A 57,671-nucleotide genomic window follows, 5' to 3' on the forward strand; every position below is an offset into this window, starting at 1 on the left:
AGGATTCCAGATTTGGCAGACCTCGGCTGGCGCCAGGACGGCTCCGCCACAAAATCTCACCCGATGCATAAGAACGGATCGGCGCCCATCGTCTCGCGCACCAGCGCGGCCAAACCCTCGGCGCCCTTGCGGAAGTCCACTGGCTTCGTCGCGACCATCACCTTGACCGCCCCCGTCGGCCCGATCACGAGGTCCGCCTTCAGCGCGCGGATTACTGCGGCCACCGTCTTGATATCGGCGCCCCGGCCGACGCGCATGACGATGCCGTCGATCTCAAGCTCGATCATACCGGCATCTCGGGTGGCTTGCCGTTTCCGCTGCTTCGGTGAACGGCTGACTACAGGTTCCGCCGCCGCCAACACCGTCGGCACAAAGGCAGGAGAATCTTGCTGCACCGAAGTGGCCTTTTTGCGCGCTTCGCGGCGCCAGGCGAAGACCTGCTGCGGCCTAAGGCGATACCGACGGGCGGCCTAGGAAATGATTGCGTTCGGCTCCAGCGTCTCCGCGATGATCCGCGCCTTGTCATCCACCGACCAGTGACGCCGACCGCCGGCACCGTTGATCACCACCCCTTACTGTGTTCAAGCTCGATGCGCCTTATCGTCAGCGAAGCGGGAGTCGGCCCGAATTCCGCACAGTGGTTAAGGTAACGGGCCCGCTCAGGTTGCAAATCTGCCGAATAGGCCGCTACGCGTTCCACCGGAAACGAGCGTCCGCGCATTTTATTACAACCGACAAGCCCTGATTGCCAATCATCACCACGCGGGGATTTTCATTCCGAGAGTGCTGGCTCGGGCCGTGCGTTCCTTTCAGACAAATTCAGGAGCGATGCGTCTAAGCGCAGCTCTCAGTGCTTCCGCTAACCGATCACCCCATTTGATCTGATCGGCCGGTTCCGTGATCATATCCTGCCTAATTTCCAACTCGATTCCGAGCAGACCTCGATGTTCCGCGTAGACGGGGACTGCATAATCCGACTCATTTTCCAGCGCGTAAGGCTGATTGAAGCCAATGTCGAGATCGCCCGCCATCTTGAATTCTTCGGCCAGCGCGTCTGCCAGGCGGCGATCTTCGTTGAAAAGAAGGCCTAGGTGCCAAGGGCGCGGCGTCGGGTAGTCGGTGTGCCAAGGGGTGAAACTGTGGACGGTCAAGATCACCGTTGGACGTTTCGCGGCAAGACGGGTCCGAACCACATGCTCGATCCTCGCTTGGTAGGGATGAAAGATCTCAGACAGGCGCATGGCAGCAGCCGGTACAGTTAGATCCAGATTCCCCGCGATAGTCGTTCCGTCGGTCATCGTGACAAATGCTGTCGGGTTGTGGGGTGGACGATTGCAGTCAACGATAAGCCGGGAGTAGCGCTGGTAGATCAACTCGGCGTCGAGTCGTTCGGACACCCGTCTACTGACGCCGAGAGCACCGATGTCGTAAGCAATATGACGTATGAGATCGGCTGGAGAGACGCCAAGAGACCCGAGCGACTTAGGGATCAGCCGACCAGCATGATCGCAGAGCAGAAGAAACGGCGATGATCCTGTCGGGCAAACATGCCCAACCGGGTTAGGCTCATCCGGCCCAAGAAGCCCATCCTTCCAACGGTATCCGGGTACATCCTCTAGTTCGATAGGTGCTTGGAGTAGGTGCCGTGGCATTGGCTTCTCAGTTGCGAGGGCAGATCGGTTGCGAGGGCACCAATCGACTCTAAGATCGGCAGGCGATCAAGATGCGCGGCTATGATCAAGGCGATTGACGAGCCCTCTCTTAGATACCATGGCACGACATGCAAGTTCCGGCGCCTCGCCAGAAACCTCGTCTATCGATCGGACTGAGTGAAAGCCAATCGCCTGTTCAGATATCTCGCTGTGTCCGATGTTGATACGTTTCATACTGTTGGGCTAGACAACTCTAATTGAGCGGTAGCAATTCGAGAATTCAAAGCAGATGACACACGGCAGGGTGAAGCAGAAATCGACCTTGGTCGACCCAGTGATAATTTCACACCCGTCGCCCACTGCCGACCAAAGCGTTGCGCGCTATGCGCGCTTCGAAGCCACCGCGAGAGGTTCCCGTCACGGCGAGCCCGAAATACTCATCAAGAAGCGCGAGCACACGCTGCGTATCGTTGCGGAGCTTCTCTAGCCCGTACATCTTCACGACGTATTTGGCCAGCGATTGGAGAACGCTCTCCTCGTCTTCTGCCTGGAAGACGAATGGGTCTGTAATTCGCTGCACAGTCACCTCATCGAACTGCGCAGCAGCGAACAGATCAAGAACCTCGCCCGCGGTGAAATGAGGATAGTCGTGTGGCGTCACCGAATGAGTTGACACTACGTCAGCGAACCAGCGGGCGGTGGCTGAACCCTCTTCGAAGTCATGAAGAACGAAGACGCCACCGGGCCGAAGAATTCGCGCAGCCGCTTGGACAGCGGTGGTGCGTTGAGCGTGCGGGATGTGGTGCGTGCCGTAAGCCATCAGCACACCGTCCACCGACCCGTCTTTAATCCAGAACGGATCGGTCGCGCTTTGCCAGATTGCGAAAAGGCCGTCGCGGATGCAACGGTCCACCATGAACTGAGAGATGTCAGAGTTGATGAACGTCGGGCAGCGCGCCGCACCCAAGATCTGATGGGCTACCTTGTTCACGTAGCCGTCACCGGCGAGAAGATCGCAGATGATCATTGATGAACAAAGTCCGTCGCAACCATTGGGGTGCATCTTGCCCAGAAGATCCATCACACCCTCCGATCGTGCCAGCAGCGACAGTTGGATGCTATCGAGGTAATCCGCCCCACGCCCTTCCGAGGTGAACTCATTGCGCGAGAGATTCGCCAGATTTGTAAGGCAGGCGGATGACTCTCTAGCTATTCCGGGCTCGATCGCCTTGAAGGCCAGCGGGTCGATCTTTTGCAACTGGACGAGGTCCGAATTCAAATTATTGCGAAACATTGTAGTTCTCCCTGGTGATTGTTTGCCAGCGAACAGATCGACAGTTCCCTGCCGGATCTCAGCGATGAAGGGTGGAATGATTTACTTTGCAGACCGCCTCCGTGATATAGCAGCACTGCTCCACGAGCGGAGGCGAACGAGCGTGGCCGAACCCTTTCCGGCCAAAGTCCCCGCATCGAACCAGAAAAAGTTGTCTAAATCAAATGACATAGAATTTTCCTGAACTCGAACTCTCGACAGTCTCTTACACAATTATACGTCACATATTCTGAGTAAACATTATAGCTTACAGCAATCATGCATACCTTTTGCAACGCGATTTTGATGAATGTGAAATAGGGATATGCGCCTGTTCGGTAGTTACCCACCCCTTCTTGCTGCACGGTAGCGCGTCCTCGTTGTCTTTGCCCGGATACGTTTGCCGCAGTATACATATCAAGCGAGAGAGGAATGTTTTCACCGACGAGATATTCAATTGCTGGCGCAAGGATAGTTGGGTCCCTAGTTGAGTGCGCCGGACCCTACAAGGAAATCGAGAAATGGCTTACCGGCCTCGTCCCAGATTGTCGCTCCGAGGGCCTTCGTAAAGACGGTTGGAAACGACCGGCAATAGCGACGAACGTTAGACTCATGAGCTTCGAAAATGTCGATATCAATTAAAGGGCCTCTCTGGTGCGTCTTGCGATCAAAGCTGCAGGTTCTATGTTCACGCATTCCAAACCATTGAGTTGACGATTAGCTACGGCCAATCTCGGACTTAAAGCGAACTTACCATGGTCAGCGACTTGCATTCGCAAAGAGTCTGTAAACTTGTTTGACGAATCTGTTGCAACGCTTGGGATAGCGATACCTTGACAGTCAGTACCCGCCTTTGCGGCAGCGCTATCGGCGGCGTTGTTGGCATGGGCGACTGACATAACCGCACCGGTTTTCCAGCATGACTGCAACCCCGATGTTTGGGTATTTCTCTAGCAAGCTGTTGAAAAGGCACTCGCCACCGGATCGCAGCGGTAATTCACTGGTTCCGAAGGGATTCGGAAGTGACGTGCGCGGCGGCGACGATCGAGCTGGCGAACTGTTTAGCTATGTTGACCTTGAGGCGCGGGTGCGGCGCAATCATCCGTTGCGGGCGATCCGGTGGCGGGCGGGCGTAAGTCGAAGGTCAGCAGCAGTCGACTGCGCATCGACGCTGATAGATGCGCAATCCATCCGCATTAAAGGTCGGTCCTCCAAAGTCAGGTCCACCAGAGAACAAGATCCGGCCGCGCAAACCCGAAAAAGCTGTTCAGCAACAAGCGACGCTTTCCGTTGCCTGGTTGACCGGTAACCCCGTGAACGAAGCCGCCATCGATCAAAGCGATATCCCCGGCCTTGAGCTGGATCTCGCGGCAAGGAACGGCCTCGAGATAGGCTGCCGAGTAGGGATAGCCGGTGGTTTCCACGCCCTGCGACTTTCGGTCGGCAACTGTCGGCTTATGGCTCCAGAGCCTCAGATTGCCGCCTTCCTCGGGCATGCTCGGATAGAAGTTAAATGCTGCGACAGTGTTGTGCGCCACGGAAGAAAGCTCATAACCATTGCCAGCACATAAGACTTGAGCGACGTCGTCGTGGGGGTCCAATGAAAATGCGCCGCTGCCAGACCAGTTGATGGCACGACAAACATTGGCCTGACCGTGTTCTGAACGGGCCAGTCGCAGTTCGATGCCCTGGTTGTGAAGCTCGCGCTTCAATGCGCTGAATATTGCTCGGACCGGGTCAACCAAATTCTTAAACAGGGCCTCGACGTGCGGCCGCGCATTTTCGGCCTCTGCGAAATAGGTGGCTGCATCCTTCCTGTAGTGGGATGCGCCAACATACTGTCCTGGCACTCCATCCTTTCGCTGCTTGAGACCGGTACTGGCACTGAAGTTCGCGCTGATCTCCTCGGCTACTTCAGTGCTGAAAGCCTGCTTGATGTGCAGAGCGGTCGTCTCGCCTTTCAGGACCGAGATGATGTCAGCAGTGCTGATCGAGCCGGTCCGGTGTCTGATCGAAACAGGAGAGATGGCGGGCGGTTGAGGAATCTGATTACGCATTGTCTTGCTCCTGTAGTGCGTGGTCAAGAATGGCGACGCCGTTATCAAGTTCGACATCGGTGATGGTTATCGGCGGGAGGACTTTGATCACGTCGCGATTTGGCCCTGAGGATTCGATAAGCAGGCCATTCTCGAACGCGACATCGTGCACGCTGCCGACCAGGGCCGGTGAACGGAACTTGAGGCCAGCCATCAGACCGCGGCCCCGTTTTTGTTCAATGTATCTGGGAAATTTCGCGACGAGGCGGTCAAGGTGCCCCTGCAGTTTGGCCGCTGTCTGTTCCACGCCTGCAGTAAACCGGCTGTCCGACCACATTTTGGACATGGCCCCTGCCGTCACGAAGGCGAAATTATTGCCTCTGAAGGTCCCGCTATGTTCTCCGGGTTTCCATATGTCCATGTCGGGGCGAATAAGGACAATGGAGAACGGACTCCCTGAACCGCTCAGTGACTTGGAAAGGCACACGATGTCGGGTTCGATTTTGGCGAACTCGAAGGAGAAGAAATCGCCTGTTCGGCCCGCACCCGCCTGGATATCGTCGACGATAAAAACAATGCCATGCTTGCGGCAAATGCGCTGAATTTCTATGAGCCAAGCCGCGGATGCGGCGTTCATGCCCCCTTCTGCCTGGATGGTCTCCAGAATGATTGCGGCTGGCTTTTCTATGCCGCTCCCTGGGTCGCTCAAAACGCAATCAATGTAATTGGCGGAATCGAACGCTTGGCTCGGATAGCCGTCAAATGGGATACGGATCACATCGTGGCGCGCAACGCCTCCCAGCTCTCTGGTGGACGCCGACCCCGAGATCGCTAGCGAGCCGAGCGACATACCGTGGAACGCATTTGTGAATGCCATGACGCTCGAGCGGCCGGTATACTTTCGCGCAAGGGCCAGCGCCGCTTCGTTGGCGTTTGTGCCCGTCGGCCCAGGAAACTGTATCTTGTAGGAAAGCCCCCTGGGTTTCAGGATCGAATCCACAAAGGCTTCAATGAAGTCACGCTTAGCCACCGTATGCATATCAAGCGACAGCACAATGTTCTCACCGATAAGATATTCGATTGCTGGTGCCATAATATTCGGGTTGTTGTGTCCGTAGTTGAGCGCGCCGGAACCCACAAGGAAATCGATGTGAGGCTTGCCGGTCTCGTCCCAGATCGTCGCCCCCAGTGCCTTCGTAAAGACTGTGGGAAAGGCCCGGCAATATCGGCGAACATTGGATTCATGAGCCGTGAACGCGTTGATGTTCATCTTTAGGTCCTCTGCACGGAGATCATTCACGGGGAGAGTGATAAAACTTTCTGCTCGTGGTGAATGTTCTTCATGTCACATTGACACCAGAATCGTCGGATTGACTTTTTTGGGCCGGTACTTCGCGGGAATTCTAATTGGTGTGGCTATCTCTCTTAAAAATACCCCATTATTGCGTTGCTCCAGAGCTGATACCTAGGGTGAATGCGGTGGACAACATATAGATTTTCCGGACAAGCACCGATACTACGGCATCGGGTAGTTGACGGATCAGCCCCATCGCCCCTGCGAGAATTCGGCCGACCAAATCATAGGAGTCGTCCGACCGCTGGAGCACGTCACCACAGGCTGTGGAGCGCGGCGATCGCGAAGCCGCTCGCGAGCGCCCTCAACAGTGCCGCAGCGAGCGGCATTGCGGCGGTCATCCGGTCATCGATGTTCCCCGGCAAAGCTCGGTTGCGGGTCTTAAAGGAATCATCGACGACCGATGGCATGAGGAACCTGCGTGCGCTCTTGGCCGGTCTCTTGCGCGACATGATAGGCCTTCTCGGCGAGCGAGTGATGGATTTGGAGGTTGCGGCAGCCATCGGCGCCGCGTATGACGAGGCTCGAGCTCCACGACAGGCCGCGCACCGAGCTCGCCGAATCTTCCTTTCTATGGTTCGATAATCCCAAGTTCCACAGCTTTCGCAGCAAGTGCCGTTCTGCGGGTCGTGTCCAACTTCCGCATCACGTTTTTCACATGGAAATCAACCGTGTTTTGGGACCGTCCTAATATCGTCCCTATTTCCCCTGACGTTTTTCCTTTCGATATCCAATGAATGCACTCTCTTTCCCTATCAGAGATCTTATAGGCGTGCTCCGATGACCTCTGCGTTCCGAGCTTCGCAACCCTCAGATGAAACTGTACTGCGGCAATTTGCAGATAGGTGATCGCTCTATTTTCCAATTCGCCGTCCGAGGATTTAGCAAAACACATAAGCTTAAAGCTGCCAGCGGGACCATGTAATGGAACGGTAACGCCTGACTTCAAGCCGAACGTCCCCGCCTCGTCCAGGACGCGGCGTTCATTTTCAGTCGTGCTTTCGTGGGTATAAACCTCACTCCACCGGAAGGGCCCTACCCCCTTTCGACCTTTCTTGATGAGCGGGTCTATTTTGGCATAACCCATCTTTAAGTAGCGCTCCTGCCATTCATCAGGGTAATTCCACATCATCGCAGAGTCCGGTCGGGTCGGCTTCAAAACCTTTTGTTCTGGTGCAAGGGGGCCATAGGCTATCCACGGGCAATCGAAATTCAGCGCAAACGCGGACAACAATTCGAACAACTGTTCGGATTCAGCGACATCATTAGTCGTGTCGAGGAATAGGCTTAACTCGGCCGCAATCCGCGAGAATTCCATGATCTCTCCTTCAGTTGCGTTCTCATTGGTGCGAGCTGCTCCAGCCCAGCATCCCAATTGCGTGGTGGAATCTGAGTCCTGGCTCCTCCCCTGTCGACAGAGCTTCAAGAGTCGTGCCAACTTGGGCGCAAAGCTTTTCTTCAGATTGCAATGGGCTGGGTAAGGTACCCAGGAGATGAACCGAACGCACTTTGTCGCGGAGTGAACAGTCGTTGGGTCGCAGAATGGCAGCGGAGCACGAACTCAACGGCCTCGTGTCTCTCGACGGCCAACCGCCCAGGGAGGAATTTGGTCGCGAGCCTCTGCGCGTAACGCTCTGAATTATTTACCAGATCATCGACCGTCCGCGGAATTGGCTCCGGCCTTTCCGGTTCGGCACTGTCGTGGACACGTCCGGCACGGCAGGGCGGCATACGCGAGCTGTCGCCCGTCAGCCGTTACGGAAGGTGTAGCCGTAACCATTGATTGCGGGCGCGCCACCCAGATGGGCGTAAAGGACCCTCGACCCCTCTGGAAAGAAACCTTTCTGGACGAGGTCGATCATCCCTTGCATCGATTTGCCCTCATAGACCGGATCGGTGATCATACCCTCGAGCCGCGCGCACAGACGGATCGCCTCCTTCGTTTCCTCGGACGGAACGCCATAGCGCGGGTACGCGTAGTCCTGGAGCAACACCACGTCAGCCTCGACAAGTTCCGTTTCGAGCTCGACGAGCATCGCTGTACGTTTGGCAATGCTAAGCACCTGCGCCTTGCTCTTTGCTGGAGTGGCGGATGCATCGATACCGATCACGTTGCGCTGTCGACCGTCCTTCGCGAACCCGACGATCATGCCGGCATGCGTTGAACCTGTGACAGTGCTGACCACAATGTAGTCGAAGGCAAAACCAAGCTGTTTCTCCTGGTCGCGCACCTCGTAAGCGAACCCCACATAGCCAAGGCCACCGTATTTGTGGACAGAGGCCCCGGCCGGTATCGCATAAGGTCTGCCGCCCCTTGCCTTGACATCATGGAGCGCTTCTTCCCAACTGTAGCGGATACCTATGTCAAAGCCCTCGTCGACCAGGCGCACCTCTGCGCCCAAGATGCGGCTCAAAAGAATGTTGCCGACCCGGTCGTAGACGACATCGTCATGTGGAACCCAGCTCTCCTGAACCAGAAGACATTTCATGCCGATCTTGGCCGCGACCGCTGCGACCATCCGGGTGTGGTTGGACTGCACGCCCCCGACGGTGACCAGCGTATCAGCATCTGACGCGATCGCATCGGGAACGATGTATTCGAGCTTGCGCAGCTTGCTTCCACCGAACGCGAGACCTGAGTTGCAGTCCTCGCGTTTGGCGTAGATCTCTACCTTGCCGCCCAGATGTTTGCCGAGGCGGTCGAGCTTCTCGATCGGCGTTGGGCCAAAGGTGAGCGGATAGCGTGGGAACTTTTTCAGCATGTTTTCTCCAGCAGAGGTATTCAAGCTGAACTATCTCCAGCCTAGGTCATGGGCGTTCGTGCTGAGCCAGCTATGTTCTGGAACGTTGTAGAAGTGACTCACATCATCGCCGGCGTCTCCGTTCGATCGACCGGTGCCGGCGTGCTGCGAGCCTCCTATGTGCGTGGCGAACGCAAACAGCTTCACCGAGCATGTTGCCACCCCTGGCCAGTTCCGGCCCACCTGTATTCTTGTCCTATCAATTCGATGTCTCTTGTTGGGCGTGAACGTGAGTTCCGCTCTGTCACTACGCCTCAACACAGCGTCAACACACAGCGCAGTCAGAACGAGCTGAGATACATCTGAACATTCATTCCTCAACTCGTCATCTTGTGGCGGCTGGTTCGAACTGCGTTGGCCTACCCTTACCTCTGCTCGACAAGCACACTGGACCGCCAGAGCAGAAAGAGCACGCTGCCGAAATAATCCCTCTGGAGCAGTAGCGAACAGGCCAGCGTAGCGACGACGGCTAGACGGATCGCGTGCTAAGCGAAGAGAACGGACACAGCGTTGCCGCTCCAACCACCGCCGCGAGTCGACTAAAGATGATGAGGTCCAAAGTCGTTCTCCTATCCCGTCATTGATGCTGCTCATGCTGCAATCTGGTCGGCCGCGACATGCGTCTGGCAGTTCTTTGGGCAGACACGGCCACAGGCTCCGCAGCCAATGCAGCGGCCGGCATGGTCCACTACCATGACCATACGATTGAGCTCACCGTCGAAGTCGTCGTCTTCCCCGTCGCAGATGCCGAGGATTTCACCCGCGTCATCCACGCCGTGAAGATGCATGACCTCGCGCGAGCAGACCTTGAAACAGCGACCGCAGCCGATACAGATTTTCTCGTCTATAGCGGCCAGATATTCCGGCACCCATTTGGAGCCGTCGCGGGTGATGCTCGTCATCGTAAGGTCCTCATTTTGGCGAGCTCTCTCCGGGCACTATTCAACTCGGCATAAACAGCGTGCGCTGTCTCGGCGACTTCCGCTATCTCAGTCCATTTGTTCGGGAGGCCCTCGGCAAGGTCGCGCAAGTTCGTCTTGGCAATCGCCGCGCGCAGTTGCAGCTTTCGGACTTTCTTCAACATCTCATCCAGATTTGACATGAGCCTTCCTCGAAAATTCGGTTTCATCCTCGCAACGTCGGACAGGCAATGACCGCAGTCGCATCGTCGCCCAGTTTCGTACCGGTGCGGGCAAGTTTCCGGAAAGTCTCGAAGACGACGCGGTGGACGTCTCAAACGATTAACTGCCCGCCCGTGAAAACCCCGAAACCCCGATCGATTTCATCATTGTTGGCGATGTGGTCACGCAAGAGCGCTCCTCGATCACAATCCCCGCTGCTGTGTGAAATATGTCGAGCCTACACAGCAGAATCGCCAATGATCGGGATCTGAAGGACGCAGTTTTTCGTGATGATGAAGCCGACCAGCAGCTCGGTCATTTGCCCTGGCATCGCCTGTCCTGAGCTCGGATCAGCGCCAGGAGCCGTTCGATGGTCGACGGGCAGGATCAAGCGCGGTGTGAGACATATCGTTTCCTCAATTCAGTGTCGTCTCAGAGGGCGAGCTCTGCGTTCGGCTGCGCCAACTTCGGGCCCGCTTACGCGGCCGCCCCCCGGCTTGGCCGGGCCGGGTTCCAGGTAATGCTGTGCTTGGGCCGACCTTGAACATGTCCTGGACTGTGACGTCCTCCGCGATAGCTTAAATTCTCGTCGAACATCGCGTCCGCGGCGAACCGTCTCTGGAGGTCGTTGACGCCCCAGCCTTGACCTACAGCAACGATCCCCTCGGTGCTGCATGGGCATACTTGCTGCGAGCGGGCTGCATGCATTGGGCGAATTGACCAGGGTTCGATTCCACTTGTCATGCCTTTTGCAATCTCTGCTCATGAGGCCACTCCGCTTTAGTGTTCAGGAGCCTTGATTGCGGTGCCACACAGAAGTCCCCGCAACAGACGTTCTCACCCGTGTAGTCGGCCAGGGCTTGAAGCAAGGGGCTATGGTGTGTCTGTTTGATGTGATCAGGCATTGGCTCCGGAATATCCAGCGATTTCAGTGCCGCTTCGATCAACTCGATCGCGCGAGCGTTGTTGCCGCTCTCGTGGTAATACTGAGCTACCGGGAGGTAGCAACGGAATTTAAGGCGCCCGTCGCCATCCGGGGGATTCAGTGTCAGGATTTGTTCCGAGAGCGTGTTGCCTATCGCAAAGCGCTCAGCACGGGGAAGATGGGAGTTGTCTATCGCGGGATCGAAGAGCTGATTCAGGGCCATGACCATCCAAGACACGGCCTCGTTTTTTTTGTTGATCGCGTCCTCGACTAACTGGCGCATGACTGGCAAGCCGCTCTGCATGTCCCGCAGCTTGTGAAGCAGAAGATTCGCTTGAGTTTGCCGAAACCCGATATAGTCCGGCATCAATGCCAGGCCTTCTTCAACTGCCGAGAGTGCGGCCGGCCAATCCTCGGCCTGTGTGGCGGGCTTAAGTTTGGCGTATATCGGTTTGGTCCGGGCCCGTTCGCGCGCTGTGCGTTGGCTAGTAGCGAACCGCCTTATGTCGGCGGCCCTCGCTTCATTGCTGCTGCGCCAGCTGCCGTTCAGAACTTTGGGTAAAACCTCATCGAGTTCCGCCGGGTGTCCGATGAAAGCGATGCGGCCGTTGCCATCAACCAGGAACGACTCAGGGATTCCGGGAGAAGAACTCGCCTGCATCCATAGTCTGTTCATTTCACCGGTAAAATCGAACGCAATCCGGTAATTCAGATTCAGGAACCTCTCGGTCAGCCACGCATCCAACTTGGTCCGCGCCTCGTCTGCGGTTGGAGCCTGTTCGCTAGTTGCGATTCCGACGACCTCGAATCCACTGTCTTGATATTCCTCTTGCAGCTGCATCAGATTGGGTATAGCCGCCACACAAGGTCCGCACCAAGTCGCCCAAAATTCGACCAGACAGACCTTGCCGGGCTGAAAGTTCGTGATGGGTTCGCCACGCAGCCAAGTGTCCACTTTGATTGGCGGAGCGGGGGACTCAATACGCAACACCGTTTCGTTCTCCAAATTCCCACACCTTTCCTGGCGCTTATGGGTTAGCTGGTCGTTCTCTCTCTCAAGAGCGGAACACACGAGTTGGCAGGCAACCAATCCGGCTTGCGTGTTCTCATGCGGTCAGCCCTCACGAGTATTGCCGCAAAGGCCGTGCCAGCACGCTTAGTGCCCGTTAACTCCATGGTTACCCCTTTGAAACCTCATAGGCCCAGTTGGCCAGCTGTCTTCGACCCGACAAGTTTCTGCCGGCTGTAAGTTTTTGGACACCGCAACCACTCCTGCGTAAGAAACCGAACAGCTTGGCTCTCTTCTGCGGTCAAATGGCTCGGCTCCTCCAGCAGCAGCATTTCGGCGCCGTTCGAAAGGGCGGGGCTAGCTCCGCGACTGGCTCCCGCGTGCAACGACTGAGTGCCGCCCGGTTACGGTTGAGCTTTTCTGCTAAAGCCGTTGTCGATGAGGCCCAGCGTCGAGTGCGAGCTGCCGACGGACAGCGCGAATGCTGCTTCGCGGGGACACGGATGCCGCATCCACCCCGCTCTTCGCTGCAGCGAAGGCGGACAGCATTCCTCGGCCCCTCCCGCTGGTGATCAGTAGCCGTAGGTCATATCCCGCTGCCCATTTCTTCCGCCACGGGGTGCGGCCAGTTGTCGACGGGGGCAGGTCTGATGAAGCCGGCATGCTCGCGGTTCGCCTGCGGCACGCGTCCCAGAAGGCTGTCGAGGATGCGACGCGCTCGCCAGGCCAGCAGGCCTAGATTTGGATCAGCCAGCCCGCGCTGCCCGAGGGTCGCGCTCTGTACGAAGATGCGCCTTTCAGGCGGTCCGTCCCAGCACACGGAAAAATCTTCGCGGATAGCCAATTCGTTGTCGCTCTTTTCCAGCCGGCAGGCCATCGGCTCCAAGAAGTCTGGCAACGCGTTCTCGTAACCGGTGGCCAGGATGACGATGTCGGCCGTGACTTCTTCGAGCTCACTCCTGCCGCGGCGCAGGGTCAGCCTGTGACCCGCGCCGGCGTTGACGCAGTGCGAGACGGTGCAGCCCGGCCGCAGTGTGATTTCGCAGTGGCTTGGCTCCAAAAACGCGTGCCGGTATAGCGCTTGATAAATCGCGCTCAACGTCTCTTCCGAAATGCCGTCGGAAGCAAGCACGAAACGCCTCAGGTACAGTTTGCGCTGCGACTCGCTCATTGCCGCCAAGCGATCCGAAGAGCACGCTATGAACAACTCGTTTGTAAACGGGCTGTTGTCGATGGGCTGATAGTTTTCGCCCTCCGAGACCCAAGTGATCGATCGAGGCCGCCGCTCTTTTGGCAGGCCGACGAGGTGTAATAGCACCTCCGCTCCCAACTGGCCTCCACCAACCACGCAAACGTCCTTTTTCCAATCCTCAGGATGGATGCGCGGTAAATCCGATAAGTGGAACAGGTTGCGCCCGGTCCAGCCCTGAAACTGAGACGGAATCCGCGGCTGCTTGCCGATGCCGATCACGAGGTCTCTGGCGCCACGAACTGCGTCGTCCGTCCACACCCGAAATTCGCCCTCGAAGCGGATTTCGCGCACAGTCTCGCCGCCGCAGACAAGCGGGTTCCGGTGGAAGGCCCAGTTCAGGTATTGCTCAAACTCAGCTCTGAGCACGGCCTCGAACTGTGCGTTCAGGAAGTGGAATAGACGCCCGTTCTCGTATAGATAGTTTGCGAAAGTGTAGGCTGATCGCGGGTTCACCAGCGTGACCAGATCCTTGAGGTGGTTGACCTGGGGTTCCGGCGAATCCAATGCGCTGCCGGGGTGCCACCGGAAGTCGACCTGCCGATCCAAGAACAGTGCCCCTCGACCGATCTGCTCGTGTATCTGACACGCAAGGCTGAGATTAGGCGGTCCAGCACCCACCCCAATGCAAGAGATGTCCACTTGTCCTGCTCCTATAGATGTTTCCCAAACACGCGATGCTCGCGGCGAACATCGGCCATGGTCATTCGGCTTCCGCACTACGCGGCCATTCTCGACGCCGGTGCGGCTGGATTCGCTAGCGTTTGTCCCCGCGTTCGTGTGGTCGGCTGTGTGAGGCCCAGGGATCCAGCCAAGTGATGAGATCGACACTCATGTCGGGACGTGGGGGCCGTGCGCGGGATCGACGTTTCCACCCGCTTCGATGATAGCGTCTCGCTCAGCGGATGCTTACCGACCTTATTCGGCGTGTGAAGCGGGCGCAGTCGCTCGCCTCCAAGGTGATGCGCCCACTTCTGACCGGTTGTGGATCAGCCGAAGCGCGGTCCCAGTGCGGCAACAGCATTCTTCAGTGACCCTGACCATAGGAGGACATCCTTCTGATGTGTTCAGAAGATTCCCTGCATCGAACGTGCCAGAAGGAAAATTGATCAAAACAACTGGCAGCAGGTTTGTGATCGTGTCGGCTATCCGACGTTGAGGTGGGAAACCTTGCACCGGCGGCAGATTTGTCCCGGTGCTCTTACCGGTAAGCTAACAGGGTAGCTCCGATCCCGAATAAATGTTCGCTTAGCCTGATCATGGCAGGACGTGCGCTGATGTGTTCGGAATGTTCCCTCAATCGACGTGCCAGGAGGAAACTTTGATGGAACCAACTGACAGCGGGTTTGTGATCGTGTCGAGTATCCGACGTTGAACGGCAGGCCTTGAAGGTTTGCACTTTGTCGCCCTTCGGAACAGCACCAGCTTGACCAACTCTAGCGTTTTTTTCAGATGGGCGCCGTCCGGGGAATCCGGTAATGTCTCATGTGTCATGCGACGTGGATCTCTCCCATGATGATCTGATAGGCATAGCATTCTTACGTCGCATGACGCTCCCATTAGCACTCGACTAAGGTGCGCGCGGCAGCTTCTTCGCGCGCCAGCACAAGCTCCCTTCGTCGAGGTCAATGCCGATGACGTGGGCCATTCGTCCGACCGCTGCGCTCGAGCTTACATCTCCGCCGGCGCAGCCGCCGTCGATTACGGTGGAAGCCGACAGCGGCTCGAGGCGATCAGCAGCGATTGCGTTGAAGACGCCAGCACACGCCAAATCGCGGCAAGGAGCGCGCGGCCACCAGGTCGGAACGTTGTTCCTGGCCAGACAATCCTCGTCGCGCGATTGGTTCAGTAAGGTATCGTCATCGAGATAGCGGCTGCAGTTCGTTCATGCATCTCATACGCCAAGACCGCTTTGCACCCTCGGGTCCAACCCACGATCCGGCTTCGGCGACATCCATTGCGCCCTTAAGTCCGCAGCGAAGCGTGGCGGCATACCGTTTGAGATAGCTCACCTTCGCCGAAAATCCGTCCGGAGTGTTGAGAAGCTCGCGCACGGCATCGGATTTGGAGGAATGCAGATCGTCTGCCGGTCGCGCCGAACGGGTCCGCCGGTCGCGAGCACAAATGATCAGGCTCGTGACGCTGCGGGATGGATCCAGGAAGCGAGCGACGAAATTGAGTGATGAACCCTAGGCATCAGAAGGAGGACGCCGCTCCACCTTCCGCCTTGCGCATGACCTGGAGAGATTTCCGGTGGGCGTCGCCTCCCGAGCAACGCTTTTTCATGTCCGTTACTCTCCGTAAAATAGATTGTTTCGATGGAGCCCATCTACGATGTGAATGCGTGCGCCTCGCATGCGATCAACAACCGAACCCCAGAGCTCCATAACGAATGCCTGCGCAACTCGCCTGCAAACTCGACGCCCGATCTACTTATGAGAAACCGTACGATCGGCGATGCCGATCATCCCAATCGGAACTGCCCCACGTGGCACGGGCGAGCCAGTCGATTGAGAGATGACTGGCCTGCTTTGCAGCTGCGGTAGGTGGCCAATCCGGCAGCGTGCTGTTTCTGACTGGCCGTCCAGCCGCGCTTATAGGTTTCGTCTGTTCAACGGCCGCGCGGCAATCGCCGATCGACATCACGGGCGCGGTGAAGGTGGATACTGCGCACATGCGCTAGGTGGGCACAAGGACCGCGGAAGAGATGAACAAGAGCCACACCAATTCAAGTCGAGCTGACGCAAGGCAGCAGCTGATCGATCCGACTGACGATCTCAAGCTCATGTAGCGCGCTGGAGTGGCGGTCTTTGCCTCGGCGCCCGTACCATCGGCGCACCACTGCGCACGCTGACAAGCCGGAGTGGCCGGTGACCGGACGGGTTCGCCTTCTAGTGAAAAACCGTCTTTCACTTTGATCGAGCGGGATTCTGCGTTGCGCGATTTGTGTCCGGTCTGGTTCGGTTCTTAGTCGCACGCGATGGCCCGCATTCATACGGTAGATGCACTTCATCGAAACTATCGATTTTACGATGCGTAACGACCATGAAAAACGCTGCTCGGAACCTTCTGAGGACGATCAGCTGCATGAAGTACCGAGCGGATATCAGCGGTCTGCGGGCCGTCGCCGTTGTTCCGGTTGTCCTGTATCACGCTGGTTTTTCAGCGGTCAGCGGCGGGTTCGTTGGGGTCGACGTCTTCTTTGTGATCTCCGGCTTCCTGATAACGTCTGACATCATCGAGCGCACCGACAGGGGCGAATTCTCGCTGCTGGACTTCTATCACCGCCGGGTCCGACGGATTTTTCCTGCCCTGTTCGCGATGCTGGCCGCATGTTTTGCGATGGGGTGGTTTGTGCTGCCGCCGGGTGAGTTCATCGGCTTCGGCAACAGCGCCATTGCCGCTGCGATTTCCGCCAGCAACTTCTTTTTTTACGTCAACACCAACTATTTCACTGAAGCCGCGACCTCGCTCCCTCTCCTGCACACATGGTCGCTGGCCGTCGAGGAGCAGTTTTATTTCCTTTGGCCTCTGGTGGTCATACTCATGATGCGATGGCTGAGACCGTGGGCGGCAGTCATCGTCGCGGCGCTGGGCATCATCTCCATCACCGCCGCTCAGCACTGGCTTCAGAGCGATCCGCCCTTTGTATTCTACATGCTTCCGACACGCGCTTGGGAACTGCTCACGGGCGGGCTGATCGCGCTGCCTGCTGCTAAGGCAATGAGGCCAACCCGAACGATTGCGGAACTCCTCGCTGCCTCAGGTCTGGCGCTCATCACCGCTTCACTCTTCCTGCTCAATCAGGATACGCCATTTCCCGGCCTATACGCGCTTGCTCCTTGCATTGGAGCGGCGCTCATCATCGCGGCCGGCTTTCACCGCGACACGATGGTTTCGAAAGCGCTGTCGATCAAGCCTGCCGCCTTCATCGGGCTCACATCCTACTCGCTTTACCTCTGGCACTGGCCGTTGCTGGTCTTTGCAGGCATCTATCGGAATCGCGAATTGTTCGTCTCTGAACGTGTCGCGGTCGTACTCGCCGCACTGCTCGCGTCAGCACTCTCCTGGCGCTTTGTCGAGCGCCCGTTTCGCCGGAGGGCCACAGGCTGGAAGTGGATGGTACCGACCGCCGGCACAATGGCCGGCGTCTGCTGTCTATCCCTGGCTATCATCTACAGCTCCGGCTTCCCAAGCCGGGGTCCTGACGACGGTCCTTCTGTTCAAGCGCTCAGAGCGGAAAGAGCCAAGTTCGAATCCTCTTCCTGCCTCCAGCGTGGCGGGCTCATTCCCAAGACGGGCGAATGCATCCTCGGCTTCGGCAATATCGCTCCGAGGGTCGTTTTGTGGGGCGATTCTCAGGCTGCCCATCTTGCCTCTGCTTTAGACGAGGCGGCCCGGACGACAGGCGTGCGCGTCAGACAGATCACAAAGGCGGGGTGCGCTCCTTTTCCCGACATGACGATGCTTCCCGCCAGTCCCTTGAGAGCGGATTGCCCGGCCTTCAATGCGTCCGCGCTCCAATCGGTGCTTGCCGATCCCAACATCACACTCGTGATCCTGGCAGGCCGCTGGAACGCCTACTCGGGGCGTGGAGGCAGCTTCCTCTCGACAGACGGAAGCTGGCCTTCGCAGGAGACTTCCAATGCCAACTTCACGTCCGCGATAGAACAGACCGCTGCCTCACTGGCGGCCCATGGCATCAAGACCGCCGTGGTTGGACCCACGCCGGAACCATCCATCGATGTGCTGACTTGCCTCGTCCGTGCCGACTTCATGAAGGGCGACGCGCCGTGCTCTACCATGCCGGCCGAGATGTCCTGGCAGAACAATCGAATGCTCGCGGATCTGCTGCCGCGAACCGTACAGTTCATTCCCATAGTCCCAGCTCTGTGTGGGCAGCAAAACTGCCCGCTGAGATCAGGTGAAGACGTCTTCTACCTTGACGCGATCCACCTTTCGCCGGCGAGCCGGCATATCCTTGCCCCTATTTTCGCCAAGCTCATCTCTTCGTCAGCCATGAATTCGGCTAAGGCAGGCTTTCCGGGGCAGTGAGGATCGCACACTGCTTCCGTCCGGCGCCAGCTAAAGGTCATCACGAGCTGCGGCGAAAGCCCTACCTTAAGTTGCCTGAGGGCACTCGTCTTGAGTTATATGAAGCTGCAATTGCCCTCGACATGGGGCAGCCGGGAACAATGGCAGCCTATGCCTGGCGCTGCAAAGAGCATTGCCTTGAGCGAACGGCTGTGCTGGCCGCAGCAATAGGTCCTAACTCGTCTACCAAGCTAACGACTGTCTTTCTCAACTGAATTAAGCCAAGCTACCTTTCTCGTCTTGGGCCAATCTGCCGCGGCCGTGCTTCGATGAGCTCGAGCAGCGCCGCTGCACGGCCTTTGGGGCCGTCTCGGGCGAGAGTTCGACAAGCAACTCAAGACCGGAGCATTTTGTTCGGTCAGGCCTCGTGCACTGCCTCGAGGAGCTTCGCGCCGCCGCGATCTTTTTCCCGATATCTGAATAGTTCGCCCAAGTGAACTAAAGCTTCGAGCGGCATCGGTGCAACTCCCGAGCCGGTCAGCGCGCCAAAAACAGCGGCAATGTCGGCTTGTCAACAATCCATTTCGTTGCGCCGCCGAAGAGCCGCTCACGCAGGCGACGGCTGCCATAAGCGCCCATGACTATCATGTCGGCAGATGTATCGATTGCGTGCTGCGCAAGCACCTTGGCCGCCGATTTGCCAGCACTTGGCAACAGGTCAACCGACACCCGAGCACCGTGGCGCGTGAGATAGGCAGCAATATCGGCTCCAGGTTTCGCGCCGTACCCTTTGTGGTTCGCCTTCGGACCCACCAGGACAACACGAACTTCCTCAGCAGCGCATAGGAGACCCAGCGCTTCCCGAACGGCACGGGATGCCTCGAGTCGCGAATCCCAACCGACCAGGACGCGCCTTGGCCACAGGGTCGCCTCAGCGCGCTTGGGCACAATAAGCACCGGTTTTCCCGTATCAAATAAGCTGCCGTTGATGACGACAGGTCCGACAACACTGTCGTTGAGAAGTGCGGGGCCGACAATGGTCAGGTCGGCGCAGAGTGCCCGCTGTCGCACCACCTCCCCCACGCCAGTCAAATTGCAATAATCCGTATCGACATCATAGGAAAGGCACATTGCCCTCAGCAGTTCCTGGATCTTCTCGGAGCGTCTTTCCAGTCTGGGCACGTCCAGTGTAAATCTGTCTTGCCGAAACTGATTGTTCAATGTGGCCATTGCCTGTCCACGCCCCGTGGGCCACTCGGGGACACCATCTCTCATCGGCCGATATGACAAAACGAGCATCAGAGCCGGTATTATCCGTACGGAAAGATGCGCACCGACTTCAGCACACAAGCCGGCAGCAGTTTCGACGTCATGATCGGAATGGTCTGCGTCCGTCACACAGAGTACGCTTTTAAAACCCATTTGCCTGCTTCTTCCTGAGTATCTCGTTTAGTCTAGCGGCAGGCCGCAACACCGACTCACAGCGCGAGGGAAAGGGAGTGGCACTACACCTCAACTGATTCAGCCGTCCGGCATCTGGAGCGAGTAGCCGGCCGACCTGACAGTGAGAATGCCGCCGCCGGGCCAAGCCTTCTTGAGGGCTGTTCTGATCCGGCTGACATGGACATCGACGGTGCGTGGTTCGACATGGATGTTTTTCTCCCAAGCCGTGCCGATAAGCTCCTTCCGGCTGAAGACCTTGCCGGGAGCCTCCATCATAAGCAGCAGCACGTTGAACTCGATGACTCCGAGGTGAATGTCGTGGCCATTGCCGCGAATCCGGCGGGCATCCACCTTCATCTCGAGGTCACCAAAGGTGAGCCAGCCGCCGTTTTCAACGCCATGTGCGCCCCGCTTCGGCAGCGCCAGCCTCGCCCGTAGAAAGTCGAGCAGGTTGGCCGGGACGATCGGCCGCACAAATCTCTCGTCAATGCGAGCCTTGAGGAGATCGAGGTGCTGGTCCTCGGCACCCGGCGCGATCAGGGCAATAACGGTAAGGTCGGCGGTCCGGGGCTCCCCCTTGAGCCGGGCGCAGATTGGGGCCCCGGTTATGCTCGCCGGACCGCAGTCCAGCACGACGGCCTGGAATTCGCGTTCGTCGGCCAATGCAAGCACTTCCTTGGCGCTCCTTACCGGCTCAGTGGCGAAGCCGTCCACCTCCAGTATGTGGCTGAGCAACAGATAAAGCTCGGCATCTTGCGAACAGATCAGGATGAGTGGCTTCATCGGTGTTACTTCAGGAGCTTGATCCGCCTGGACGGCGTCGGCTGCGACGGTTGGCCATCGCGGCTGCTGAAGATTGTCATGGCCCCTGGGCTCGAAACCTGCTTCATCACGCACGCGCCACCTCGGGATAGGTTTCGATGGCTGCGATTGCGTCGCTGACCAGCTTCGTGCCGGCCCCGGCGAGCTTCCGCAACGTCTCGAAGCCGAACCGGTGGACGTCGCGCAGCGTCTTCGACAGAGCGACCAGCCGCCCAGTCGTGAAAAGCACGCGCCCAAAGCCTTCACGGCTCAGCTCCATGATCGGCGATGCCATCAGGCCGCAGCGCTCCTCGATCGCAAGCCCAATGGCGGTGTAGAACATATCTAGCCTCCACAGGACGTCCGGGTCGGGATCGCCTATGATCGGGATCGCACGGCGCTGTTGCTTGGTGATGATGAAGGCGGCCAGCAGTTCGCGGTCCGCTTTGCCTTCCCACGCGCCGTAGGAGTCCTGAGCACGTATTAGCCGCACGAGGCATTTGAGAAACGGGCTGGCAAGCGCCACCTCGTCCTCATCGACAGCAAGGCTAAGGGCAGGGTCGAACATTTCGCCTCCTCATTTCAGTCCTCGTCTTCAAAGGACGGCTTCTGTTTCGCGACGCCTGCCTCAGCCAGGACCTTGCGCAGCCAAGGTGGAGGGCAGGTCCTGAGCATCAGCTGCGTGCGAACCAGCACCTCTTGGATGCTCTGAGTATGCCGCACCTTGATCGGATGGATTTTTGCCGAAACAAGCTTGGCTGCCGAAGGTCCACCGATCGCCAGGCAAAACAGGAGGTGGCAGCCCTTCAGCGCTTTTATCTTCGGTGTGATGCGGTCATCCCTCTCGGAGTGATGTTTCCCACTTTCGTCGGAGACGTCGTCGAACTCGATGACTTCCACAAGCTCCCACTCCTCGCGCGTCATATCGTAGATGACAAAGCGCTTGGCCGACCCGAAATGGGCGTTGAGTTGCTTGACGTCCTGGGTAGCGATTGCCACCCGCAAAGCGCCTGCTTGTCGTTCACGCATCGGACGGTGAACCTCGTCAGTGACGAGTGAGAAGCGACGCATCGGGCTCACCTGGCGTTTGGCGTTTGCGGAATGGATCGAGCTCATCAGGCGTCGGCGCACGCCGGCCGGCCTGGAACAGGTTGGCAACCTCGAAGACCAGGTCACGGGTCCCTTGATAGAGGATCGAGAGCCTGTGCTGGCTGCCAAGCCGGTCGAAGACGGGGAAGCCGATGCGCATAAGCGGAATGCCAAGGCGTTTCGAGGCCTGGCGTCCATGTGAATGGGTGACCAGAAGATCAGCGCCGCTTGCAAGTGATTCCAGATCGCCGAGATCGCCGACCTGAATCGACTCCGCCGGTACCTTTTCCAGAATTTTCGACATACCGGTCGTCGTGACGGCCGCCGTGATTGCGCAGCCCATGTCGACGAAGAACGCTCCGAATTGATAGAGTTGGTCTGGTTCAGCAGCGATCGCAATTTTCTTGCCTCCGAAGTGGAAATGTCCGTCGAGCAACGCATCTTGCAGTTGCGCCCGCCGACGGCGGACGCTTGCCGGCACAGGCTGGCCAGAAATAGCCGACAGCAGCGAAACGAACTGATCGGCGCCCTTCAATCCGGTCAGCGACTGAAACAGCACGTAAGGCACGCCGGTCGCCTTGTAGAGAACCTCGGCCGGGCGGCGCATATGCTCGCCGATCGCGATGCAGTGCTCGGCCGTGCCGAGCTCGCGGATATCCTCGATGCTCGTTCCGCCATAGGTGGTGGGGACCCAGTGGTCTGGCACGGTACCGTCGAGCGAGCCTGAAAGGTCTGGCAAGATCACCGATTGCAGGCCAAAGCTTTCGACCATCTCGCGCAAATGCTCGAGGTCAGCCACGGTGAGGTTCCAGCCAGGAAGGATCGCGATCTTCTTTGACTGCCGCGCCCGCTCCCCAGGCTTTGTAATGCCTTCGATCATGGCGGTGACAGCCTTGGCCCAGCCCTCTTCAAGGGCGCCGGCGAAATCCGGCGTGTTGGCCAGCACGATCTCGGTACCCGCGAGTTCTTCCGCCCGTCTCAGCCTGATGTCCGAAATGTCGCCTGCGCAATCCTCGCCACGGGTTTCCACCAGGGCCGTGGTGCAGACCCCAATCAGCTTTGGCGTCGTGCGGGTCTTGAGGTTGAAGATCGCCTCTTCCAGATTGTCCGACCCGCCGAGGATGATTGTTATTTCATCCATCGCGGTCGTCTGTAGGGGAATCGTTTCCTTGAAATGCCGCACGAACAGCACGAGGGCAAAGCTGGTGCAGCCCTGGGCGCCGTGGAACAGCGGCACTGCGCCGTCAATGCCGAGAAACGCCAAGGCGGCACCAAGCGGCTGTGACGATTTCAGCGGGTTGATCGCGGCTGATTTTGTCTGGGGAAGGATACGCGTCATCGGATCTCCTCAGCACTCACGCAAATCGTCGGCGCCTTGCCGGCGGTTTCCTGGACAGCGTGCAGGTTCTCGGCGTCGTCGCTTGGGCCCGGCAGTGCGTCGTACCCATGGATCGGACCATCCCACGGGGGTCGCTCGCGCACCTGGCGCCAGATCGGGTTGTGAATGGCGAGGTCGATCTGGCGTACGAGTTCCACCATGCCGTCATAACCGGCGTAAGGGTGCTGGCGCTCCTGGTTGATGTCGAGCCAGGGCATCTTGGCCTTCAGCGCGACGAATTGCGTGCGCCCACCCGAGAGCATGATATCGGCCTTGCCTCCAGAGAGGATGGCGTAAAGGTCGCGCGCTGACATCTGCTCGAACGTATCGTTGTCGTCCTTGAGCATCTGTTTGATGCGCACCTTGTCTTCGAGCGTGGATTTCTTGACCGAGGTGCCCACGATCTCCATGCCGATCTCCACCAGCGCATGGACGAGCGACCAGGACTTCACACCACCGGTGTTGAGCAGCACGCGCTTGCCTTGGAGCCGCGGCCGGTAGGCTTCGAGCTTCTTCCATGCAATCGCCTCCTGCTGGGCGATCAGCCTCTCCGTGCGGTCCAGGATCTCCGGATCGGCCCCCTTCCTCACCAGGAGCTCAGCAATGTTGCGGAGTGCTTCCGACGTATCCGAGATGCCATAGAAAGAGCCCTCGAAGAACGGGATGTCCCAGCGCTCGTCCATCTTGCGGGCTAGAGTGATGAGGGCCGTCGAGCACACCACCATGGCCGCCCGGGCGCTGTGCGCGGAAGCTACGTCGCGATAGCGCGCGTCGCCCGGAATGCAGGCGCGAACCCGGATCCCGAGCCGATCCAGGAGCGGCTTGACCAGCCAGAATTCGCCGGAAAGGTTGAATTCACCAAGGACGTTGATGTCATACGGGCCGGCGTCGTCGGGTTCCACCGTGCCGATGACATGGTCGAGCAACGCCTCCGCGGCAAGCTTGTTGCCCAGGTTCTTGGAGCCAGCCAGGCCCGGCGCGTTGACGGGAACCACGGCCAGGCCGAACTTTTCGGCGGCGCGTTTGCAGACGGCCTCGATATCGTCGCCGATGAGCGCCGTCACGCAGGTCGAATAGACAAAGACTGCTGCGGGCGCATAGGCTTCCTTGATTTCGCGGATCGCCTTGAAGAGCTTCCGCTCGCCCCGCCCCATCACCACATCGAGTTCGGTAAGATCGGTCGTGAAGCTTGTGCGCCACAAGGTTGGCCCGGACGAAGCTGCACCGCGGTTGTCCCAGGAATTTCCCTCGCAGGCGAGCGGCGCATGCACCAGGTGGGCAACGTCAGTGATCGGCTGCAGGACGATCTTGGCCCCGTCAAACGCGCAGCCGCCCGCTGCCGCTCCCGGCGTCAGCGGCCGTGCGCAGCCTTCCTTGCGCGCCCTGACGTCCTTGCCACGGTTCTTGTCGCATGCAGGCTCGTCGAAAACGTCCTGGATCTTGGCACTGAGCGAGGTCATTGCGTCAGTCTCCAAAGTCCATTCGGGCAATGAACAGCCTGGGCGAAAAGCTGGCCGTGTGCTTTAGCGGGTGAGGTCATAGGAATAGTCCGTCACGCCCGTCTGGCTCGTCTCGCGATCGAGCTTGTCGAAGATCTTGTCGAGGATCGTGGTCAGCACGCGTAACCCGCCCTGGTAGCCCATGAGCGCAAAGCGATGGTGATGGTGCCGGTCGAAGATTGGAAACGTCAGGCGGATCAGCGGCGTGCCGGTGTCGCGCTCCAGATACTTGCCATAGGAATTGCCGATCAGCAGGTCCACCGGCTCGGTGAAGAGAAGCGATCGCAGCGCCCAAAGGTCCTTACCCGCCCAGACCTGAGCGTCCATGCCGAAGGGCGAGGCGTCAAGCAGTTCCTGCAACTCGGCTTGCCAGGCCGAGGAGCCGTTGGTTGCCAGGCAATGTGTCGGCTCGCCGCCGGTCTCCATGACGAAGCGGGCCATGGCGTACACGAAGTCCGGGTCGCCGTAGATCGCGTATTTCTTGCCGTGCAGCCAGGATTGGCTGTCGGCCATGGCATCAACCAGTCGGCCGCGCTCCAGTCGGATTGCCTCGGGGATTTCCTTGCCGGAAAGCGCCGACACCTTCATCAGCAATTCGTCGGTCGCCTGGACGCCCAGCGGATAATGGAAGGAAGCCGTGGCCTGCCCAACTTGCCCGCAATAATCCAGCGTTTTTCGCGTGTTGTAGTGCTGGAGCGAAAGCGTTGCCTCGGCGTCAAGTGCCCCCCTCACCTCTTCGATCTTGGTGCCGCCGTCATACATGCGGTATTCCCCGTCCGATGGCGTGTCGAACTGGTCAGAGGCGTCCTGGATGAAGGTGTAGGACACACCCATCATATCGAGCAGGCGTTTGAGTTCCCGGTTGTTGCCGACGCAGAAGCCGTCGAAGCCCGGAATGAGGTTGATGGTTCCCTTGGTTTCCGTGCGCTCCTGGCCTTTCCAGAAGTGCTCTAGAATGCCCTTCAGCATGCCGTCATAGCCGTCGACATGGCTACCGACGAAGGCCGGCGTGTGGGCGAAGGGCACGTCAAAGTCGCGCGGCACCGACTTTTCGTCTTTGGCGTTCTCGATGAAGCTGTGCAGGTCGTCGCCAATGACCTCCGCCATACAAGTCGTCGAGACTGCGATCATCTTCGGGTCGTAAAGCTGGTAGGTGTTGGCGAGCCCATCGACCAGGTTCTTCAGGCCCCCGAATACTGCCGCATCCTCGGTCATCGAGGAGGAAACCGCCGAAGCAGGCTCCTTGAAATGGCGCGATAGATGAGAGCGGTAGTAGGCCACGCAGCCCTGGCTACCGTGGACGAAGGACATGGTCCGCTCGAAGCCCGCGGCCGCGAACACAGCGCCGAGCGGCTGGCAGGCCTTGGCGGGATTGATCACAAGCGCTTGTCGGGCGAGGTTCTTTTCGCGGTATGCCCAGGTCTTGGTGAATTCACCCTGATCGGCAACGATCTGATCCGGGTGCGGACATTCGAAATTCAGCTTCTTCCCGGCGAGCATCTGCCTGTATTCCGGCTCGCGGAACAGCGGAGCGTGGTCGAGAATCTTTTCGGCCGACTGCGGCATTGGTATTACCTCTTTCCATCTGGCCGCGCCATACGGCAGCTCAGGTACGTGGAGACGTTTGCGGTTTCCCGAGGCTCACAAGCCGCGAGGGTTCATCGTCTCTCTGGGGAGACTAGGCCTGGGACAGGGCATCTATTCGGCAGCCATCGCCTGCCCACGGGACGGGCTTTGTTTCCAAGGTGCCTGGTAGAGGCCCCAGACCGGATTGTTGATCGCAAGATCCACGTCGCGCGCGAAAATGGCGAAGCCGTCATAGCCGTGATAAGGTCCCGAATAGTCCCAGGAGTGCATTTGACGGAACGGGATACCCATCTTCTGCACGGGGTATTTTTCCTTGATGCCAGAGCCAACCAGGTTGGGGCGAACTCCCTCGATGAACTTCTCCAACTCGTAGCCGGTAACGTCGTCATAGATCAGCGTGCCATTCTTTGCGTAATGGCCCGTGCGTTGATAGTCATCGTTGTGAGCGAACTCGTAGCCGGTGCCAACGATGATCATGCCGAGGTCTTCGTAAGCTGTGATGACGTGGCGGGGGCGCAGGCCGCCGACGTAGAGCATGACGGTATTGCCTTCGAGGCGTGGCCGGTACTTTGAGATGACCGCGTCGACAAGCGGTCTGTACTTGGCGATGACCTTCTCGACTTTCTCCTCGATTTCGGGGCCGAAATGCTTGGCTATTTTACGCAGGGAGGTCTCGATCTGGGACGGTCCGAAGAAATTGTACTCCATCCAGGCGACGCCATACTTTTCCTCCATATGCCGGCAGATGTAGTTCATAGACCGGTAGCAGTGGATGAGATTGAGCTTGGCCTTCGGGGCGCGCTCGATCTCGGCGAGTGTCGCGTCACCGGACCAGTTGCCGACCACGCGCAATCCTATCTCCTCAAGCAGGATGCGCGAGGCCCACGCGTCGCCGCCAATATTGTAGTCGCCGATCACGTTGACGTCGTAAGCACCGGCCTCGAAATCGACGTCCTTCTTGTCGAAGACCCAGTCGCGGATGGAGTCATTGGCGATATGGTGGCCGAGTGATTGCGAGACGCCGCGGAAGCCCTCGCAGCGCACCGGCACGATAGTCTTTTCGTACTCCTTGGCCTTCTTGCGAGAAACTGCCTCGGTGTCATCGCCAATGAGACCGATCGGGCATTCGGATTGCACCGTGATGCCGTTATTCAGCGGGAACAGTAGCTCGATCTCATCGATGATCTGTTCCAGTTTCTTGTCACCGCCGAAGACAATGTCTTTCTCCTGGAAATCGGATGTGAACTGCATTGTCCCGAACGTGTCGATGCCCGTTGTTCCGACGTAGTAGTTGCGGCGCTGTGACCAGGAATATTGGCCGCAACCGACGGGGCCGTGCGAGATATGGACCATATCCTTGACCGGACCCCAGACCACGCCCTTTGAGCCGGCATAGGCGCAGCCGCGTATGGTCATCACTCCCGGAATGGACTTGATGTTCGATTTGACGTCGCATTCGGAAAGGATCTCGTTTTCCCCGCCGGCCTGGTCCCCGCTCTTTGCGACGCTGAGATGCTTTTTGCGGCGCTTCGCCGCTTTGTCCGGATATTGCGATAGCACCTCCTCAATAAGCTTCGCATGGAGAGCACCATCATTCTCGTATTCCAGGCTCATGGGACCCCTTTCAAGGTGTCTGGTGACGCCTCACCGACGAGGCGCCGTTCTTTGCAAGGCGTGCCACCTCAAGGAGGGCGCCCAATATCGGTTACTGGGCTGCCGCCTTTGCCGCTTCCTTGGCCTGAAGCTCGGCAAGCATCTGCTCGTCGGTTTTCATGATGCCGAAATCGAGCAGCATGTCCTCGAGCTCCTCCATGGTAATCGGGGTCGGGATGGTACCCTGGCCAGAATTCGCATGGATCTTCTCAGCAAGCGCGCGGTATTCTCCGGCCTGCTTGGAGTCGGGCGCATATTGGATCACTGACATCTTTCTGAGCTCGGCGTGCTGGACGATGTTGTCGCGCGGCACGAAGTGGATGAGCTTGGAGTTGAGCCTGGAAGCCAGTGCTTCGGCCAGGTCAAGCTCACGGTCGGTCTGACGCTCGTTACAGATCAGTCCGCCGAGCCGAACACCGCCCGAATGTGCATATTTCAGGATGCCCTTGGCGATATTATTGGCGGCATAGAGCGCCATCATCTCCCCGGACATGACGATATAGATTTCCTGCGCCTTGCCCTCGCGGATCGGCATCGCGAAACCGCCGCAAACCACGTCCCCGAGCACGTCGTAGGAGACATAGTCGACATCGTCGTAGGCGCCGTTCTCCTCAAGGAAATTGATTGAGGTGATGACGCCGCGGCCGGCGCAGCCTACACCCGGCTCCGGGCCGCCGGACTCCACGCACTTGATGCCTCTGTAGCCTACCTTGAGCACGTCCTGAAGCTCGAGGTCTTCCACCGAACCTTCCTGTGCCGCGAGATGCAGGACAGTATCCTGAGCCTTCGAGTTCAGGATCAGGCGGGTGGAATCCGCTTTGGGGTCGCAGCCGACGATGAGGATTCGCTGCCCGAGGTCGACGAGAGCGGCGAGCGTATTTTGGGAGGTGGTGGACTTGCCGATGCCGCCCTTGCCGTAAAAGGCGATCTGACGCAGACGTGACATTAATAGGTTTCCTTCCTTGGTTTCATCCGTCGCGGCTGCCCGGGACACAAATGCCGATGGGCAGCTCTTGCCGCCTCACAACGAGGTCTCAAGTTTCGTGCCAACTTTTTCGAAGGACAGCCAAAGCGGGATTTTTCCTTTTGGCTCTAGCTAGTTAGCTTGTGCGCTAACAAGTGCTCGCTGGCAGATAGATTATTGTTGGAACAAGCCGTGTAGCGGACCCGACAATGCCCGACACAAAACGTCAGGTTCGAGCCACCGGAAATGGTCCTTTCAGTCAGAGCCGGTTTTTGGCTGCTTAAAGGCGGCGGTCATAGCGACCGGCTCGCGTCGTCCCGTCACGGAACATCAGACATCCGGGCTCGGAACTGCTGGCGCGCATGGCTGGTTCGAGACGGACGCCGAGGTCGGCATAGAACAGCCTGATGAGACGTCTGCCGACGATGACACCCCCGTCGGGCACGGAGAACCGGCACCGAAATTGCACGCCCTACTGTCACAAGATGTCGGGCAGCGATGGCGCGCTTCTGCCTTTAGTTCGGGTCATCGCAGCCAACCCATGTTGGGCGAGGATGTTCATGACCGAATCGGCGACGGGTCTTATCGAGACTGTTCTGCACGGCCCAGAAACGCCGGATCGACTATCTCCTCCCGCATGGGGTGCGGTCATTTCGCTTGCTTTGGGCACCTTCGGGCTGGTGGCGGCAGAGTGTCTGCCAGCCAGCGTGCTGACGCTGATAGCGCGCGATCTCGGCATCTCAGTGGATGCGGCTGGATATGCGATCACAGCGACGGGCATTGCTGCGGCGATCTCAGCGCCGACGATGGCCATTATTGCAAAGCGCCTGGACCGCAGGACCGTCCTGTGGGCAATGATGCTGCTTCAGATCCTGTCCAACCTTCTGGTGGCAGTCGGGTCGTCGCTGCCGGTTTTGCTGGCAGCACGCGTTATGCTCGGCATTGCGCTCGGAGGCTTCTGGTCGATTTCGGCATCGCTGGCGATACGGCTCGTTCCAAATCATCTTCTGCCGCGCGCCATGTCAATCATCCTCGCCGGCGTTTCGGTCGCTCTCGTATGCGTGCCTGCATTCGGCGCCGTCGTCGGCGGCAGCTTGGGATGGCGAGTGGCCTTCACGCTCACCGCAGTGCTTAATGCTGTTACGCTGCTGGTGCTGCTTTTAACGATGCCGACGCTGCCTCCGGTTGAAATGGCTGGATTCCGCAGTCTGCTGGATGCGGCCAAAGATCCGACCATAAAGGTCGCACTTTTGGTCGTACTGCTGGTCGCTTCTGGGCACTTCACCAGCTTCAGCTATATTCGGGTCTTCCTCGAGACGACTCCCAAGCTCGGTACCAACGGGATCTGGATATTGTTGCTCCTTTCTGGCATAAGCGGCTTCTTCGGCAGTTTTGCCGGAGCATTCCTGGCCAAACACAGTCTCAAGGCAGTCGCGGCCCTGCCATCCTTCCTTATGGCGATAGCCGCTGTCTCGTTGCTGAAGTTTGGAGCATCGACCTTTGCCTCGGCGATTGCGGTTTCCGTATGGGGCTTTGCCTTCGGCGCGGTGCCGGTGGGGTTGCAGACTTGGATACTGCTGCGTGCGGTTCCCGAGCAGGCCGAAAGCGCCGCCGTGCTGATGACCTCAACGTTCCAGGTAGCCATCGCAGCCGGCGCGATTTTCGGCGGACTGCTGCTGAAGGATCCCGACCACGTCACGGGTGTCTTTGCCTACACCGCAATTGCCACATTGCTCGCGGCACTCACAGTGTTCGTATTCGACCCGAAACACGCAACCTAACCGCCTGGTGGGAGAGAAGCTCGCCGTCGAGGTGGACTCGCACCAGCCGCGCGACGCGGTCTGCGCACGATACTTTTTCGATCCAGGCCTTCGTCTCGCCTAGGATGGCCGCCTGGATCGCGGTACTGCCTCTTCCACGTCGGCTCTTCAACGGGCATGGACCAGCGCCGGTGCCTTGCCGGCCTGCACCGAGACTACAGCGAGCGATCAGCGCTCGGCCGGGCGGACTTGGTCAGGTTGCGCAGCCCATCTTCGCCGACATCGATGTCCTGATATTGCAAGGGTGTCAGCGCAACGACGGTCTCACCTCTCGAATGACTATGTCCGACAACTTCATGGCAACGACCTCGTCCCGCTGGTGGACGCCGACGAGCTTGGGAGATAAGGGCGCAATCTGCTCTTCAACCGTTTGAACGTCGGGCACAAATGGGCAGCAAACTTTTTCGGCGCGAGCTAGCGAGACCCGTCAAATCATCGGTTTTGAAATGCCGATTTAGTGCCTGCCAGGCATAGCGATCGAATGGATCACAGAAATCCTTTCAGTTGAGTTGGAGCGGAAGATCAATGCGCTCCTGCATCAAGCCTCGCTAGGGGCAGCCGAGGCTCTCCTCGAAATTTGCAGACGTCCCACTGACAAGATTGTTGGCTATTTGCGTGCCCGGTTGGCGCTCCGTTGCGTTCTGCCGGTTCCCGCAAACAGCGGACGCTTCTTGGCGACCTTTGGGTCGGCTTTGCGACAATTCTAGTCCAGTTTCCGACACAATGGATTTCGATAGGGACGCTCGGCGAGAGGAACACCATGCGTGTAAAGATCGTAGCCGAGTCGAAAGCGATCCTTATCGAATCCGGATCGTGGCGCTGCCGGCCTGCGTTCACGTTAGTCGCACGTAAAAACACGCCAGGGCAAACACACTGTGCAATCGCTGTGCCGGCCGATGCGGGGTATTGCCTGGGCTTGCCCTGTCTGGCCCGTCCTTTGCCAGCCGGCGCCGGACGGGTGAATACCCTCTCTACACAGGACTTTTGTTCGGTGTGATGACGTGACGGCTCTGGCGCGCACCTCCGGTTGGCGAAGACGTCGTACCGAAGCGATAGCGCTGGTGCAGGAGCAGCTTCATTGGAAATGGCATGCCGCTTGCAGCCTTGTGCTTAGAGCCCATCAAACCAGGAAGAAGGTGACTACCATGGCTGACGCCCCAAGCTCCAAACGATGGACAAAGGCGACGGTGGCCGTCTTCGCTGAAGATCGGGACGTCGTCCGGTTCGGAGATCCGTCCTCCGAAGCGGCTTTGCAACTGGGGTCCGATGCCGAGACGCCAGATGATGCTCGCGCATTTGCCGGAAATCGGTTTGCATCAGCATGTCAGTGGCCAAGAGGCTTCTCAAAATTTCGGCCGAGCCCACGTCGGCCGGAAACAGGCAAGTCCAGCCAATACGCTGAACCAGTTCAGCCACGCCGCTCTGCGGCGCGGAGAATCACTTTTGCGACGCATATGCTCATCCCGCTCCTGGTCATGTCCGGTTGCCAGCATTTTGACCCCGGGTATGAGGAGTGGGTGATCCATGCCGGCTCCGGCGCCCTAGTCGCGGCCAGACCAATCGCGGCGCTAGAAGGTGCCCTCATCCCTCATATCGATGGCTTTCGGGTGAGAAAGGTCTGGAGCCGGGCCGTTGCCACGAATCCGGAGCCGCGTCCCCCAATCGCCCACGTCGATGCGGTTCGGGTGAAGAACACCTGGAGCCGGGCCGTTCCCATACACCCGAATGGAGAAAGCATCGGGAGCGCCGTCGGCATCATGCCATGCACGAGACCCGCAGCTCGGTATTGCGCCAGCCCCTGCAAGAATCCAGTGCCACCTCCCTTCAAGGAGAAAATTGATGACCGGTAAAAAGAAGGTTCCCTTCGTCACGTTTCTTACGCGTGTCCGCGATGATTCAGTCCAGGGGCCAAATCCCTACCGCTGGGAAAAAAGAACATCCGACGACTACTTTGCCGGCAAACGGGTCATCCTGTTTTCGCTGCCCGGTGCTTTCACACCGACCTGTTCGACTTACCAACTGCCGAATTTCGAAGATCTCTATGCGGAATTCAAGAAGGAAGGAGTTGACGCGATCTACTGCCTCTCCGTCAACGATGCCTTTGTCATGAATGCATGGGGGAAGTCCTTGGGGTTGCAGAAAGTCGAGCTGATCCCCGACGGTTCAGGCGAGTTCACCCGCAAAATGGGCATGCTGGTTGCCAAGGACAATCTCGGCTTCGGTATGCGCTCCTGGCGCTACGCGGCTCTGGTCAATAATGGCGTGGTGGAGCAGTGGTTTGAGGAGGAAGGTTTCTCCGACAACTGCGGGACCGACCCTTATGGCGTCTCATCCCCGCAGAACGTCCTTCAAACATTGAAGGACGCTGCATGACCTGGTGCCGAGGATGTGCAGCTGCGTTTGGACGCCACTTGCACAAGGGCAAAGCTCTAAAGCGGCGCGTCCGGGAAGGTCATTCAAAGGTGACGCGCATGAGAGGCGTCGACCCTGTGAGAGATCGAAACCAGCCGCAGTCAAGAGCTTCTAGACAGGAATAAGTGACCATGCAACCGTCATTGAGCCTACTTCAGAAACAGTCTCTGGGATTATCGCCTCAACTCATCCAGTCGATTCGCCTGCTTCAAATGAACATTCCCGAACTGAATCAGTTCGTGGCCCAGGAGCTCGAGAGAAATCCCCTTCTGGAGTATGCGAAGATGTCCCGGGATCTGCCCAGGCAAGGGAAATCGAGCACCGCGCCTGGCGATCATCGTGCCTTCGAGGAGTTTGTCGCCTTACCAGAAACGCTGCACGACCATGTCGCTTCTCAGATTTCCTTCACCGCCTTCACGCCGCACGAGCGGCTGATTGCTAATGTGCTTGCGGGACATCTGGATGACACTGGTTTGCTTGGGGCAAGTGCTTCGGAGCTGGCTGGGAAGCTAAACATCCCGCTGGCCGATGTGGAACGAGTTTTGGGTATCTTGCAGCACCTCGATCCGCCGGGGATTTTCGCACGATCTCTCGGCGAATGTCTTGAGATACAGTTGCGCCAGCGAGACCGGTTCGACCCGGCCATGGCGGCTTTGATTGCCAACCTTGACGTGCTTGCGCGGTGCGATTATCGGACTTTGAAGGTGCGTTGCGGCGTCGACGACGAAGATCTTTTCGACATGCTGCAGGAAATCCGTGCGCTCGACCCCAAGCCCGGAAACGCATTCCACTCGGGCGCGCCGGAATGCATCGTGCCGGATGTCTGGGCCACTCCCTCGCCCGGAGGTGGATGGCAGATCGAGCCTGATCCGAACACGCAGCCCAAGTTGATGATCAAACACACTTATCTCAAGGAAGTTTCACGCCGAGTCGCCAAAAAATCGAAAGAGATGACATTTCTCAACGAATGCCTACAGAATGCGCTCTGGTTAATCAGCAGTCTCGATCAGCGCGTCAAGACGATCGTCAAAGTTTCGAACGAAATCGTGCGCCAGCAGCATGCCTTTCTGGACTATGGCGTCGCCCACCTACGACCCCTCAATCTCAAGGCGGTCGCTGACGTGATCAACATGCACGAGTCGACTGTAAGCCGGGTAACGTCGAACAAGTACATGCACACCCCACGTGGAGTGTTCGAGCTCAAGTACTTTTTCACTGTCGCGATCGCTTCTTGCGAAGGCGGTGACGCGCACTCCGCCGAAGCTGTCCGCCATAGGATCAAAGCAATGGTCGCCGAAGAATCGTTTGAGAACGTGCTTTCGGACGATGAAATCGCTGACCGGCTCAAGGAAGACGGTATCGATCTCGCTCGCCGCACCGTCGCAAAATATCGCGAGGCGATGAATGTCCCCTCCTCCGTACAGCGGCGCCGGGAAAAACGCTTGTGGCACAACGGTAATCAAGGCCTCAGGGCCTCGTGACGAAAAGCGGCGTTTAAACCGGTGTGACGCGTTCTTCACATTCGCCTTTCTCGGGGCCGAAGCAATTTTCGAAATCACTGCATTCCCGACAATTGGGCGCAGTGCACAGCGAAAACCCTTCGGCCTCGCAGAGTTTGCGGTAAAAGTACTTCTTCCATTTCATATTTTGGGTGTTGCCGGCCGCCAGCGTCGGAAAGTGTGTGGCCAGAAGGCGGTTGAGCTCGGTCCGGTCGGGAAGCCCAAGGTCCTGCCACAGATGGCCATCATGCATGGCGCGCCGGGCGAGGATCTTAGCGAAGCGGGCGCTCGCCGGATGACTCGCCCGGGCATGTGCCAGTAGCAGGCCGCGCAGAAGTTCTTCCTCTACACCCGGCTCAGCATCGCTGACGTTTGCCGAGGCGAATGCTGCCATCGCGGTACCAGGGAAACCGCGGGGCAAGACCTCGCGCAGCTCGGCAAGCGAAAGGCCTGTTGACTCCGCCACTGTCGTGCCAGCCTCGACCTCCTTGAGCGCACAGGAGAAGACGCAGGCAAGCACATGTTCGTCGAACTCCTTCTCCGGCTGGATCGTCGGCCATTGGCCGGTGCCGATATGCGCATCGTTTTGACCGGACATGGTTCCGTTCTCCTGGTCTGTGCCTTCACGCAGCACTCTGCCGAGCGCAACGCGGGTCAGTCAGTCTTTCGGGCACACGTGTGCGCAGGCTCGTGCCCAATGAGCGGTCGGGGAAATCGACCGCCTTGATCATGCAATTGAGCCTCGCCTTGAAACGCGTCCTGCAGCCTGTCGGGCAGGCGAGAATTTCACCCAGGACACGACGCCGTGAATTTGGCTGACGGCGCGAGCAGGTCCTGAAGCGACGGTTAGCCGTGAAGGCTCGCCCGTCGGCAGGCGAGATAGTGGGGAACCCCATCTGGGGCCGTCCAGGTGACGGCAGCGCCACTCATCGAAACCCACGCCAAGTTCCGTTCATGAACGTGCCATTTGAATCCGTTTATGCCGAGTGGAACGAAAAAGAAGCTGCGGCCACGAAGTTGGCCCCCTTATGATTTCAAACGCGCGCATAACCCAGCGCCTTGTTGATTGCGGGAATGATCTTGTCTCCCCAGAGTTCGATCTGGCGCAGCATTAGCTTTTGGTCGAAATCCCCCAACTGGGTCTGGATTGCGATCTGATCCGGCTTCAGAATGTCGATCTCTTGCAGCAAGCGATCAATCACGCGATTCACACTGCCGATCGGCAGGTTGTTGCGCATTGCCCCGAAGGACAGATCCTGCTGGGTGGGCGTTTCCTGCAGCAGATAGCCGTCGTGGCTCTGCTGCCGGCGCTGATGCAGCGCCTCGGACAGGCGGCGCTGGAAACGGGCGTTGTCGAGATAGCTGTTGATCTCCTCCTCGTCATCGCTGGCGTAGCAGCAACGCAACAGCGATATCCTGGCGTCCGTCACATTCCTGTCCTCGGAAGCCGCCGCCTCCTTGATTGCTCCGCGCAACGTGCTCAAGCTCGCCAGGCCGTCGTGGAATGCGGTGACAAAGAAATTGTGACCCTCTCGGTAGGCCCGTTTCATGCGGGCCGGCCCGCCGGCCATCCAGATGGGCGGTGCCGGCCTTTGGACGGTGCATACTGAAATCGCCGTCGGGGGTATTTTCTCATAGTGGCCATCGTGCTCGAAGATGTTCTGGTTGAGACCCTTCAAAAGGATATCGAGATGTTCCGAAAAGATCGCCGGCGCCTCATCGATACTGACGCCGAAGCGCTCGAACTCGAACTGTTGGTATCCAGAGCCGACGCCGAGTTCCAGGCGACCGTTCGCAAGGATATCGGCGAAGCCGATCTCGGAGAGCAGGCGCTGCGGTTTGTAGAGCGGCAGCACGCAGACGGCAGTGCCGAGGCGAATGGTGCTCGTCACTCCGGCGCAGTGGGCCACCATCATCAATGGCGAAGGGATCAGGCTGTAGTTGTTGAAGTGGTGTTCTGCGAACCAGGCTGTGCCGAAGCCGGCCTGTTCCGAAGCGATGGCCTGTTCGATCGAGTTTCGGATAACGATCTCGGGGGATTGATGATACCCACGTTGGGCGGCCAGGATGAAGGTGGCGAATTCCACTATGTTTCCTTGTTTGCTGATGGTTGGCGGATTTGGAACTGCGCTCATCCGAGACACGCGATTGCCTCGGATCGGGCGCCTGGCAGGGGCATAGTGGTACGATAAGCAGTCCGGATCCATGGTTGCCGGCACGCGCGAGAGCTTGTCCCCATGCCGAGGGACGTTGCCCCGCCGACATCTTGGATCGGGGCCGCGCCGCGGGCGCGTTCCAAGCCAGGTCTCCGCTTTCATGGACGGCGCCCGGTAGCGTAGCGATGGTCGACGTTCAAACACCCGCCTCCGCAAAGCATTCGTCGTAGAGTTCGCTGGCGTTTCCTGCGTCACCGAACGCGGTCCAGCCGCCGTCCACATAGAGGATCGAGCCGTTGATGTATGAGGCGTCGGAGGAAGCCAGGAAAAACGCTGCATCTGCAACGTCTTCCGGCCTTCCCATCCTGCCCAAAGGGATCCGTCGGCCGATCGTTGCCAAGTCGATGTGGCCGGTTTTCGCCAACTCGCTAATGGCGGGAGTGCGGATATAGCCAGGAGCGACGGTGGCTGTGCGAATGCCGGCGGGCCCCAGTTCGGCCGCCATGCATCGGGTCAGCATGTCCATCGCCGCCTTCGAGGCACCGTAGGCGTGACGCGGCGCGAAGGGCAGAAAACTGTTGATCGATCCGAGGTTGAGGATCACGCCGCCCGGGCGCATTGCTTTGATCGCTTCACGCGCGCAAACGAAGGCGCCAGTGAGATTGACATGCAGGACACGTTCGATGTCTGCAGGCATTTGTTCGATCCCAGCCACAAAAGTGTCGACGACAGAAGCACCGTTGACGAGGATATCGACGCCCCCGAAGCGCTCCCTCAGTTCCTCAAACACCGCCACCACCTCGGCCTCGACGGCCACATCTACCGATTTCGCGATGTTCTTTCCGCCGAGCAATGCAGCCAGGAGAGTTGCCGCGGTGCGGTCTTTATCGGCGATCACTACGGTATCACCATTCGCGGCAAAACGGCGAGCAACGGCGGCGCCTATACCGTTCGCACCACCCGTGACGAGCACCACTCGCGCGTCGGCGCGTTGGGCCGGACAGGAGAGTTCGCTTAGGGGAACGCCTTCCACCTCAGGGCAGGCATCCCCAGGTTGGTTGAATGACATCCAGCCGCCGTCGACCGCCAGCACGGATCCCGTGACGTAGTGCGCCTGTGCGCTTGCCAGAAAACGCACAGCCCGGGCGATCTCGTCGGGCCGAGCCATGCGCCCCATTGGCACGCGACGGCGCATCGCCGAGAGGTCCATTTTGCCTGCTCGTTCCAGCTCTGCAGTCATAGGCGTGCGCACGCAGCCCGGCGCTACCGCCGTCACGCGGATGCCGCGATAAGCCCATTCGCATGCAAGCGACTTTGTCAACGAGATCAGGCCTGCTTTCGAGGCTGCGTAGGCATGGCGTCTGGGATTGCTGGCCACGCCCGACATCGAAGCGACGTTGACGATGGCACCTCCCGGCCTCATGCGCCTCGCCGCCTCGCGCGCCATGACGAACGGCCCAATCAGGTTTACTGCCAGGCGGCGTCGGAAGGCGTCGACATCGGTGTCGACAGTGGCAGCCACATTGGGTCCCACCGCGGCGTTGTTGATGAGGACGTCGATCTGCCCGAACTGTGCTTCGACCCGGCCATAGAGCGCGAGGATATCTCCCTCTCGCGAGACATCGCACTCGAGGCCAAGGTGCTGCTCGCCGAGATCGCGGGCCAGTTCAAACACGCCGGTCCCAGGAAGGTCCACCGCAACAATAGTGTCTTGATCTGCCGCAAGAACATCGACCAGGGCACGGCCGATTCCGCCCACGGCGCCTGTTATGATTACGACCCGTCCTGCATGCTTCATGGGAACTTTCTCCAGGAGTCTCTGAAATCTCTGCCCTCGACGTGGTGCGGCGGAATGGTGCGCCCCCGTAGAGCACCCTGTGCTGGCGCCGGTCGCGTGCGTTCCCAGACAGGCGTCGTCCGCATTGGCTGCGATCCAACTCTCGGTCGGATAGTCGAATGTGTGTCCGACGCCTCAAGCACAGGGGCTTGCCTCGATGAGCGGCTCTGCCAAGTCCAGCAAATCGATGTAGACCGGCCTCGGCGCGCTCGTGGCCTCAGACCAGAGCGCTGTCGCGGTCACGCTGTCGCGGGGCAGAAAGGCTACCCTGGCGGCCGCATCTTTAGCGTGCAGGGTATCGCTAAGCTTGCTGTGGCGTAGCAGAGTTGTCATAAATTATCGTCCCACCGATGTGGTTTTCCCGTTCGGAGCTGGGGACGCATTATCGCGAGAAGCAACGCGATGCTTTCCGATCGCGTAGACCGGATCGTTCGGATACGGTGCTCCAATCGGCTGTCGCAGGCCGAACCGTTCTGTCTCAAGCACCGCAGCTGGGACCTGCTCCTCGAGCCAATCGTAGACGACGGTCCGATCGGCAATCCGCCACTCGCCTGCCCTCTTTTGAAACAGATCGCAGTAGCGCCCGCTTAGCAGCATCTGGCGCATTTCTCCGTCTTTGTCCGGTCCGCGTTGCAGCGCGGTGAAATAGCTCTCGACTGCGGCCTGAGCCGGTTTGATGAATTCGACAAGGACGTTCGTGATCTGATGGATGTTGCGCGGTCCGGTCTTGAAGACACCGAGCGCAAACCGGATGAAGCCCTCGGCCGAGCCGCGATAGGCCCCATGATTGTCATGTGCATCAGGCCAGTAGGCGCTACGCAGCGCTGCCTCATCGGCGCGGTCTATCCCGCGGCAGTACCGATAGAGGCAGTCGCGGATCGCCTCACGGTCGAGTAGTTCGGTAGTTTTTGCGGGGTCCATAGTCGAAAATTCCGTCGTTCTGAGGTGTTCCGGGAGCGCATTGTTCCGTTTGCGCGTGGCCTGGGCTACTATGCGCGCAGCAGGCGGATCGTCTATTTCCAGCGCTAGTTCGGGGCAGGATCGCACCCCATCTGCCGCAAGCAGTTGCTCCCCATCCGCAACATCAATGTCACCAGGTAGGATGTAGCCCGCCTCATCCAGCTTGAAGACTGCCGGCGCTCGCGCCGAGCATTGCGCATGACCCTGGCACCTGGCTTTGTGAACGATAATGCGCACGGCTACTTCCCACGTCTGTGCCCAGTTCCGGGCGGCCTTGGTCAAGCCCAATCCAGAATCAGATTTTCGATCCCGAACACATGGCCGCCATGGGTGATGGGTGCTGTTGCCTCCTTGATCCGAAAGGGCGGTATGCGCGCCATCCACTCCTCCAGCCCAATGACAATTTCCCGCCGGGCGAGATGAGAGCCAAGGCAACGGTGGGGACCATAGCCAAAGGCGGCGTGGCGGTTGCCCTCTCGCGTCAGATCGACCGTGTTGGGGGCCTCGAATTCCGCAGGGTCACGATTTGCAATCATCGTGGCGCAGGAAACAAAGTCTCCCTTGCGGATCGGCGCGCCTTTGAAATCGATATCTTTCCGTGCCACGCGGATCATCTGAACGCTCGGATAGGCGCGCAGCAACTCTTCGGCTGCGAGCACAATCCGGTCCGGTTCGTTCCGCAGCAATTCCTGATCTTCGAGGTTGCGCGCGAGATAGGCCAAGTCGAAGCCAATGGCTGCAGCGACGGTGTCGAGTCCCGCAACGAAGGTAAGCACGCCAATGCCACGGACCTCCTGGTCCGTCAACCCGCGACCCTCGACCTGTGCATGCACGATGAAGCTCATGAAATCGTCGACGGGCTCTTTGCGGCGCATCGCCGCTAGTTCGTCGATGAACGCCACAATAGTCCGAGCAGCCGCCGGCCGTCTCACATCGTCGCCGTGGAGCAGATCTTTCGCCCAGCCGACAAATGTATCGAGACGGTGATCCGGCAGTCCGAGAAAGCGAAGGAAGATGTTGACGGCGAAGGGAAAGGCGAAATCCTTCATCACGTCGCAGCTCGTGCCCCGCGAGGCGATGCTGTCGATGAGCGTTATCGCTCGCTCGCGGATAGTTGGTTCAAATTCCGCTACGCGCTGTGGCGAAAGCAGCGGATTGAGCAGTGAGCGAAAGACTCCATGGTACGGTGGATCGAGTTCGAGCGGGATCATCGGCCAGTCTTCGCCCAATGCAGATGCGAAGATGCTGCGATGACTGGAAAAGACTTCGGTCTCCTGCAGCACCCGGCGCTGATCTGCCGCCCGAGTGATGACCCAAGTACCCTGTCCGGCCCGCGTGTTCCAAGGCGAATAAAAGATCGGCGGCCCGGCATGCACGCAAGCGACTGCTGCGTGCGGATCGCCGTTGGGCGTCGGGGACATGCCTGGCGAGGTAAAAAGACTGAAGTCGCCCACCATTTCCGGGGGGACATGATCTGGAACCGGGTTGGCTACCATTTGGTCCTCCTGCGTTCAGGCGTTTACGCCGCTGAACTGCGTGACGCACTGCCGACATCGCCTCAGATGACATTGAGCAAATCGCGTGCCGAATAGGGGCACCGTTGGCACCCGCTCATATATCGTCGTGGCGACCCGGTATGGGGCTACGCCTGGTAGGGCTTTCGACATTCTTGTCCGTTCCAGACATCACAACGGTGCGCATAGAAGCTAACGAGGAGCCTGGTGGAAGCTGCCTAAGGATCGAACGAGGTCCCTCCCAGACCGGGTGTCGCTCGGCGGTAGCGAAGCCGCTCGCGAGCGCGCTCTCCACAAGCGCTGTAGGGAGCGAGCGGCTTTGCGGTGGTAATCGACGGTTCGCAGGCAAGGTGGATTTGCTGACAGCGATTGGTTCGCAGGAACGATCACTGACCATGATGAGCCTGCGCGCTCGTGAAGAAGGCTCCGGCCCCGATCCCTTGCTGGTTTGCCGCCGAGCGGCGGAGCTGGAGCTTGGGGCCGCCGACGCCGCCAACGGCGAAAAGAAGGCCTACGTCCGCCGAGGCTATCGCGAGGCCGCAAATTAGCTCTGAAGATTCCGCCCCGACATTCTTCTGCGTCAGGATCACCTCGCCTGGCGGTGACGATCGCCTCGTCGGACAGCTGCTGCCCGCCGGAGAAATCCTCGACCGCACTCGTCGTACCGGCAACCAGGCCTTCGACTGCTGCGTCGCCGCCCCGGGCCGAGAATCTAACCGCCCTGCTCCGATAGCACGAACAGGATGCGCTGGCGTTCTTTGATGATACGGTCTGCTTCGGGCGGCGTTCAGCTTTGCATCCATCTCGCACGCTACCCTTGCGGACTTGGCATTGGACGCCGACGGGCCTTGCCGACCTTATGGATCATTCGAGCACGCCTTTGTGGACCCATCCCTCTGGAAACTGGACGAAGGGACCGATCGATTTCACCTCGACCACTTGATGCCACCCGGCGCCGTACAGGGCCGGGATGTTGGACGTTCGATCGACGTACAGCTGACGCATTAGACCAGGGGCAGCTTCCGGTTCTGGGACATCGCAACGGAACCATCGATGGCTGGCTCGCCACGGGTGTAGCGCCCTGGGGCTGGAGACTACGGTCAAGGCGATCCGCGACGGGTCGCAAAAGACAGCTGTGCTCTCGTTGGCCTCGGCAGGCGCAGAGGTGGTCAGCAGAATCCAGAGTAGCGGCGCGGACGCCGAGCGAAAACGGAAATCAATATGCGTCGGTCCTACCTCAAGCGGCGGTTGAATTGGGAAAGCGCGGCAGGTTCTCGGTCAGTAACCGCCAGTCGTCGCGCTCGGGTTCGCCTTCCCTGCGCGTCCCGAAAAACTGGATGATCATATTGCCGTCGGCGCCATAGGCTTCGAGTGACGTGACGTGGCCGTCCCTGGTCGGCTTGCGCACGGCCCAAACCTCGCGGATGTGCTGGGTCCTGAGATGCAGGTGGAAAGTGGCGTCGAGAACGTTGATGCAAGGCCCGATCTGCCTGACCAACTTGATCGGGCCGGAATGGATCTGGATGCAGCCAGGATTGCCGACAAAGCACATGATCGGCATCTCGTCCTCGGCGACACGATGGAACATGCCGCCAATGGCAGCATTGTCAAGCAGCCAGGCGTAGTCCTGGCCGACCATGCGGACCGCCCGGCGGCGCCTGAGGTTCAGCGTCTTCAGCATGCCGAAGAACTGGTGTACGTCGGTCAGCTGGCTCCAGTGCTCCCGCAGGTCGTCGATGGTAGCGGCTTGGTCCGGAATGTTTGCCTCGTTTTCGGCTGACCTCGTCTTAACCGATACAATCGGCTCCTGGTTCGAGGATTGGAGTTCGTCTGTCAGTCTTTGATAGGCATAGAGGTTTGAGGACGGCCTCAGATGCACCTTGTGCACTGCCTCGCCTGCGGCGTCGAAAAATTGCAGGCTGCGGCGGATCTCCCCGCCTTCGCGTGTCTCGACGGCAAAGCCATGCGCCCACACCTTCGGGAAGATGCGCAGATCAATGTCATTGCCGAGCACCATGGCGTGATGGCTGCCGGTGAGCACCTTGTCGTAGATGCCTATCTTCTCATGCACGGCACTATCATTGCTGGTCAGCGCCATTACCTCGCCGACCGCCTTGAGAGCGGTTAGAACAACATTGACGCGTGGCTCGATGCGCACCGTGCCAAAACCGCAATGTGCCGCGGAGAGCTCCGCTTCCGAGATGCCCAATTGGCCAGCGAGATCGCGGTCGCGGATTTTGGGGCTGTCTTCGCGTGCCCGCCGGATTCTCTCTGGCGAAGGTTTCTCGCGCTGGTGCATGTCTTACCTCTGCTTGCCCATACTGTCGGTCAGGAGCGTTAGTCCTCGCCAAAAGGGAGCCTCAAAACTCGTGCCAATTTGCCGAAGCATCTCGGAAACTGGCTTACGTGCCAGCTCAGCGGGAACTCGGGCCCAGCCCCTGTGGCGGACGCGACAAATCCGACAATACGTGTCGATTGCCGGACGCCTTCGCAGCAATTCCGAACCGGAATCGCGGCAGTGTTAGCGATGTCGCACTGTTCCAGCGCCGCTTTTCCCATTGGCACGGACCATGCATGGTGATCCGCAAAATCGTCACGCACGAGGATAAGCGAGCCATGATTACGCTCACCGACAAGGCCGTTGCCGCGGTCAAGACCGCTCTTTCCGCCGCTACTGACCCCGCGGAAGGCTTTCGCATCATGGTTCAGCCCGGCGGCTGCTCCGGCTTCAAATACTCAATCGGCTTGGAGAGCGTCCCGCGCGAGGGCGACGCGATCCTCGAGACAGATGGGATCAAGGTGTTCTTAGACGCCGGCTCCCAACCGCATGTCGCCGGCATGACCGTCGACTTCGTCACGGGGCTCGAATCCTCCGGCTTTGTCTTCGATAACCCAAACGCGCGAGCGAAGTGCTCATGCGGCAAGTCCTTCAGCTGATCGTCGAAGCAGGAGAGAGGGCCCGGGAGGTGAGCTCGTCGATCGCGACGGCGGCGCCTGTCTAAATCAATTTGTGGGTGCTGCACCGGCTCTGGATCGTCTCGGCTATCAACGGCGGGTGCAAGCGCGATGAATCCTTGCGCTTAACGTCATTCCGCTCGATTGGAGACCACACCCATGACAGTTCTCTATCTCGACAACAACGCAACGACACGGGTCGATCCCGAGGTCGTTCAAGCGATGTTGCCCTTCCTTACGGATCAATTCGGCAACCCTTCGTCGGCGCACGGTCTTGGCACCCTTGCCGGCGCCGCGTTGAGAAACGCGCGGCGGCAGCTGCAGGCGCTGATCGGCGCGGCGTTTGATGACGAGATCACCTTCACCTCGGGTGGGACGGAAAGCGACAACGCGGCCATTCTTTCGGCGCTCGAGGTGATGCCTGACCGGACAGAGATCGTGACGTCCGCCGTTGAACATCCCGCAGTGCTGGCGCTCTGCGCACATCTTGAGCAGACGCGCCGGGTCAAGGTGCACAGGATCCCGGTGGATCACCATGGCCGGCTCGACATTGACGCTTACCGGGCAGCCCTCAGCTCAAACGTGGCAATCGTCTCGATCATGTGGGCCAACAACGAAACTGGTACGATCTTCCCCGTCGCAAAGCTCGCCGAATTGGCGAAGGAAGTCGGCGCCCTTTTCCACACCGATGCCGTGCAGGCGGTCGGCAAGCTCCCCATGGACCTGAAATCGACCGCTATCGACATGCTATCGCTCTCCAGCCATAAATTGCATGGACCGAAAGGCGTCGGCGCACTTTTCCTCAAGCGCGGTGTGCGCTTCCACTCGCTGATCAAAGGCGGTCACCAAGAGAGAGACCGGCGTGCGGGAACCGAAAACACGCCCGGCATAGTTGGGCTCGGCATGGCAGCCGAACTCGCCCTGAAATTCATGGATGATGAGACCACACGGATAAAGTGGCTACGCGACCGGCTGGAGAACGGGATTCTTCAGCGTGTACCAAACACCTTCGTCAACGGCGATCCCTTCGAGCGCTTGCCGAACACCGCAAACATCGCCTTCGAACGTATCGAAGGTGATGGAATCCTGCATCTCCTCAACCGCGTGGGTATCGCCTGTTCCTCAGGCTCCGCCTGCACCTCTGGCTGTGCACAGCCGAGCCATGTGCTGAGGGCGATGAACATCCCACATGGGGCGGTCCGTTTCTCGTTCTCGCGTGACAACGACCAAGACGACGTGGACCGGGTGCTCGAGGTCTTGCCTGCCATCGTGGAGAAGCTGCGCGAGTCCCTCAGTTCTGCGCCGGAAGGGCGGAGTGCCGAAGACCTTCAATGCGGTCCCTGTCTCAGCGCCGGAAGCTCGGGCGACCATTCATGAGAAGTCAGGTCTTTCTCAAGGAGACGACTCTGCGCGAGGGCGAGCAGGCACCCGGCGTTGCCTTCACCGTGGCGGAAAAACTTGAGATCGCTGAGTCGCTTGCAGCAGCCGGCGTCGCTGAGATCAAGATCGGCACGCCGGCAATGGGCGCCGACGAGATCGACGCAATTCGCGCCGTGGTCGCGCGGAGCCTCTCGGTGCGGCTCACGGCCTGGTGCCGGATGACCTCACCGGATCTCGAAGCAGCGATCGAGGGCGCGGTCCGGGCCGTCAATCTGTCGTTTCCTGCATCGAACATCCAACTTGCCACCAAGCTCGGCCTCGATCAGGCGGGAGCGCTCCAGCTTATCGAGCATATGGTCGGGCGCGCAGCCGCCAGCGGCTCCTCCGTCGCCGTTGGCTGCGAGGATGCTTCACGGGCCGACCGGGATCATCTCGGGCGCGTTATCATGATGGCGGCGCGCGCCGGCGCAAGGCGCGTGAGGCTGGCTGGCACAGCCGGCGTTCTCGACCCCTTTTCGACCTTCGAGCTTGTCGCCCAGCTGGCGGCGATCCGCGCCGGCGCGCGCCATGCCTCGGCCACCGTCCTTGGACTCAGCGAGCGCGCGGGCAATGCCGCGCTGGAAGAGGTGGCCGCCGCGTTAGCTGTCCTCCAGCACGCAGATGCTGGCATCGACCTGACCGCATTGCCTGCCCTGGCAGCCAAGGTCGCGCAGGCGTCACGCCGACCGACAGCCGCCACCAAGCCGATCGTCGGGGCTGTGACCTCCAAAACCCTCCGGAGATCAAGGCGCATGATCCGGCCGCGTCTGGCCGATCTCCTCATAGATGCCAGCAACAAGACCTCGGTCCCATTCAGGTCGGAGCCCGGGCAGATCGAGAGCCAATGCGGCAATAATCGAGCCCATCTCGCACTGCTCGGCGCTGCGCATGGCGCCTGTTCGCCACGCCCGGGCACCGGGGTGCCCAGCCTTGCGACCAACCGATTGCCTCGCTGGCTCAGCCCACCTCGTGCATCAAACTGCGGATTTTCGCGGCTGTAGATCAGAGTTTTTCGTATTTGACCCAACAGTTTTCCGACAAGGGAGAATGTAATGACCTGTTCCGCTGACGGCCGTCCCATCGATGTCACCGATATCGTTACGCGACTGAAAGGAGTGTCGGCCGCGGAGGAGTTCTTCTCTGTCCTTGGCGTCTCCTATGATCCGAAGGTGCTCGACGTTTCACGGCTCCATATCATGAAGCGTGTGGGACAATATCTTGCTGAGGAAGATTTCTCCGGTCTGCCCGACCAGGTGATCGCCGCGCGCGTGCGCGCCCTGCTGGAACGGGCTTACGGGGACTTCGCGGTTTCCTCGCCGCTCACGCACCGGGTCTTCAAGGTGCTCAAAGATCACGATCCGGATAAAGCTTGCACGACACGCCGCGCCTTCGTTCCTTTCGATCCCGTCCTGAAGCCGTTCGGCAGGGAATGATCGCGACATAGACGCGACGCGACAATGTCAAGAAGTCGACAAGTTCGGGATCGCAACGGCGCCATCCGTAGTGAGCAGCCCGAAGGGGAACAGGGCCGCAAAGCACTTGGCACGAATGATGCAGCCAAGAACTCGCACCGCCAGCCCGCCGGATAACAGCGTAGAGAAACGCCAATGCACATCGTCGTCAGCATTAAGCAGGTGCCGGACTCGGCACAGATACGGGTCCATCCGGTGACGAACACCATCATGCGCCAGGGTGTGCCGACCATCATCAACCCCTATGACCTATTCGCCCTCGAAGAAGCTCTCAGGCTACGCGACGCTTATGGCGGCGAGGTCACCGTGCTCACCATGGGTCCGCCCATGGCAGAGGACTCCCTGCGCAAAGCGCTTGGCTACGGCGCCGATCGCGCGGTGCTTTTGACCGACCGCTATTTTGCCGGTTCCGACACACTGGCGACATCACTTGCTCTCTCCCAGGCAATCGCGAAGATCGGCGAAACCTTCGGCACGCCGGACGTGGTCTTCACGGGCAAGCAGACGATCGACGGCGACACCGCGCAAGTCGGGCCCGGCATCGCCAAGCGTCTCGATCTCAGCCAACTCACCTATGTCGCGAGAATCGCTACCATCGATCTTGCTGCGCGCGAGATCACGGTGGAGCGTCGTTGCGAGGGCGGGACGCAGACGCTGAAGAGCAAGCTGCCTTGCCTCATCACCATGCTGGAAGGCACCAACGAGATGCGTCGGGGCTCGATCGAAGACGCATTGAGCGCTGCGCGGAGGCAGGTTGTGAAATGGAGTGCGGCCGAGGCGGGCATTGAGGACCTCACCAAGTGCGGCTTGCGTGGCTCGCCGACGGTCGTCAGACGCGTTTTCGCCCCTACGGCGCGGTCGGAAAAGGCAGCGCAAATTGACACGGCCGAGAAGACGCTGCGCGACCTCGCCGACGAACTGATTGTTGCAATTTTCACCCGCCAGCCGGCACTGGAACCGGAACTCGCCTTCGACGGCGCCTGACGGCAAGGAGCAGACCATATGTCGAGCGCGAACCCAGACACTCCCCGCCCGCCCGCCGGCCGTGCCGGGATGACGAAGGAACTGCCCGAGCGTTTCAGGGCCTATCGGCACGTTTGGGTTTTCATCGAGCTTGAACGCGGCCAGGTCCACTCCGTGTCCTTCGAATTGCTTGGTGAGGGCCGCAAGCTGGCAGACAAACTTGGCGTCCAGCTCTGTGGCGTTGTGCTCGGACCGCCGGAAGAAGCCACCCAGAACGCGGTCGCCGAAGCCTTCGCCTATGGCGCCGACCTTGTCTACTTCGTCGAGTCGCCGCTGCTCGCCGACTATCGGAATGAGCCTTTCACCAAGGCGATGACCGATCTGGTTGATACTTACAAACCCGAGATTCTGCTTCTCGGAGCGACCACGCTCGGCAGGGATCTCGCCGGGTCCGTCGCGACGACCTTGCTAACAGGGCTCACGGCCGACTGCACCGAACTCGATGTGGATGCCGACGGTTCGCTTGCCGCGACCCGTCCGACTTTCGGGGGTTCGTTGCTATGCACGATATACACGCTGAACTACAGGCCGCAGATGGCGACGGTGCGACCGAGGGTCATGCCCATGCCGCAGCGGGCGGACAGAGCGATCGGGCGCGTCATCGCGCACAAGCTTTCACTGGCCGAGGATGAGATCGTCACCAAAATCCTCGGCTTCCTGCCGGATAGCCAGTCAGGCACAGCCAATCTCGCCTATGCCGATGTGGTGGTTGCGGGAGGGCTCGGCCTCGGCGGGGCGGAGAACCTGCAGCTTGTGAAGAGTCTCGCGCGAGCGATTGGCGCCGAATTTGGCTGTTCGCGGCCGCTGGTCCAAAAGGGCTGGATGCCGGCGGATCGGCAGATCGGCCAGACTGGCAAGACAATCCGGCCGAAGCTTTACATAGCGGCTGGTATTTCTGGCGCGATCCAGCACCGCGTTGGGGTTGAGGCAGCCGATCTCATCGTGGCCATCAACACCGACCCGAACGCTCCGATTTTCGATTTCGCTCACCTCGGGATCGTCACCGATGCGGTCCGCTTCCTCCCCGCGCTCACCGAGGCCTTCACCCGGCGGCTGTCACCGCACAGCCGCGACAAGCTTGCGAGCTAAGGGAGATCGAGATGATCAACGAAGAATTCGACGCGATTGTCATCGGAGCCGGCATGTCCGGGAACGCAGCTGCTTACACGATGGCAAGCGACGGCTTGAAGGTACTCCAGTTGGAGCGAGGTGAATATCCGGGCTCCAAGAATGTTCAGGGCGCCATCATGTACGCGAACATGCTGGAGAAGATCATCCCGGATTTCCGCGATGATGCACCTCTGGAGCGGCATCTGGTCGAACAGCGGCTATGGGTCATGGACGAGACCTCCCACACCGGGATTCACTATCGGTCGGAGGACTTCAACGAGGTGAGCCCCAATCGCTATACCATCATCCGTGCCCAGTTCGACAAGTGGTTTTCGCGCAGGGTGCGCCAGGCCGGCGCGACGCTTCTGTGCGAGACGACCGTGACGGAACTCGTGCGTGACAACAAGGGCAAGGTGATCGGGGTGCGGACAGATCGGGCTGGCGGAGCGATCTACGCGGACGTCGTTGTTCTTGCAGAAGGTGTCTGCGGGCTGCTTGGCACGCGAGGCGGCCTGCGCAAGATGCTGACGCCCGAAGCCGTGGCGCTGGCCGTCAAGGAAATGCATTTCTTGCCCGAAGAGGTCATTGAGCAGCGGTTCGGCGTCAAAGGGAGTGAAGGCTGCGTGATCGAGGCAGTCGGCACGATATCCCACGACATGGCCGGGCTCGGGTTCCTCTACACCAACAAGGAATCGATCTCACTGGGCATCGGCTGCCTCGTCTCGGATTTCACCGCGAAGATGGAGAGCCCTTACGCCCTCCTGGAGGCGCTAAAAAACCATCCTTCGATCCGGCCGCTGATCGCCGGCTCGGAGGTGAAGGAATACGCGGCGCATCTCATTCCTGAAGGTGGCTACAAGGCAATTCCGCAGCTCTTTGGCGACGGTTGGGTCGTTGTTGGCGATGCTGCGCAATTGAACAACGCCATTCACCGCGAGGGTTCGAACCTCGCCATGACCTCCGGTCGCATTGCGGCTGAAGCTATCATCCAAGTCAAGAGACGCAACGATCCTATGACCAAACGGAACCTCGCCCTTTACAAGACGATGCTGGACGAATCCTTCGTGGTGAAGGACCTGCGGAAATACAAAGACATGCCAGCCTTACTCCATAATAACGCCGCTAATTTCTTCACGACCTACCCGCGGCTAATGTCGAAAGCCGCGCAGAACTTCATGCGGGTCGACGGCACGCCAAAGATCGAGAAGGAAAGGGCTACTACCGCAGCCTTCATCAAGGCGCGATCGCGGTTGGGTCTGGTCAGGGACGCTATCCGCCTGGCATTGGCGTGGCGGTGAGGCACTGACCACATGACAAACCCAGTGACGAACTTGCGTGTAGAGGACAAGCTTTACCAGAACCGCTATCTGGTGGACTCCGGCCGTCCGCATATAAAGGTGCGACCGCACGAGCAACCAAGCGCGAATCTGGTCGCGCTGACCCACGTCTGTCCAGCGAAATGCTATGAGTCGAACGACAAAGGTCAGGTTGAAATCACCGCTGATGGCTGCATGGAGTGCGGCACCTGCCGCATCTTGTGCGAGGCCAGCGGCGAGATCGAATGGAACTATCCGCGCGGTGGCTTCGGTGTCCTCTTCAAGTTCGGATGATCCGCGTTTGCATAGGGCACGTGTGTACTCCTGAAGTTACCACAAGCGCCAACCGCTTCTGGCGCCATCCTCGCAAAGGGGGCGGGTGAACAGTGTGCTTCCAGAATTGAATGAATGCTACTTGGGAGGAGCATTGGACCACAACTCCTGAGTGTTTCCAGGGCTCACATACCGCCGGACCGGGTTAACGAACGCGGCAGGTCAGATACGCTTTGCGCCGACATGACATCGAGATGAAGAAATTCCAGCGTTCTCACGATGTCGAGAACAAGACCATACCCCTGCGCCAGGTGCGCGGGAACTGTCCGTGCCAAGGCCAAGCTGCTCGGGTCTCTGACGATGATCACGCTTTTGATCGCGATCATGAGGAGCCCAGGCGGGCGTCTGGACGAGAGTAAAGGGGAGGCACGCATCTCCCAGCTGGAACCATGCCGACACAGTATGCGGCGACACCTTCACCGCCGATGAGTTCACAGTCGCCGAGATCGACATCTTCGCCGGAGACCGGTCGAGAACGTTGTGCCGAGGCGCTCACGGGTGAAGGGATCGACACGCGATTTCTGTCTCTCAATGATGTCCGGCCGTAGTCGCCTTCCTCACCTTATGCGGCTGCCGCTGTCCGAGGTCCGACAAATTTATGTCGGAGCAGCCTCATGATATCCGACGCGAAAGCCAATTGCCGATCATAGTGCCGCCTTTTGAGTTGGCATTGCGCTTGCGCTTTGAACTGCGACGTTAACCCGCAACGGAGCCGTTCGATGTCCGCACCGGCAATTTCGGTTGAGAGCCTGACCGAGACGAAGCTCTCCGACCAGTTGCTGGCGAGCGCGAATTCGGGTGGCTGCGTATCTACCTCCTGCGGGTCGTCGACAAGACCGGACGATCTGGATCCGGCTGTCTGGGACAAGATCAAGGATCATCCGTGCTTTTCTGAAGAGGCGCATCACTATTTCGCGCGCATGCACGTCGCTGTCGCGCCTGCGTGCAATGTCCAATGCAACTATTGCAATCGCAAATATGACTGCTCCAACGAAAGCCGGCCTGGGGTTGTCTCGGAAAAGCTGACGCCCGACCAGGCGGTACGCAAGGTTATCGCGGTCGCCAACGAAGTGCCGCAGCTTTCCGTGCTGGGCATCGCCGGACCGGGCGATGCCTGCTACGACTGGGAGAAGACAAAGGCGACGTTCGAACGCGTCGTCAGGGAAATCCCCGACATCAAGCTTTGCATCTCTACCAATGGGCTCGCGCTGCCGGACCATGTCGCCGAGCTTGCCGACATGAATGTCGATCACGTGACGATCACCATCAACATGGTCGATCCGGAAGTCGGAGCAAAGATCTATCCCTGGATCTTTTACGACCACCGCCGCTACGTCGGCATCGAAGCCGCCAGGATCCTGCACGAGCGACAGATGCTGAGCTTGGAGATGCTGAGCGCGCGCGGCATCCTCACCAAAATCAATTCAGTGATGATCCCCGGGGTGAACGACCAGCACCTGGTTGAGGTGAACAAGCAGGTCAAGCAGCGCGGCGCGTTCCTGCACAACGTCATGCCCCTGATTTCAGACCCGGCTCACGGCACGTACTACGGACTGACCGGGCAGCGCGGCCCAAATGCAATGGAGATGACGGCTCTTCAGGATCTTCTTCAAGGCGGCGCCAAGCTGATGCGCCACTGCCGGCAGTGCCGGGCAGATGCCGTCGGCCTGCTCGGCGAGGATCGTGGCCAGGAATTCACGATCGACCAGATTCCTGGCGAGCTCACCTATGATGCCGGCAAGCGCGAAGCCTATCGGGAGCTGGTCGCGGACGAGCGCCGTGATCACCTGGCGGCCAGGAGCGAAGCGATTGGAATGGTCAAGGCAGCCGGCTCCGGCAAGTCCCTGGTCGTCGCGGTGGCGACTAGGGGCGGCGGCCGCGTCAACGAACACTTCGGCCATGCCAAGGAATTCCAGGTGTATGAAGCCTCGCCGATAGGTATCAACTTTGTCGGGCACCGCAAGGTTGAGCAGTATTGCCTCGGCGGGTGGGGCGAGAACGACACTCTCGAGTGCGTCATCGCCGCGCTGGAAGGCGTAGACATCGTGCTTTGCGCCAAGATTGGAAACTGCCCCAAGGATAAGTTGGCGGACGCCGGTATCCGAGCAACCGACGCTTATGGCCATGACTATATCGAAACGGCAATCGGCGCGATTTACGCCGCCGAGTCCGGCGTCCCGGCACTCGCGGCGAACGCCTGAGCCGTCTCATTCCACTCGAACAGGAGTCAAAATGGCTTTCAAGATCATCGCATCCCAATGCACGCAATGCGGCGCCTGCGAATTCGAATGCCCGTCCGGTGCGATCAAGTTCAAAGGCGAGAGCTACGTGGTCGAGCCGCAGAAGTGCACAGAATGCCAGGGAGAATTCGACACGCAACAATGTGCCTCGGTATGCCCGGTGCCGAAGACCTGCGTTCCCGCCTGACCCGGCATAGGGCTGCTTCCGGGAAAGCCTGCGCGCCCCATCAACAACTCTGGCCTCAAACAAACAAGGAACCGCCATGCGGCTCGCACGCGAACAGGAGGTCGAAATCCGCAGGCCTCCCCAATTCAGGCCGGGAGAGCGGGTCCGCGCCACTCGTCACATAAAGAATGACGGCACCTATCCTGGCAGGGAGATCGGCGAAAATCTCGTGCGCAAGGGTGAAGAGGGTTATGTGCGCGACATCGGCACCTTTCTACAGCAGTTCTTCATCTATGCCGTCGAATGGATCGACCGTGGCACGGTCGTTGGCATGCGAGCGCGCGAATTGATGAGCCTCGACAGGGCCGACCTTGCCGGTAGGGCCGAAGAAAACGCGAAGCAAGGGACGGCCTGATGAAAGTTATGATCCGCAGGACCGATGCCGGATTGTCCGCGTACGTCCCCAAAAAAGATCTCGAAGAGGCGATTATCAAGTTCGAGAACCAAGATTTGTGGGGTGGGGTCGTAACGCTCAGGAACGGCTGGCGCCTTCTCCTACCCGATCTTCCCCCGAATACGCGTCTGCCGATCACCGTCGAGGCAAGAAAGCTTTCGGACGACGACTGACGTTTCGCCTCAATCAGGAGGCGTGGAGAGGAAACGAGCATGAACACGATCCCGACCTCGGGCCACCTCTTCGTCGTCCGCGACAGTTTTGCCCGAAAGCTGCTTGAGCTGGCCAGACAAGCGCTCATTTCCGATCACGTGATCCCGTATCTCGGTCCGGGTCTGCTGCGGCTAAGCTCAGCGGAGCCGCCTGTACCGTGCACCCCGGAGGCCGTCGCCGCCGCACTCAACACCCGGGCCACAGCTCCCTCGAAGATCCGCACCAACATGTGGTCGGTCGCGCAATTCATCGAGCAGCGCCGGCATCGCCGCACACTTCAAGCCTGGATGGCAGATATATTCGCGGGGCCGACGGCGCCGACGCTCCTCCACAACTGGCTCGCAAAGCTCCCGCTCTCCCTCATCGTCGACAGCTGGTACGAAGGCGCCATGAGGGCGGCGCTGGCTGAGGCCGGCCGAACCGACGTCGCCGAGATACAAGGCGTCACCCGGGCGAACGAAACTCGCGACATTTGGACCAGAACCTACGACTTGTTCGGGACGGAGCTCGAGCCCGGAGCAGCGACAAGGACGGTTCTCTACGCGCCTCATGGCAGTATCAGGCCGGCCGCAAATTTCCTCATAGCCGATTCCGACTATGTCGAAGCCCTGACCGAGATCGACATCCAGACCCCTATCCCTGACGTGGTCAAGGAACGGCGCACCGACCGGGGCTTTTTATTCCTCGGCTGCCGCTTCAACGATCAGATGCTGCGCACTTACGCCAGGCAGATCATGAAGCGCTCAGAAGGCCCACGTTACGCGATAATGGACGGGAAAACGCTGACCAGAAACGAAGCGCGTTTCCTTGGGGCAAGCGGGATCACGGTGATTGACATGCCAGACAGCGATGCCGTGGCGCAACTCGCCGGGTCAACGACTTGAGCCAATGCCCTGGTCAACTTGAGGACTTCGTTGGTGTGAGTCGATGGCTTGTTTTTGAAGGCGCTAAGTTAAGTTAGGGACACACCGTGAGCAGTGATGCTGTTGGCACGACCTCTCTCAAATCGTCCGCGCATGTGAAAGCGGCCGGGTGGGGCCGGGGCTTGAGCACGCTGCTGCGCATCACGCGCATGAATCTGAGGCATCCGGGCCAAGCCGCGCTTGCGATCGGGTCGACTATCGCAGCCGTAATCCTGCAGGTGCTCATTCCCCAGCTTCTCGGCGACGCTATCGACCAGACCAAGGTAGTCCTCGGGGGCGGTGCCACGGGGGCGGCTGCAGAACAAGCGCTGTGGGTTCCGGCTCTCCTGCTGCTCGCCGCGAGTACGCTACGCGGCCTTTTCACGATGGCGCAAAACTATTTTGCCGAGGCCGTCGGACATCACGTCGCGTACGAACTGCGGCTGGCTTTTTACGACAAGGTCCAGCGCCTCAGCTTTTCCTTTCACGACCGGGTGCATTCAGGCGACCTGATCACCCTCGGCATCCTCGATCTCGATGGTGTGCGGATGTATTTTTCCACCGCCCTGGTTCGCTTGCTTCTGCTCACCATGCTGATCGGGATCGGCGGCTACAGGATGATCTCAACCGACACGCTGCTCGGTTTCATCGCGCTGAGCTTCGTGCCTTTCGTAGCCTGGCGATCGTCGATCACGCAGGTCAAGCTACGCGCCATCTGGCTCAACCTGCAGGAGCGGCTTTCCGTCCTCGGCCGTGTGATGGAGGAAAATCTGGCGGGTATCCGCGTTGTCCGGGCCTTTTCGGCACAGGCCTACGAGATGGCAAAGTTCGACCGCGCGTCGAAAAACGCGCTCGAAGTCGCTCACCAGCAGGTTGACGTGTACGTGCCAAATACGTCGGCGATGACCCTGGCCTTCTTTCTCGCCATGGGGTTGGTCCTCTGGATCGGTTGCAACAAGGTCATCGTCGGCCAGATCAGCGTTGGGACGCTCACCATGTTCCTGGCCTTCATGACGATCCTGCAAATGCCCGTCCGGCAGATTGGCCTGATGGTCAACGGCTTCGCCCGCGCTTATACTTGCGGTTCGCGCCTCTTCGGTCTGCTCGATCAGGACAATACGATCAGGGATGTTCCCACCGCCCGACCACTTGAGATCGGTGAAGGCACTCTGCGCTTCGACAATGTCTCGTTTGCATATCCCGGCACCGGAAACCGGGCCGTTCTTGAGAATGTCACTTTTTGTGCCCGTAGGGGCGAGACGATCGCGATCGTGGGTCCGCCGGGTTCGGGCAAATCGACAATCGCTCACCTGATCCCCCGCTTTTACGACGTCACTGGGGGCGCCATCATGCTTGACGGGCAGGACATCCGTGGGGTCACCCTCGCCACGCTTCGCAAGGCGGTCGCTGTCGTACAGCAGGATGCATTCCTGTTCACTACCACGATCGAGAACAACATCGCTTATGGCGACCCTTGGGCAAAGGAACAGCGGATCGAGCGCGCTAGCGAATCCGCCCAGTTGCACAACTACATCCTGGGCCTCCCCGCAGGTTACAAGACGGTCGTCGGCGAACGGGGCACTTCTCTGTCAGGGGGTCAGCGGCAGCGCCTCACCATAGCTCGCACCATGATGTTGCGTCCATCAGTCGTCATTTTCGACGACTCAACGGCCGCGATCGACGCCGCCACCGAACAGCGCATTCGCGTGGCGATACGGCGTTTCGCCAAGGATAGGGTGACGATCATCATCGCCCACCGGCTAAGTTCGCTCAAGCACGCCGACCGGATCCTGTTTGTCGACAACGGCAAGATCGTGGAACGTGGTACCCATCAAGAGCTTTTGGCCAAGCAAGGACGCTACAAGGCCCTTCATGATCTGCAGTTGCGCCCGGGAGATGACATTGTGACGAAGTATAGGGGCGCGCCCTGATGGCCCAGGAGCACGCCAGCGAAATCGAAATCGAACCCAATGACGGCGGCAGACGTCCCCCGCGCGCGGTCGTCGGTTCCCATCGCGCCGAGGAGGAGATGTTCGGCCGGGCCTTTGACCAAAAGATCGTTCGGCGCATCTGGGCCTTCGTTCGTCCCTACCAGGCCACGGCAGCCGTCTCCGTCGCCGCATTACTGATTTTCACTGGCACGCAGCTTCTCATCCCGCTGATCATCCGCTACGCGATCAACGAGGCCATAACCCCGGCAGGCGTTGATCGCTCCGCACTGCTTGAGGCCGCCGGCGCGTTTGCGCTCGCCATTCTGGTTAATTTCGGCGCCGCTTACGCACAGGAAGCCGTGATCGGGAAAATGGCCGGAAACGTCCTCTTCGACATCCGCCGCGCCATGTTTGCGCATCTGCAGATGGTATCGCTCTCCTTCATGGACAAGACCGAGATCGGACGCCTGATGTCCCGCCTCCAAGGCGACGTCAACTCTATCCAGGAATTCCTCGAAAGCTCAATCTACTCTGTAGGCGACATAACGCTTCTCTTCGGCATCATTGTCGTTATGCTGTGCGTCAACTTCAGGCTCGGCCTTCTGACGCTCTCTGTCTTGCCGGTCCTGTTGGTTATCCGCATCGTCTGGCTGCCGCGTGCTCGCGACGCCTTCACTGCTGCACAAGACACCAATTCAGTTGTTAACGGCGCGTTGGCCGAAGCCATTCACGGCGTGCGCACCGTTCAGTCCATGGACCGCCAGCAGGTAAACTTCGCATTGTATGACGACAAGGCACATGCTGACCTCACAACCCACCTGATCGCTGCCAGGTATACACAGATAATGGTGCCGATCGTGGATGGCCTCACAGGCCTCGCCATGGCTGTCGTAATTGTGGTCGGCGGCTCCATGAATGGTCCCATCGAAGTAGGAGCGTTGGTTGCCTACATATTCTATATCCAACGCTTCTTTGACCCAATTCGTTCACTTACCCTGCAATATTCGGTCATGCAGAGAGCGATGGCCTCCG

The 57,671-nt window shown here is 59.3% G+C and carries 48 protein-coding genes and 3 pseudogenes (1 of these 51 running past the window's edge); 20 read left to right on the forward strand and 31 right to left on the reverse strand.

Translation table 11 applies throughout. The annotated features are described in order from the left end of the window. Window positions 1-71: 71 nt before the first annotated feature. The 14 genes and pseudogenes from tnpB to FJ543_RS26290 form a co-directional block, all read right to left on the reverse strand. A pseudogene (gene tnpB / locus FJ543_RS26220) lies at window positions 72-188 on the reverse strand (IS66 family insertion sequence element accessory protein TnpB); the annotation flags it as partial. A gap of 621 nt (window positions 189-809) precedes the next feature. Next, complete coding sequence (locus FJ543_RS26225) at window positions 810-1,652, reverse strand: N-formylglutamate amidohydrolase (protein WP_084015730.1); 843 nt, start codon at window positions 1,650-1,652, stop codon at window positions 810-812. Between the two features lie 343 nt (window positions 1,653-1,995). Beyond that, window positions 1,996-2,946, reverse strand: coding sequence for a methyltransferase domain-containing protein (locus tag FJ543_RS26230; RefSeq protein ID WP_064993510.1), 951 nt, complete (start codon window positions 2,944-2,946; stop codon window positions 1,996-1,998). Between the two features lie 419 nt (window positions 2,947-3,365). Continuing rightward, window positions 3,366-3,603 (reverse strand): annotated as a pseudogene (locus tag FJ543_RS32250) (diaminobutyrate--2-oxoglutarate transaminase); the annotation flags it as partial. A gap of 578 nt (window positions 3,604-4,181) precedes the next feature. Next, window positions 4,182-5,021, reverse strand: a complete 840-nt coding sequence (locus FJ543_RS26245; protein ID WP_064993511.1) for a hypothetical protein — start codon at window positions 5,019-5,021, stop codon at window positions 4,182-4,184. Further along, window positions 5,014-6,270 carry a diaminobutyrate--2-oxoglutarate transaminase gene (gene ectB, locus FJ543_RS26250; protein WP_064993567.1) on the reverse strand — a complete coding sequence of 419 codons (1,257 nt, stop codon included), beginning with the start codon at window positions 6,268-6,270 and terminating at the stop codon, window positions 5,014-5,016. The genes FJ543_RS26245 and ectB overlap by 8 nt, the downstream gene beginning before the upstream one ends. A 338-nt stretch (window positions 6,271-6,608) precedes the next feature. After that, window positions 6,609-6,806, reverse strand: coding sequence for a hypothetical protein (locus FJ543_RS26255; RefSeq protein ID WP_064993512.1), 198 nt, complete (start codon window positions 6,804-6,806; stop codon window positions 6,609-6,611). A 119-nt stretch (window positions 6,807-6,925) separates the two neighbouring features. Further along, on the reverse strand, window positions 6,926-7,672 hold the full coding sequence (locus FJ543_RS26260; RefSeq protein ID WP_064993513.1) for a LuxR family transcriptional regulator: 747 nt from the start codon (window positions 7,670-7,672) through the stop codon (window positions 6,926-6,928). 430 nt (window positions 7,673-8,102) lie between these two features. Further along, on the reverse strand, window positions 8,103-9,116 hold the full coding sequence (locus tag FJ543_RS26265; RefSeq protein WP_064993514.1) for a 1-aminocyclopropane-1-carboxylate deaminase: 1,014 nt from the start codon (window positions 9,114-9,116) through the stop codon (window positions 8,103-8,105). Window positions 9,117-9,520: 404 nt separating this feature from the next. Further along, window positions 9,521-9,634 carry an exopolysaccharide production repressor protein gene (locus tag FJ543_RS32320; protein ID WP_140688170.1) on the reverse strand — a complete coding sequence of 38 codons (114 nt, stop codon included), beginning with the start codon at window positions 9,632-9,634 and terminating at the stop codon, window positions 9,521-9,523. A gap of 111 nt (window positions 9,635-9,745) precedes the next feature. After that, complete coding sequence (gene fdxB, locus FJ543_RS26275) at window positions 9,746-10,057, reverse strand: ferredoxin III, nif-specific (protein WP_064993515.1); 312 nt, start codon at window positions 10,055-10,057, stop codon at window positions 9,746-9,748. Then, window positions 10,054-10,257, reverse strand: coding sequence for a CCE_0567 family metalloprotein (locus FJ543_RS26280; protein WP_064993516.1), 204 nt, complete (start codon window positions 10,255-10,257; stop codon window positions 10,054-10,056). Before FJ543_RS26280 ends, fdxB begins: the two co-directional genes overlap by 4 nt. A gap of 759 nt (window positions 10,258-11,016) precedes the next feature. Beyond that, entirely contained in the window at window positions 11,017-12,192 is a 1,176-nt protein-coding gene (locus FJ543_RS26285; RefSeq protein ID WP_064993568.1) for a redoxin family protein, read from the reverse strand. A gap of 604 nt (window positions 12,193-12,796) precedes the next feature. Continuing rightward, window positions 12,797-14,290 (reverse strand): SidA/IucD/PvdA family monooxygenase, encoded by a 1,494-nt coding sequence (locus tag FJ543_RS26290; protein WP_224656172.1) that lies wholly within the window; start codon window positions 14,288-14,290, stop codon window positions 12,797-12,799. Window positions 14,291-16,546: 2,256 nt separating this feature from the next. On the opposite strand from FJ543_RS26290, the gene FJ543_RS26295 reads away from it, so the two are divergent. Continuing rightward, window positions 16,547-18,514, forward strand: coding sequence for an acyltransferase family protein (locus tag FJ543_RS26295; RefSeq protein WP_064993569.1), 1,968 nt, complete (start codon window positions 16,547-16,549; stop codon window positions 18,512-18,514). Between the two features lie 516 nt (window positions 18,515-19,030). Here the strand turns inward: FJ543_RS26295 and FJ543_RS26300 are convergent. From FJ543_RS26300 to nifH, 9 genes are all read right to left on the reverse strand, one after another. Continuing rightward, entirely contained in the window at window positions 19,031-19,723 is a 693-nt protein-coding gene (locus FJ543_RS26300; protein ID WP_224655972.1) for a universal stress protein, read from the reverse strand. A 291-nt stretch (window positions 19,724-20,014) separates the two neighbouring features. Next, window positions 20,015-20,833 (reverse strand): response regulator transcription factor, encoded by an 819-nt coding sequence (locus FJ543_RS26305; RefSeq protein WP_064993520.1) that lies wholly within the window; start codon window positions 20,831-20,833, stop codon window positions 20,015-20,017. Continuing rightward, entirely contained in the window at window positions 20,826-21,305 is a 480-nt protein-coding gene (locus FJ543_RS26310) for a NifX-associated nitrogen fixation protein (protein WP_064993521.1), read from the reverse strand. Before FJ543_RS26310 ends, FJ543_RS26305 begins: the two co-directional genes overlap by 8 nt. Before the next feature lie 14 nt (window positions 21,306-21,319). Beyond that, the gene (gene nifX / locus FJ543_RS26315) at window positions 21,320-21,817 is read right to left on the reverse strand and encodes a nitrogen fixation protein NifX (RefSeq protein ID WP_064993522.1); all 498 of its coding nucleotides are present in this window, start codon (window positions 21,815-21,817) and stop codon (window positions 21,320-21,322) included. Beyond that, on the reverse strand, window positions 21,783-23,165 hold the full coding sequence (nifN, locus tag FJ543_RS26320) for a nitrogenase iron-molybdenum cofactor biosynthesis protein NifN (protein ID WP_064993523.1): 1,383 nt from the start codon (window positions 23,163-23,165) through the stop codon (window positions 21,783-21,785). Before nifN ends, nifX begins: the two co-directional genes overlap by 35 nt. Further along, window positions 23,162-24,664 carry a nitrogenase iron-molybdenum cofactor biosynthesis protein NifE gene (nifE, locus tag FJ543_RS26325; RefSeq protein WP_064993524.1) on the reverse strand — a complete coding sequence of 501 codons (1,503 nt, stop codon included), beginning with the start codon at window positions 24,662-24,664 and terminating at the stop codon, window positions 23,162-23,164. The genes nifN and nifE overlap by 4 nt, the downstream gene beginning before the upstream one ends. A gap of 63 nt (window positions 24,665-24,727) precedes the next feature. Next, complete coding sequence (gene nifK, locus FJ543_RS26330) at window positions 24,728-26,269, reverse strand: nitrogenase molybdenum-iron protein subunit beta (RefSeq protein ID WP_064993525.1); 1,542 nt, start codon at window positions 26,267-26,269, stop codon at window positions 24,728-24,730. Between the two features lie 132 nt (window positions 26,270-26,401). Continuing rightward, window positions 26,402-27,904, reverse strand: coding sequence for a nitrogenase molybdenum-iron protein alpha chain (nifD, locus tag FJ543_RS26335; RefSeq protein ID WP_064993526.1), 1,503 nt, complete (start codon window positions 27,902-27,904; stop codon window positions 26,402-26,404). Window positions 27,905-27,995: 91 nt separating this feature from the next. Beyond that, complete coding sequence (gene nifH / locus FJ543_RS26340) at window positions 27,996-28,889, reverse strand: nitrogenase iron protein (RefSeq protein ID WP_064993527.1); 894 nt, start codon at window positions 28,887-28,889, stop codon at window positions 27,996-27,998. Window positions 28,890-29,467: 578 nt separating this feature from the next. Here nifH and FJ543_RS26345 point away from each other — a divergent pair. The 3 genes from FJ543_RS26345 to rpoN all read left to right on the forward strand — a co-directional run bounded on the left by FJ543_RS26345 (window position 29,468) and on the right by rpoN (window position 34,620). Continuing rightward, window positions 29,468-30,688 carry an MFS transporter gene (locus FJ543_RS26345; RefSeq protein WP_064993570.1) on the forward strand — a complete coding sequence of 407 codons (1,221 nt, stop codon included), beginning with the start codon at window positions 29,468-29,470 and terminating at the stop codon, window positions 30,686-30,688. A gap of 1,878 nt (window positions 30,689-32,566) precedes the next feature. After that, a complete protein-coding gene (locus tag FJ543_RS26355; RefSeq protein WP_064993528.1) occupies window positions 32,567-33,100 on the forward strand; it encodes a peroxiredoxin in 534 nt (177 codons plus the stop codon). A 170-nt stretch (window positions 33,101-33,270) separates the two neighbouring features. Further along, window positions 33,271-34,620, forward strand: a complete 1,350-nt coding sequence (rpoN, locus tag FJ543_RS26360) for an RNA polymerase factor sigma-54 (protein ID WP_084015736.1) — start codon at window positions 33,271-33,273, stop codon at window positions 34,618-34,620. A gap of 13 nt (window positions 34,621-34,633) precedes the next feature. On the opposite strand, the gene FJ543_RS26365 is transcribed toward rpoN, so the two are convergent. The 6 genes and pseudogenes from FJ543_RS26365 to FJ543_RS26385 form a co-directional block, all read right to left on the reverse strand. Further along, complete coding sequence (locus tag FJ543_RS26365) at window positions 34,634-35,236, reverse strand: nitrogen fixation protein NifQ (RefSeq protein ID WP_064993572.1); 603 nt, start codon at window positions 35,234-35,236, stop codon at window positions 34,634-34,636. 436 nt (window positions 35,237-35,672) lie between these two features. Then, entirely contained in the window at window positions 35,673-36,725 is a 1,053-nt protein-coding gene (locus FJ543_RS26370) for an LLM class flavin-dependent oxidoreductase (protein WP_064993530.1), read from the reverse strand. A gap of 265 nt (window positions 36,726-36,990) precedes the next feature. After that, window positions 36,991-38,592, reverse strand: coding sequence for an SDR family oxidoreductase (locus FJ543_RS26375; protein ID WP_064993531.1), 1,602 nt, complete (start codon window positions 38,590-38,592; stop codon window positions 36,991-36,993). A gap of 375 nt (window positions 38,593-38,967) precedes the next feature. Continuing rightward, window positions 38,968-39,552, reverse strand: coding sequence for a nuclear transport factor 2 family protein (locus FJ543_RS26380; protein ID WP_064993573.1), 585 nt, complete (start codon window positions 39,550-39,552; stop codon window positions 38,968-38,970). A gap of 153 nt (window positions 39,553-39,705) precedes the next feature. Next, window positions 39,706-39,975 (reverse strand): annotated as a pseudogene (locus FJ543_RS32325) (ferredoxin); the annotation flags it as partial. Continuing rightward, entirely contained in the window at window positions 39,870-41,087 is a 1,218-nt protein-coding gene (locus FJ543_RS26385; RefSeq protein WP_064993533.1) for a cytochrome P450, read from the reverse strand. The gene FJ543_RS26385 and the pseudogene FJ543_RS32325, both read right to left, overlap by 106 nt. 374 nt (window positions 41,088-41,461) lie before the next feature. Between FJ543_RS26385 and FJ543_RS26390 the strand changes: the two genes are divergently transcribed. After that, window positions 41,462-41,653: a hypothetical protein gene (locus FJ543_RS26390; protein ID WP_086081371.1), complete on the forward strand. Its 192-nt coding sequence runs from the start codon at window positions 41,462-41,464 to the stop codon at window positions 41,651-41,653. Between the two features lie 689 nt (window positions 41,654-42,342). On the opposite strand, the gene FJ543_RS26400 is transcribed toward FJ543_RS26390, so the two are convergent. Further along, window positions 42,343-43,404, reverse strand: coding sequence for a ChuX/HutX family heme-like substrate-binding protein (locus FJ543_RS26400; protein ID WP_064993535.1), 1,062 nt, complete (start codon window positions 43,402-43,404; stop codon window positions 42,343-42,345). A gap of 317 nt (window positions 43,405-43,721) precedes the next feature. On the opposite strand from FJ543_RS26400, the gene FJ543_RS26405 reads away from it, so the two are divergent. The 8 genes from FJ543_RS26405 to FJ543_RS26440 all read left to right on the forward strand — a co-directional run bounded on the left by FJ543_RS26405 (window position 43,722) and on the right by FJ543_RS26440 (window position 50,694). After that, window positions 43,722-44,042: an iron-sulfur cluster assembly accessory protein gene (locus tag FJ543_RS26405; protein ID WP_064993574.1), complete on the forward strand. Its 321-nt coding sequence runs from the start codon at window positions 43,722-43,724 to the stop codon at window positions 44,040-44,042. Window positions 44,043-44,219: 177 nt separating this feature from the next. After that, entirely contained in the window at window positions 44,220-45,437 is a 1,218-nt protein-coding gene (gene nifS / locus FJ543_RS26410; RefSeq protein WP_064993536.1) for a cysteine desulfurase NifS, read from the forward strand. Continuing rightward, window positions 45,434-46,480 (forward strand): pyruvate carboxyltransferase, encoded by a 1,047-nt coding sequence (locus FJ543_RS26415; protein WP_224655971.1) that lies wholly within the window; start codon window positions 45,434-45,436, stop codon window positions 46,478-46,480. Before nifS ends, FJ543_RS26415 begins: the two co-directional genes overlap by 4 nt. A 51-nt stretch (window positions 46,481-46,531) precedes the next feature. Further along, entirely contained in the window at window positions 46,532-46,912 is a 381-nt protein-coding gene (nifW, locus tag FJ543_RS26420; protein WP_064993537.1) for a nitrogenase stabilizing/protective protein NifW, read from the forward strand. A gap of 174 nt (window positions 46,913-47,086) precedes the next feature. Continuing rightward, the gene (locus FJ543_RS26425) at window positions 47,087-47,935 is read left to right on the forward strand and encodes an electron transfer flavoprotein subunit beta/FixA family protein (protein ID WP_013533507.1); all 849 of its coding nucleotides are present in this window, start codon (window positions 47,087-47,089) and stop codon (window positions 47,933-47,935) included. Between the two features lie 18 nt (window positions 47,936-47,953). Next, window positions 47,954-49,063, forward strand: coding sequence for an electron transfer flavoprotein subunit alpha/FixB family protein (locus tag FJ543_RS26430; protein ID WP_064993538.1), 1,110 nt, complete (start codon window positions 47,954-47,956; stop codon window positions 49,061-49,063). A gap of 11 nt (window positions 49,064-49,074) precedes the next feature. Then, on the forward strand, window positions 49,075-50,382 hold the full coding sequence (locus FJ543_RS26435) for an FAD-dependent oxidoreductase (protein ID WP_064993539.1): 1,308 nt from the start codon (window positions 49,075-49,077) through the stop codon (window positions 50,380-50,382). Window positions 50,383-50,394: 12 nt separating this feature from the next. Beyond that, the gene (locus FJ543_RS26440) at window positions 50,395-50,694 is read left to right on the forward strand and encodes a ferredoxin family protein (RefSeq protein ID WP_064993540.1); all 300 of its coding nucleotides are present in this window, start codon (window positions 50,395-50,397) and stop codon (window positions 50,692-50,694) included. Window positions 50,695-50,858: 164 nt separating this feature from the next. On the opposite strand, the gene FJ543_RS26445 is transcribed toward FJ543_RS26440, so the two are convergent. Beyond that, window positions 50,859-51,059, reverse strand: a complete 201-nt coding sequence (locus FJ543_RS26445) for a hypothetical protein (RefSeq protein ID WP_064993541.1) — start codon at window positions 51,057-51,059, stop codon at window positions 50,859-50,861. A 393-nt stretch (window positions 51,060-51,452) separates the two neighbouring features. Here FJ543_RS26445 and nifB point away from each other — a divergent pair, with 393 nt between their 5' ends. The 7 genes from nifB to FJ543_RS26480 all read left to right on the forward strand — a co-directional run. Continuing rightward, window positions 51,453-52,934 carry a nitrogenase cofactor biosynthesis protein NifB gene (nifB, locus tag FJ543_RS26450; protein ID WP_064993542.1) on the forward strand — a complete coding sequence of 494 codons (1,482 nt, stop codon included), beginning with the start codon at window positions 51,453-51,455 and terminating at the stop codon, window positions 52,932-52,934. Window positions 52,935-52,965: 31 nt separating this feature from the next. Further along, entirely contained in the window at window positions 52,966-53,160 is a 195-nt protein-coding gene (locus FJ543_RS26455; protein WP_013533512.1) for a 4Fe-4S dicluster domain-containing protein, read from the forward strand. A gap of 76 nt (window positions 53,161-53,236) precedes the next feature. Beyond that, window positions 53,237-53,554, forward strand: coding sequence for a nitrogen fixation protein NifZ (locus tag FJ543_RS26460; RefSeq protein WP_064993543.1), 318 nt, complete (start codon window positions 53,237-53,239; stop codon window positions 53,552-53,554). After that, window positions 53,554-53,766, forward strand: coding sequence for a putative nitrogen fixation protein NifT (nifT, locus tag FJ543_RS26465; protein ID WP_064993544.1), 213 nt, complete (start codon window positions 53,554-53,556; stop codon window positions 53,764-53,766). The genes FJ543_RS26460 and nifT overlap by 1 nt, the downstream gene beginning before the upstream one ends. Window positions 53,767-53,805: 39 nt before the next feature. Beyond that, entirely contained in the window at window positions 53,806-54,690 is an 885-nt protein-coding gene (locus tag FJ543_RS26470) for an SIR2 family protein (protein WP_064993545.1), read from the forward strand. Between the two features lie 86 nt (window positions 54,691-54,776). Beyond that, entirely contained in the window at window positions 54,777-56,639 is a 1,863-nt protein-coding gene (locus FJ543_RS26475; protein WP_064993546.1) for an ABC transporter ATP-binding protein, read from the forward strand. Beyond that, on the forward strand, window positions 56,639-57,671 hold the 5' portion of the coding sequence (locus tag FJ543_RS26480; protein ID WP_064993547.1) for an ABC transporter ATP-binding protein. 866 nt of this gene lie beyond the right edge of the window; only the first 1,033 of its 1,899 coding nucleotides appear in the window; its start codon is at window positions 56,639-56,641; its stop codon lies off the right edge, out of view. The genes FJ543_RS26475 and FJ543_RS26480 overlap by 1 nt, the downstream gene beginning before the upstream one ends.

The sequence above is a fragment of the Mesorhizobium sp. B2-5-7 genome, from assembly GCF_006440875.1.
Classification (GTDB): Bacteria; Pseudomonadota; Alphaproteobacteria; order Rhizobiales; family Rhizobiaceae; genus Mesorhizobium; species Mesorhizobium australicum.

Excerpts from the sequence above, each read along its gene's own strand:
- FJ543_RS26260 (WP_064993513.1), bottom strand. The coding sequence starts at position 7,672 with ATGGAATTCTCGCGGATTGCGGCCGAGTTAAGCCTATTCCTCGACACG.
- FJ543_RS26255 (WP_064993512.1), bottom strand. The coding sequence starts at position 6,806 with ATGTCGCGCAAGAGACCGGCCAAGAGCGCACGCAGGTTCCTCATGCCA.
- nifW (WP_064993537.1), top strand. The coding sequence starts at position 46,532 with ATGACCTGTTCCGCTGACGGCCGTCCCATCGATGTCACCGATATCGTT.
- FJ543_RS26400 (WP_064993535.1), bottom strand. The coding sequence starts at position 43,404 with ATGCACCAGCGCGAGAAACCTTCGCCAGAGAGAATCCGGCGGGCACGC.
- nifH (WP_064993527.1), bottom strand. The coding sequence starts at position 28,889 with ATGTCACGTCTGCGTCAGATCGCCTTTTACGGCAAGGGCGGCATCGGC.
- FJ543_RS26265 (WP_064993514.1), bottom strand. The coding sequence starts at position 9,116 with ATGCTGAAAAAGTTCCCACGCTATCCGCTCACCTTTGGCCCAACGCCG.
- nifT (WP_064993544.1), top strand. The coding sequence starts at position 53,554 with ATGAAAGTTATGATCCGCAGGACCGATGCCGGATTGTCCGCGTACGTC.
- FJ543_RS26415 (WP_224655971.1), top strand. The coding sequence starts at position 45,434 with ATGAGAAGTCAGGTCTTTCTCAAGGAGACGACTCTGCGCGAGGGCGAG.
- FJ543_RS26345 (WP_064993570.1), top strand. The coding sequence starts at position 29,468 with ATGACCGAATCGGCGACGGGTCTTATCGAGACTGTTCTGCACGGCCCA.
- FJ543_RS26230 (WP_064993510.1), bottom strand. The coding sequence starts at position 2,946 with ATGTTTCGCAATAATTTGAATTCGGACCTCGTCCAGTTGCAAAAGATC.
- FJ543_RS26470 (WP_064993545.1), top strand. The coding sequence starts at position 53,806 with ATGAACACGATCCCGACCTCGGGCCACCTCTTCGTCGTCCGCGACAGT.
- nifN (WP_064993523.1), bottom strand. The coding sequence starts at position 23,165 with ATGACGCGTATCCTTCCCCAGACAAAATCAGCCGCGATCAACCCGCTG.
- nifS (WP_064993536.1), top strand. The coding sequence starts at position 44,220 with ATGACAGTTCTCTATCTCGACAACAACGCAACGACACGGGTCGATCCC.
- FJ543_RS26380 (WP_064993573.1), bottom strand. The coding sequence starts at position 39,552 with ATGGACCCCGCAAAAACTACCGAACTACTCGACCGTGAGGCGATCCGC.
- FJ543_RS26280 (WP_064993516.1), bottom strand. The coding sequence starts at position 10,257 with ATGTCAAATCTGGATGAGATGTTGAAGAAAGTCCGAAAGCTGCAACTG.
- FJ543_RS26295 (WP_064993569.1), top strand. The coding sequence starts at position 16,547 with ATGAAGTACCGAGCGGATATCAGCGGTCTGCGGGCCGTCGCCGTTGTT.
- FJ543_RS26355 (WP_064993528.1), top strand. The coding sequence starts at position 32,567 with ATGACCGGTAAAAAGAAGGTTCCCTTCGTCACGTTTCTTACGCGTGTC.
- fdxB (WP_064993515.1), bottom strand. The coding sequence starts at position 10,057 with ATGACGAGCATCACCCGCGACGGCTCCAAATGGGTGCCGGAATATCTG.
- nifB (WP_064993542.1), top strand. The coding sequence starts at position 51,453 with ATGTCCGCACCGGCAATTTCGGTTGAGAGCCTGACCGAGACGAAGCTC.
- nifD (WP_064993526.1), bottom strand. The coding sequence starts at position 27,904 with ATGAGCCTGGAATACGAGAATGATGGTGCTCTCCATGCGAAGCTTATT.
- FJ543_RS26430 (WP_064993538.1), top strand. The coding sequence starts at position 47,954 with ATGTCGAGCGCGAACCCAGACACTCCCCGCCCGCCCGCCGGCCGTGCC.
- ectB (WP_064993567.1), bottom strand. The coding sequence starts at position 6,270 with ATGAACATCAACGCGTTCACGGCTCATGAATCCAATGTTCGCCGATAT.
- FJ543_RS26385 (WP_064993533.1), bottom strand. The coding sequence starts at position 41,087 with ATGGTAGCCAACCCGGTTCCAGATCATGTCCCCCCGGAAATGGTGGGC.
- FJ543_RS26455 (WP_013533512.1), top strand. The coding sequence starts at position 52,966 with ATGGCTTTCAAGATCATCGCATCCCAATGCACGCAATGCGGCGCCTGC.
- FJ543_RS26300 (WP_224655972.1), bottom strand. The coding sequence starts at position 19,723 with ATGGCCACATTGAACAATCAGTTTCGGCAAGACAGATTTACACTGGAC.
- FJ543_RS26245 (WP_064993511.1), bottom strand. The coding sequence starts at position 5,021 with ATGCGTAATCAGATTCCTCAACCGCCCGCCATCTCTCCTGTTTCGATC.
- nifK (WP_064993525.1), bottom strand. The coding sequence starts at position 26,269 with ATGCCGCAGTCGGCCGAAAAGATTCTCGACCACGCTCCGCTGTTCCGC.
- FJ543_RS26365 (WP_064993572.1), bottom strand. The coding sequence starts at position 35,236 with ATGTCCGGTCAAAACGATGCGCATATCGGCACCGGCCAATGGCCGACG.
- FJ543_RS26440 (WP_064993540.1), top strand. The coding sequence starts at position 50,395 with ATGACAAACCCAGTGACGAACTTGCGTGTAGAGGACAAGCTTTACCAG.
- FJ543_RS26225 (WP_084015730.1), bottom strand. The coding sequence starts at position 1,652 with ATGCCACGGCACCTACTCCAAGCACCTATCGAACTAGAGGATGTACCC.
- FJ543_RS26375 (WP_064993531.1), bottom strand. The coding sequence starts at position 38,592 with ATGAAGCATGCAGGACGGGTCGTAATCATAACAGGCGCCGTGGGCGGA.
- FJ543_RS26435 (WP_064993539.1), top strand. The coding sequence starts at position 49,075 with ATGATCAACGAAGAATTCGACGCGATTGTCATCGGAGCCGGCATGTCC.
- FJ543_RS26405 (WP_064993574.1), top strand. The coding sequence starts at position 43,722 with ATGATTACGCTCACCGACAAGGCCGTTGCCGCGGTCAAGACCGCTCTT.
- nifE (WP_064993524.1), bottom strand. The coding sequence starts at position 24,664 with ATGACCTCGCTCAGTGCCAAGATCCAGGACGTTTTCGACGAGCCTGCA.
- FJ543_RS26310 (WP_064993521.1), bottom strand. The coding sequence starts at position 21,305 with ATGTTCGACCCTGCCCTTAGCCTTGCTGTCGATGAGGACGAGGTGGCG.
- FJ543_RS26460 (WP_064993543.1), top strand. The coding sequence starts at position 53,237 with ATGCGGCTCGCACGCGAACAGGAGGTCGAAATCCGCAGGCCTCCCCAA.
- rpoN (WP_084015736.1), top strand. The coding sequence starts at position 33,271 with ATGCAACCGTCATTGAGCCTACTTCAGAAACAGTCTCTGGGATTATCG.
- FJ543_RS26445 (WP_064993541.1), bottom strand. The coding sequence starts at position 51,059 with ATGATCGCGATCAAAAGCGTGATCATCGTCAGAGACCCGAGCAGCTTG.
- FJ543_RS26425 (WP_013533507.1), top strand. The coding sequence starts at position 47,087 with ATGCACATCGTCGTCAGCATTAAGCAGGTGCCGGACTCGGCACAGATA.